The following is a 57,671-nucleotide window of genomic DNA, read 5'->3' as shown; positions in this document are numbered from 1 at the left end:
GATCGCGGAGGAAATGCCTACCAGATTGCATATCAAATCTCGTCTGGTTTTTATACTGACAGTAGTGATGACAATTATGTTGACCACAAGATATCGACCAATAATTCTATTATTCTAAATAGCCGAAATGCACTATCTTTGAATTATGCCTACCTATTTCTTCATGAAGAGCGTGGTACTGGAATTCTTGCGGGTGATTCACTATCTACAATCGCTTCAGGGCCGGTTGAATATGCTGTTAATGATGCAAGCATAGTCCATGCATTTGGAGCTGATGAAGCTAAAGGAAGAATCGAAACTACCGTACGCATGCAGGATAGGAAGTACCATAACTATCGAGATATCCAGGACACACGCTTTAGTCAAATTAGTACTCGTTTCAAGGACTACTTCGAGTATGGAGGTGGGGTGGCATTTTATTGGCGTGCTTTTCCCGCAACGAGTTTACTGTTTGAAATAGATGCGTCAAAACGCGCTTATGATCTAAATGATCCTGTGACCAATAATTCGCAGGATGGTGTTGATATATTTTACCTAACTGGCGCGACGTGGGATATCACTGGTAAAACAACAGGTAAGCTAAGGTTTGGTTTACAAGATAAGTCGTATGATGATGTGACTAGGAATGATTTTAGTGGCTTTAGTTGGGATCTAGAATTTGTTTGGGAGCCGATTAATTATTCAAAAGTCACTGTATCAGCTGCTCAGAGGGCAAGAGACCCTGATCAAGGTTCAAATTATGTCGATGAGACGAGCTTTAATGGTAGCTGGAAGCATTATTGGTTAACTCATTTGTTTACGGAAACGTCACTTAGCTTCATCTTGGATGATTATTCTGAGTCTTCAAGAACCGATGACCTATACAAATTAGACCTGTCCATAGGCTACGAACTTAGAGATCACGTAGAGATTAACGCTGGCTGGCGATTAGAAGATAACGGTTCTTCTGTTGTTGGTAATAGTTATGAACAAAATGTTATGTATTTTTCTGCCAACATGTTGTTTTAGTTGAGGTTTTTTGATGTCTAACTTTATTAAAGCTAGCTTATTGTTTTTTATTTCTTTATCAGTCGCCCAAGCTAAATCCTTTGAAGATACTTATGTTATCGGTGCGGGAGATAAAATTCAGATCTCAGTTTATGGTGAGTCAGATTTATCGATTGACGAGCTTTACATAAGCAACAGTGGGAAATTTGAATATCCCTACTTAGGTCAGTTAAGTGCGCTGAACAAAACGCCTGAAAGTCTTAAAAATGAAATTATTAACGGCTTAAAAGGCGATTACCTGATCTCGCCAAAAGTGAGGGTGAGCGTAGTAGGGTTTCGTAGCATTTACGTAAATGGTGAAGTAAAAAAACCCGGTGGATATGAGTATCAACCAGGACTAACAGTTGATAAAGCGATTGCGTTAGCAGGTGGTTTTACGGATCGCGCCGCTAGAGACAAAGTCTTTGTTACACAATCTGGCTCAGAAGACGCGAAAAGCAAAGTTAGGCTTTCTAAGAAAGTAATGCCTGGCGATATCATCGTTATCGAACAAAGTTTTTTTTAGCTAATTATGCTCTTAGATTATCATGGAAACTAGTATGCTAGACCATTCAAACCAAAATAATTATGGTGACGATAAATTGATCGATTTTGGTTATTATTTTCATCTAGTCAAAACCCGTCGTATATCTATTGTTGTGTTTTCTGTACTTGTTACAGCAATTTCAGCTTTGGTAACACTGTCTATAACACCAACTTATAAGGCCACCGCAGTATTATTAATTGAATCATCAGAAAAGAAAGCAATTTCTATAGAAGAAGTAGTTGGTTTTGATACCAGTGCGAAAGAATATTATCAGACTCAGTTTGAAATATTAAAATCAAATCGTGTTTCACAGCGAGTGATAGATAAACTACAGCTAAGTCATATCGCAGAGTTCAATCCATCACTAGATAGCTCAAAGGAAAGCAGCTCAATTATTAAGTCTTTAACGGATGAGATTCGCTTACACCCTCTAGTCGCTTCTTACTTTGCAAACCCTGCAACTGAGAACGCTGATGCTTTGGAAATCGAGGCTACAACTAACCGCAAGGTGCTAAATTCATTCAAGAAGAAACTGACTATTGCTCCCATTAGAAATACGCAATTGGTAAAAATATCTTTCGAGTCACAAAACCCTAAACTTGCCGCGAAAATTGCGAACGAAGTAGGTTTGGCTTTTATTGAAAATAATTTAGAAGCTAAACTCTTGGCCACTGAACAAGCTACAAGTTGGATAAACCAGCGTCTTGAAGAATTAAAAGAAAAATTGGATGATTCTGAACAAAATCTTTTGCGCTTTTTGGAGCAGCAAAAGTTGATTGATGATCAAGGGATTATCGCTTTAACAAGTTCTGAGCTTTCAAATCTAACCGGACGTATTGCCCAAGCAACTGACCTACGAATAAAAACGCAGGCACTATATAACGCACTTCAGGGTAATGAACATGCGGATGTGTCGACGCTTGCGTCAATATCCCAAATTTCAAACCACCCTCAAATAAGGGATATTCGTTTGGCGGAATCGAATGCCGAAAAGCAAGTTAGTGAGTTGTCTAAGCGTTATGGTCCTAAGCACGACAAGATGATACAAGCTAATGCACAGCTAGCCTCAATACAGAATAGAGCTCAGTCTATTGTTAAAAAGTTGATCAACGGTATTGAAAAAGAGCTTTCAACTGCTAGAAAACAAGAAGCACTTCTTAAACGTGAGTTACTTGAGAAAAAAGATGAGTTCCAATCCCTAAGTGTCGTAAAAAGAGAATACGATGCGTTAAAGCGTGAAGTTGACACGAATACTAAGCTTTACGATTTGTTTTTAACTCGTCAAAAAGAAACATCGGCAACAAGTGATTTTAGCTCTGCTAATGCGAGAATCAGTGACTATGCATTGATACCTGAAGTTCCAGATAAGCCAAACAGGAAACTATTGGTGGTATTAGCTATGGTCGTGAGTGCGGGAGCTGCTGCAGCTATAGTAATAGTCTTGGATGCGTTTAATAATAAGATTGAGTCAGCTCGAGATTTCGAGAATAAACTCGGCTTGTTGCCTACTGGTACGGTTCCTCTTTTAAAAGACAAAAGATACAAAACGAAATCACTCGACTCAGCAGTGTTTAGTGACTCTAAATATCGAGTTTTTCAGGAGTCTTTTGACTCGATTAGAACCTCGTTGCTACTTGGATTCCACAGTACAGACCGAAAAGTACTCGCTATTTCTTCATCGGTGCCGGGAGAGGGAAAAACAACGGCATCAATCAACCTTGCTTTGTCATTTTCTAAGTTGGAAAAAGTGTTATTGATTGACAGTGATTTGAGGAAACCCGCGATTTCTAAGCGCTTCAATATAGCCCAAAACCACTCTGGTCTTACTAATGTTTTGCTTATGAACACTTCTGTGGAAGAGAGTATTGTTTCGATTCAAGAATCTGGCCTCGACGTTCTTACGGCGGGGATGATAGCCCCAAACCCACAAGAAATTCTAAGCAGTGCATCATATAGTAAATTAATTGAACAACTGGCTGAACGATACGATAGGATAATAATTGATACACCTCCAATTTTACCTGTGAAAGACGCATTTATTACCGGGAGAATAACTAGGGGGGTCGTTTTAGTTGTGAAAGCAAATAGTACTAGTAAATCGGTGTTTAAACACACGATGAACTTGTTTGCAAAGCATGATATTAAACTGGATGGTGTCATTTTAAATCAAACTCAAACTCCTAAGAAAGGCAACCACTCATATTCCGAATACGCAAACTATGCTCACGAAAAAGGAACAATTTAATATGGAGCAATCTAAGAAATTTCTAGTTACCGGCGCCGCAGGATTTATCGGTAGTTTTGTCTCGATAGAACTCTGTAAGCTTGGTTACGACGTGATTGGGATAGATAACTTGAATGATTATTATGACCCAAACCTTAAGCTTTCACGATTGGAATTATTGAGTAAATTCAGCAATTTCAGGTTTATTAAAATGGACGTGGCTGATAGAGAGTCTATAAGCCATCTATTTAGAGAAGAGAAGTTCGATAGAGTGATTCACCTTGCAGCTCAAGCAGGTGTACGCTATTCCATTGAGAATCCAATGGCCTATTTGGATTCAAACCTGATTGGTATGGGTACTATTCTTGAGGGGTGTCGCCATAATAACGTCGAACATTTAGTATATGCGAGCTCAAGCTCTGTCTATGGTATGAACGAAAAAATGCCGTTTTCTACAAATGATGCTGTTGATCATCCAGTCTCTCTCTATGCCGCAACTAAAAAATCAAATGAGTTAATGGCACATAGCTATAGCCATCTATACGATCTCCCGACTACAGGCCTTCGTTTCTTTACAGTGTACGGACCTTGGGGCCGACCAGATATGGCACCGTTTCTGTTCACTGATGCGATTCTGAATGATCGAGAGATAAAAGTCTTCAACCATGGAAAGATGAAGCGTGACTTTACCTATATTGACGATATTGTTGAAGGAATTTTACGGATACAGGATGTCGTTCCTCTTAGGGATAACCAAAACAGCAACGATTCACCTTCGTCGAGCAAAGCTCCGTATGTTGTCTATAACATTGGTAATAACGAACCTATAGAACTGATGACATTTATAGAGTCTATCGAAAGTGCCTCGGGTAAAAAGGCGATTAAGAATTACATGCCTATGCAACCAGGCGACGTCCCTGCAACGTATGCTGATATAGACAGTTTGAGCACGACGGTGAACTTTAAGCCCGATACTCCGATAAATATTGGTATTGAAAGGTTTGTAAGTTGGTTTAAGGAATACTATAAGTGAGCGCGCAAAAGACGGTCTGTTTAGTAATAAATAGCTTAGGGGGGGGAGGTGCAGAGAGAGTATTTTCTCGTCTGTCGAACCTACTTAGTAAACAGAATGAGAAGTATAAAGTTGTCGTAGTCACTCTGGACAATGAGGAAATTAAAAATCCTATTGACCCGGAGATCAAGCATATAAACCTTAATTGCGGTGGTTCGCTACTGAAGAGTATTACCAACCTATGGAAAGAGCTAAATCGAATAAATGCTGATGTAGTTGTTTCATTCTTGACCAGAGCTAATGTTTCGGCTTCCCTTTATGGGATTTTCCACAAGTCGTCAGTCGTAATTAGCGAAAGAGTAAATACTTCATCTCACTTTGGTTCTGGTGTGAAAAGCCTATTAAAGAAAAAATTTGTACGCTTTTTTTACGCTAGATCAGACTCAATAGTGGCGGTCTCTGAAGGGGTGAAGAGTGACTTAATAAAGTTCTTCCAGCTCCCCGAGAAACGAGTCAGCGTTATAGGAAATTCGTACAGCTATGAGGAATTGTCAACAAAGGCAGAGCAATCAGATGTTGAGTTTGACAAGGGCTCCTACCTTGTTTGTGTGGGACGCTTTTATCCTAACAAAAATCACAGGTTACTACTCAAAGCACTGAGTGAGGCCAATGACGCCATGAAAGTCGTCTTGTTGGGAGATGGACCTGAGAAACAGAATCTCAAATCGTTAGCTAAAAGCTTAGGTATTGAGGATAAAGTTGTGTTCAAGGGGTTTATTAAAAATCCTTATCCATACATTAACAATTCAGCAGGGCTGATCTCGACATCTTTAGCTGAAGGATTTCCGAATGTAATCGCTGAGGCCTTAGTTTTGGGCAAATTTGTGGTTTCTAGTGATTGTCAATCAGGGCCATCGGAGCTTTTGGATGAACGCGTATATGCCAATACCTCTGAACTAACGTTAGCAAAATATGGAGCATTGTTACCGTTGAATCAATTAGAAGGGACTGTAGCTGGCATCGAGCTTTTCAATAATAGTGATGTAAAAAGATCATACGAAACCAAGGTTCTGGAATTAAGAGACAAGTTTTCCCATGAAGCTTTCATAGGTAAGTTCACGGATGTCATCGAGGGTGTTTGCCGTGCCAACTAAAATCGCAGTAATAGGTTTGAGAGGTATTCCCGGCGTCATGGGGGGAGTCGAAACACATTGTGAAGAGCTGTACAACAGGCTTTCTGATTCTTTTGACGTAATAGTTTACGGGCGCAAAGGCTATTGCGAATCTACAAGCGTTTCTAAGTCACTTAGAGTTAAGTCAATATATTCTCCAAAGAAACAGTCGTTAGAAACTCCGCTACATACTTTACTTTCATTGCTCCATTGCTTCTGTTTTAACCGAGTGGATATTGTTCATATACATGGAATAGGTGCATCGATATTTTTGCCCTTAGCCAAATTACTGTTCCCTAAAGTGGTAGTGACTCACCACAGTCAAAACTACGACCACCAAAAATGGGGCCGCTTTGCGAAAACGGTATTCAGGTTAGGAGAGTATTTTGCTCTTAAAGGTGCGGACTTAGTTCTGTTTGTATCGAAAACATTACTTGAACAGAGCATTGAGCGTATGCCTGGTCGTTCAGATAGATTTCAATTTATGGCCAACGGCTTCTCGCTACCAGAGATAGAGAAAACAGTCGATAGTGTTGAAGGACCGTTTTTTTTGGGTGTTGGTCGTTTGGTTCCAGAAAAGGGTTTCCACGATCTTGTAGAGGCGTTCAGTAGGTATAAAGGCTCAGAGAAACTGCTTATCGCTGGCGCATCCGATTTTAAAAATAGCTATACCGAGTCAATCAAAAGTAAAGCCAATGAAAAGGTTGTTTTTCTTGGGAAGAAGAGCAGGGCTGAGCTGAAGTGGCTATATAGCAACTGTGAAGCCTTTGTTATGCCCTCCTACTCTGAAGGGCTACCTATTTCGGCTCTGGAAGCTGTATATTGCGGAGCTCCGCTTATCCTCAGTGATATCGTTCAGAACAAAGATTTGGGCTTTCCGGAAAAATGTTACTTCCCACTAGGCGACGTTACCTCTCTGATCAATAAGCTATCAGACGGAGGAGAAATCGTTGAAAGGGACAAACTATCTGAGTTCGATTGGGAAAAAATCGCGGTTCAGTATGTCGATTTATTGAAGCGAAAAGAGAACTAGAATGTCTTACATATCGTCAGTTGTTCTGATTATCTGTTACATCTATGTGCTTAAAAAGTTTCCTTATGTAAGGTGTACTAAGCCTTTTCTGGTTCTTTTTTCTCTTTTTGTGTTTCGATTGATACTGTCTTTCAACCATCAGATCTCATTTAAACCTCTGGTTGTAGGGCAGTCATTGAACTCACTCTTCTCTATACTTAGTGTCGCAGTTCTGCTGCTTGTTGTTAGCCGAAGCTTTGCCAGGTTCAAAGGTGCAATTCCTTTATATTTGCTTATTTCTTCGGCACTTGCTTCTGGGTTTTATTCAGGCCTTATTGTAGGTGGAGCTATAGTCGCTATGAAGTGGCTACTCATGTTCCTGATCATTTCTTGTCTACTGGACTTGTTTCGTCAGTTTGGTCTTGAATCTGTAGTCAAACCGTTTAGTTACGTATTTCTGGGATTGCTGTTCTCTCAGTTTCTTTCACTGGTGCTTCGCCAGGGAAAGGACACCGAGAGTATTGTCTCTGAATCCAATGCGGTGAGCTATATTGCTGGATATGCTCACGAAGGTGCCTTTTCTGTGCTTCTCTTCATGGGCTTGCTTATTAGTTCAATATTGCTTCTGGTTAAGAAAGAAAAACCCTTATTACCATTTGTATTTTTTGTTGCTCTGATTTTTGCTAATTACCGAACAACAGTGTTATCAGCGGTCATTCCCGTATTATTTATTTACTTTGCTGCCTACTATGTTGGTGCGAAGCGTGATTTTAAGATTTTTGTCATGACAGGTATTGGTGGAGGAGCTGTATTACTGACGCTTGTTATGGGTGAAAGCATAGTTTCGAGGTTTGGAGAGATAGGTACGGCATTATCGGGTATTGGTGAATTGATGTCGATCGACTACTCAGTTTTTACCAGGGAGGAGAAACGCCTGCTATCTAGTAGACTATACCTATGGAATATGTATATAACTGAGTACAATCAGCTTGGCTTTCTTGGAAAAATATTTGGTGCTGGCCCAGAATCTTGGCCCAAATATTTCATTGTCTATGCACATAACAACTTTGTAGGCTCACTTTTCGATCTGGGACTATTTGGTTTGATATCACTTCTCCTTCTTTTCTGGAGTACCTTTGTATCCATGCTTAAAATTTGCGATTTTAGAGTGAAAGTAACTCTATTAGGGCTTCTTGCTGGTTTCTTTATTATGTCTAATTCAACCATGCCTTTCTGGGCTATAGAAGGAATTTATACATATTCATTTTTGTTCGCTATTGCGCTGTGGTACAGCCGAAAAAAAATTAATGTTTAACCTACTTATAAGTAACAGCTGAATTTTGATTATGCATGTGTTTCTGGGAGAGTTTTAAGTGAGAATGGAAAAAGAGCCAACTGTAAGTGTGGTTATCGCAGCGTACAACAGGCCAGATTACCTTCATGATGCGATCGAAAGTGTAGTGAAACAGACTTATCCTGTTGAACAAATCGTTGTCGTAGATGACTGTTCTCCGACAGATCTTAAGCCCACGATAGAGAAGTTTCCAGATGTGAACATTCTCTACCATAAGAAAGAAAAGAATCTTGGCGTCAGTAACTCAAGAAACATAGGCTTGAGTTTGGCAACCGCGGACTACGTTTCAATTTTAGATGATGATGATATTTACGACGAACGAAAGATTGAAGCGCAAATGCAGGCAATACTGTCAACCGAGAACTGTATTGCCTCATTAACTGCTTGCTCTATGATTGGCTCTGGAACTGAGTCAGGAATTAACTATATGTCTTCTGGCTTGATTCAGGAAGATGATTTGAGGAAAGGGAATCCGTATGTGGGGTTGTTGGCTGAACGTCGACACTTCATTGAGGAGCCTTATGATGAAGACTTAACTCTTGGAGAAGATTGGGATGTGTACATCAGACTCAAGAGACGAGGGGAGATCTATTTTTGCAGCAACCCTCTGTATTTTTACCGAAAAGGTAATCACGAGAGCCTTACAGGTAAAGCAAAGAACATGAAGCTCGAAGATGTAGAGCATAGGTTAGTCGTTTCGTATAAAAATCGTGATTGGCTTGGTGAACACTACTTCAATATTCGTATTGCTCGCGTCATGTTGTCTTACATATGGGTTAAAAGTAATAAGACGGGGTGGATTGCTGCGTCTGTTAAGAGAGCTGGATTGAGGGCGACGTTTAGTGTTCTTCTTTCAGGTGTTCGTTCTAAATTATTCAGAAAAAAAACGTTCTAAAGGTTTGATGATGTTTACAAATAAAAAGTTTTCTCAGTTGGTTAAGGAAACAGATTTTCTGTATTGGTGGAAGCCGGGAAGAAAGCTCAAGGTTTTCCCGCGTCCTTTAAATGTAGGCGATGCGCTATCAGTGTACATTGTATGGAACGTAATGAAGGAAAAGGGCGTTACCTTAAGCAAAAACAATAATAAACTGATGGGAATAGGCTCAATAATGAACCACGCCCGTACTGGTGATGTTATCTGGGGCACAGGCTATAACTCGGTTAAAGATGATAGCACCTATGTATTTTCAGATCTTGTTGTAACGGCTGTTCGTGGACCTGTCACAAAGAAGTTCCTCGAGAAGAAGGGGATCATGGTCCCCTCGGTTTTTGGCGATCCTGGCTTGCTCACCTCCCGCTATTTTCCAAAATCAGAGAAGCAAGATATTGAGTACCTGGTCATTCCCCACATTAGTGAGAGCAAAGACAAGTTTCAGGCTCCACATGTTCTGGAGACTAAAGGCTGCGTAGAAGAGTTTATGAAAGAGATTGTACGTGCTAAGAAGGTAATCTCTAGTTCATTGCACGGCATTATTATCGCAGAATCATTTGGTATTCCTGCTGTGTTACTCAAAGATAACAATGGTGAAGGTGATGAAAAGTACCATGATTACTATCAGGGTACTGGAAGGCCTGAGTTTCCAATGTGCCGTTCTCTGGAAGAGGCTCTCGCGACTACCCCTTGTCCACTGCCAGATGTAGCTAAGTTGCAGGAAGACCTTATTAATGCTTTCCCTTCAAAGCTCTAACTAATTGTAAGGCATTCTTTTGGTTGGTTTATTATGGGTCTTCTTTGAAAAAGTAGGCCTGACTTTACTTTCGATACTGGCGACCTTCTGGTATGCGGTAATACTTGGCCCGGATGGTTTTGGTTTTGCCGCAATCTTGCTGTCAGTATCTCTACTGGTTTCAGGTGTTCAGGATAGTATTCAACAGGCACCTCTGCTGTCTGCTGAGAAAGGCGACTATGATGTTTATGCCGTTAGTCTAAAAGGCTGGCTGTTTTTATCATTGCTCACCAGTACGGTGCTTTTCTTACTGCTGGTTTTGGTTTATGGTGTGGAATACTGTGACATTATTCTGTTCTCTGTGCTCCACATCCCCGTCTCCTCTGTTTCTAGAATTTTCGTCGCGGATTTGTTAAAACGGCAAGAGTTTAAGAAGCTGGCATTGAGGGCTTTTCTGGGTAAAATTTTGGGTGTGAGTATCGGTCTGGCACTGGCTTTCCTCGGCTATGTTAAGCTCGCTATCATTCTGCAAAGTTTCGTTGCTCTGGCTGTCGCCCTGGTTGTTATGATTAAGCAGAGTGAAATGCTTTCTGCTCTTCGTCCTCATATATTCAGTACGATGAACTATAAGATCTTTAAGAGTCTGTTTGTTGAAGGAATCCCGTCTGGTGTCAATGTACTAGAGCAGAGCGCAAAAAATCATGGACTGATCATTTTTCTGGGTATCTTTGTAGGAAATGCGGCATCGGGTTTGTATTCCCTCGCAATTAAATTTGTTGATATACCCCGTGTACTTATAGGTTTTGGATTTTCTTCATGGGCCGTGGGTAAATTTCATTCTGCAAAAGAAGACAGTATAAAGTTGCTGGGGCTATACACAATTTCTAGCTCATGGGCCGTTATGGTACTGGCGCCCTGTTACTTTGGGATTATGAGCGTCGCGGAGCCTTTGATTACTGAGGTTTTTGGCGATGAGTGGGCTTCGGCAGCCGACGTTCTTTGTTGGTTGGCGCTGTATCACTGTATTATGTCGATCTTCTTGCTTCTCCCCCCTTTACAGGTTTTGTTTAAACGAACCTATAACACACTTTTAATTAGCTCAATCTCGACCATTGTCATCTTGCTTTCAGTTGTGGTCTTTTCATCCAGTCTTGGTTTCTATTCTCCAATTGCAGGGATGTTTATATCGATACTCCTGGTGTTTCCTAAGTTTATGTCTGAATTGACTGATATATTGCAAGCGTCTAAGGGGTACATTGCCAGCTGCTTCATTGGGTTTTTCTCCTGTGCTGCATTGATGGCAGCGACGGTGAAATACGCTGAAGGCTTGTTTGACCTTGACAATTTGTACTTGCTAATTGCGATCGGAGCGCTCAGTTATGTGCTTTATCTTTCGATACTTTTTCTTATCTATAGAAAAAGCTTCAAAGACATAGTTGGGATTAGGAGATTATAAATGCGCCAGAGTGGTATTCAGGTATGAAACGACTAGAGCTTTTGGACTATGCTCGATTTTTTTGCGACAATTTCTGTTGTTTTATTTCATTATTCTTTTAATGGAATATCAAATGGAAAAATCTCATCCGTAACGGCAGATATAGATTTAATTCAATTCACTAAGTACGGCTACTTGGGAGTTGAGTTTTTCATCATGATTAGTGGTTTTGTGATACTTGCTTCAGTAGGAAACAGGTCTGCAGGAGCTTTTGCATTTTCAAGGTGTTTAAGGTTATTCCCTGCGTATTGGGTTGGTGTAACTATCACGGCAATATTTGCTCTCTACTTCGGCGGTGAGCTGATGAGTGTTTCTCTTGCGAAGGTGTTATTAAATTACACTATGCTGCAGAGTTTTATTGGGGCTAGTCATGTGGATGGAGTTTACTGGACCCTGGTTTATGAACTGAAATTTTTTGCACTTATCTTTGTTTTTATTCTGGTAGGCGTTCAAAGGCTTGTTGAAAGATTTTTTGTTGTGTGGCCCTTTCACTAGCCTTTGGTTTGGAAAACCTTCCATATTTGGGAGGTTACTTCAATTTCTTCTCTTGTGGTGGGCTCTTTTATTTACCTTATAAAGGTAAGAGTCCGCTTACAAAGTTGTCTCTATTCGTTTCTTGTTTGTTATGCCTGAAGTGTTTATATGAATACGCTATCATAAAGACTGTTAAGAGCGATGTGCTTTTCTCCAGTTTTATTGTTCTCTGTATTGTTGCGCTCTTTTTTGCTTTCTTTCTTTTTTATTTGCAGGAAAGGCGCTTCTCTTAAGCTCCCTTATGCTTTACCTTGTACACGCCCACATTGGTTACATGCTTATAGATAATTATGCAAGTGAAGATAATAAGTATCTGATGTGCTTCCTAGTTTTTTCGTTTGTTATGCTACTATCTTCAGTCATTCATATTGTAGTTGAACGCAAGATGTCAGGTTTATGGAAAGCATTCTTTAAATATCTAGTCCTAAAACCGGTAGAGTATTTTGAGTCTAGAGTGAAGAAAGGGGTAACCCCAATAAGTGCAGGAGCTTGAGCAAGCACAGAGTGTGCTTGCTCAGATTTTTATCAAGGTGTACAAGACATCAAATTATTTGGCGTTACATTGATATCGCCATTCAAAGAGAAGCTTGTGTTGTCAAAAGCAATTGCTTTGGCCGTTTCAGTATCATCTCTAACGTCACAAATATTACTGTCTTCTCGTATTCTGATTGTTGAATCTATAAATATAAAAGATGAGTTAATTGCTTGAGCCATGACAAGTTGAGAAGTATTAACATAGCAGTCGATACAGCTGAAATCGTTGTTCCATAACTTAAAGTTATATCGCCCCTGAGTCCCGGAGGATGAAGTGACTTTTGTTAGTGATATGTTACTGCCTTTTATGTCAAAATCAGCATCTTTACTATTAGATATAGTCGTGTCTGTAATTCTTATATCATCAACACCTGAGTTTATAAGAATACCATCTCCTTGTTGGTAAGAGCCACAACCTGCGATCCTGCCAATATTGTTTGATATGTTAACTCCTGAGATTGAGACATTATTTACACCTCTACTCATACTTATCCCAGTAATGTGGCAGTCTCTGTGTTCGTCCGGTGAAGACTCCATAGCATCAAAACTTGAGTCGTGCACCTGAATATTGGAAGTTGACTCGCCATTTAACCTCATTCCAGCTTTGTAATATCCGACTACATTTAACTCTGCTATTTTTATATTGCGGATCGTCTGCGATACGTTTGAATCTACCTCGATGCAACTCATTATGTTATGCGCATTAATGTTTCTAAGTTGTATGTTTTCAACAGGATTGTTTTTAAACCTGAAGCAATACCTGGTATTCAGAAAGTTAATATTTTCAAACTTTATATTGCTTCTCGCAAGCATGACCCCAGAGTTACCCCCTGTGATATAATCGTAGTCGCTACTTAGCACGACCCTTCCTTCCCCCACAATGGATACAGGAGTGGAGCCAGATAGAATGTAAATAGCGTCATGGTGTTCATATAATCCGGCTTTCAAGACAATTTTACTGATGCTTTCATCAGATAATAATTTGTTAACATTGGACAGGCTTGCCGGCATTTCCTCTGAGTAACCGTCACCTGTACCTGTATTTGATATATATGCGGTGTTAGCTATAGCGTTGTTAGTAATGAAAAGCGATGAAACAAGTAGAGAGTATTTGAATATTTTCATGGCGACCCCAATGTAAATAATACTATAAGAGCTACAGTCAAATCTGGTGTCAACGCCAGTTTAAAATTGACCCACTTGGCGACGTTATCGCCGAAGTAAAATTGATCCACCCATATAGTTTGTTTGTAAGCGCCCATAACTCCGTATTATTGAGCGTTTAATGGTCAATAGTTATGCTATTTCTGTAACCCTCCCTGTTTTAGTGGCACTCTAAATTAGAGTTTTTCCTACTTTCATTCCTTGCTAAATACTCCCAAGGAGTCAGGTCGTCGAGTGAGTCGTGAGGGCGCTCATCGTTGTATTCCGTCATCCATTTTTCTGTCAGTTCTCGGACTTCGTTCAGAGTTTTAAATACGTACATATTGAGTATTTCTGTCCGATAACGATACGGTGCTCGAGACTGAAGCCGGCAAACATTGTTTGGGCCTACTATTCTCATCCTCGAGTTCTTTTAACCGTTTAACATCTGAGGCTACCATAGCACCATACTTGGACTTCCAGTTGTAGTATGTCGCATCAGAGAAGCCATAGACACGACAGACTTTGTTGACCTTTCGGCCTGCTGCCACTTCCTTCAAGAGCTTGACTGTGTAGCGTGATTTCTTCATCATGCGTTCTCCCTTTGTTTCAGTGTAAACGGAAAAACTCTAAATGCTAATGACCAGTTTTTTTGGGGAGCGTTACATTTCGATGTTCCAAGGCAACAGAGTTTTGATTTGTTCTACCGTCTCGGCGTAAGGAAGTTTGTTAAGAAGAGTGCGCAGGTAACTAAATGGCTCCAAGGCATTTAATTTAGCCGTTTCAACCAAGCTGTAGCACGCAGAACCTGCCTGTGCACCTTGAGGCGTGTCAGAGAACAACCATGTCTTCCTGCCAATCACGAACGGACGGATGGCATTTTCAGCCATGATGTTACTGATCCGAAGTTCGTTATGGTTGCAGTAAACAATAAGCTAGGACCACTGGTTGAGCGTATAGTTAATCGCCGTATAGATTAAGCTGTATTTTGGTACTTTGTTCAGTCTCTTTTCAAGGAATGCTTTTAGTTCTTTAAAGAGAGGAGCACTGTGCTCCTGTCGATAAGCGATGACTTTTTCTGGGGTCATGTCTGGCTGTTTTTCCCGTAGGTCGGTCAGTTGACGCTCTACACGGTACAACTTATTGATGGTGTTCAACGCCATATCCGCCTTACTCTCCTTGGTTTTTTTTCCTTTTGGTTGAACTTGCTGAGCTTCAATGAATTTACGAGGGGCATGGTCCATACAGCCAACATGCGCCAGTCCATATTTCTTACACGCAGCGTTGTACCCCGGATAATCATCGGTTTGCAGGTAACCTTCAAAGCGATCAAGTAATTCTAGCGGCACACCAGCGCTACGGGATGGGTCATAGTGGAACAAGACACTGGGTTGTGTCGGTGGCCCTCCGAGTGATACCCACATGTATTTCTATGATGTCGCACTTTTCCCGAGCTCCTTCAGCGCTTGAACACGAGTCTCACCCATCGCAACGATATCACCACTGCTTTGGTGTTCACGAAGCAGGTTTATCAGAGGTCGGAACATTTTCGCAGACTTAATTACATAGTTCGCTAACGTTGTTCGTGATAACTCACCACCATAGCGCTGAAGCATCTTCTCAATACGATAGAGAGATAAACCATCGACGTATTTAGACGTGATCACATGAGCGATAAGACCGGTACTGCCTCATGAGCCCGGAAGTGGATGTTTTGGTAACTCAGCCGCCACCATTTTTTGTTGACCATCCGTTTTCTCGAACACGGCCTTTTCTTGCATGTATTCAAGAACGTGAACTTTCGCTGACACGATATCAAGCTCTTCCTTTACCTTTGCAAAGAAGGTGCTTTTAGCACCGTGTTTCTTTTCATCAGTCAGGTATAGGAAGACTTGTTCACGCGGCAGGTCTTTAGAGAAAGGCTTACGGCCGCGAGGCTTTGAGGAGGTGTTTTTGCTCTTCTCTTTGTTCTTTTTCTCATGCGATTAAAGGTCTGGGTCAGTACAGAGTTCAGATTGATCAAAGAGCAAGAATTGGTTTATGTTCGCCTTTTCACTGCTTGGCATGAAGCGTTTGATTTTAAGGTGGCGGACCACCTCTTCTATTACTTCAATGCGAACCGATTAAGTTCGCAATTGTGCTTCTTTCTCTGTTAATTGTGCGCTAAGACCCTCAATTTTAGCTATATGATGATTGGATGAAGTCACAGTAAAACAGTCCTTAAAGCCTTGTGGTAACAGGTTTTTTCTATCAAAAATAGACGATTAAGTCACTAAAAAAGTGACTCGTATTCTAACTTTTTATATGCATTTATCAATGAGATATCGTAACCATCCAGTAGACAATTTATCTGTTGCCCTGTCAGGCTCACGGCCTCATCAGTACGCTTTGGCCACTTTAATTTTTCTTCAGCAAGGGACTTGTAGTAAAGGACAAAACCGTTGTCTTCCCAAACAGGCACTTGATTTTATTGCGTAGTTTATTGGGGAAGACATACAACTCTCCGCTAAAGGGATTGTGGCCGAGCTCCAACTTATCCAGCGCACTTAATCCTTTATGTGATGTTCGAAAGTCGATAGGGTCCCGATAAAGATAAACGGTAGGCAAGTGTAGTCCGGGTCTTAGCGTTGATGTTTTCATGAGAGTAATACGGAAAGCAGTTGAGTGACGGATGTGATGTTGCTGTCATCAATACCAAGTATGGTGGTTCCATCAGATAGAGCAATATACAGCTCAGATGGATACTTATTGGTTACCGTTTCACTTGAGCAATGGCGAACTTGGAAGTCACTGATTGAGTGACTGTCGATGTGTTGTTTAGTTTGCGTTTCCATTAACTGAACTGTGCTAGACTGATATCGTAAGTTCGACAGTATTGTGCTTGAGAAAGTGAGATAGATAATCCTTTGTTGATTAATGACCAGTGTCATTATCAGCATGATGGATTATTTTGGACTGATGTCGAGAACTAGGCGCTTACCAGATATGTGACGGTCATTGCTGATGCTCAAACACACCAAGTGCTTTGGATTGGCATAGGCCGAAGCCGAAAGGACATTCGCCCATTTTTTGAAGAGCTCGGTGACAATGCCGCCAACATTGAAGTTGTGGCAATGGATATAAACACGGCTTTTGACATTGAAGTGCAAGCGCATTGCCCAAATGCCCGTATTGTCTATGACCTGTTTCATGTCGTGGTTAAGTTTGTTCGAGAGGTTATGGACAGGGTTCGTGTAGACCAGGCTAATCAATTAATAACTTACAAAAAGCACGTCGCTGGATAAAACGTTCCCGTTAGGTACTTCTGAAAAATTGAGAGAACTTGAGCGTAAACAACAAATTTATCTTGATGAAATACTCTCGATAAATCGAGATCTCATGATAACTCATCTGCTTGGAGCTCAACTCGAGGAGCTTTGGTATTGTTATTCAAAGGCGCAGCTAAGGGGCTATGGGAAGTATGGTGGCTGCAGGTGAATGGAAGTGGCCTCCCACCTCTCATCCACTTTGCTAGAAAGCTCAAACCTTAACTTCACGGAATGGTGGCATCACCATACCACCTGAATACTTGCACCTTGGAAGGTATCAGTAACAAGATAAAACTCATCAAGCGAATGGGTTATGGTTACCGAGACACGGACTACTTCTTTCTAAAGATTAAAGCGGCTTTCCCCTGAAAGCGCGATGAAACAAAAAAGAGCTTAGTATGAATTGTTTGTAACTTCTAATTATTTGTTCTATCTGGTTAAGTAGATTCTTATTTTTGCGAAATTTAATTATTGTTTTCTTTTTTGTTTTGTCAGTTAATCAATAGCTTGTATCGTAATATATCCTTCATGCGGTTATATGCAGGTAGAGTAACGCCAAACCTGTCGTGAGTCAGGGACGGAAAACCACGGGTCTCTTGCAATGAGAGACAGCCGGGTCGCCTTAAAAATAAATCTCAAGATTATATTGTAAGGGGCAAAAAAAATGTCTTCAGTGAAAGTAGGTACGACTAACTTAGATGGAACTGGTTCTTCTGCTAACTTAGTTTCAGAACACGATATTTTAGATGGCATAGGTCAAGCGCCTGACTATGACGCCAAAATCTCAAACCAATCGATTGATGTAGAAGCAACAGGTTGGAATGCGGTTGGTGAAAAAGAAGTGAAAATTAATGGTGAAAACGTTGATGTTTACGCTAAAAACTTCGTAGATGCTGACATCGATTTATCTGATAGTTCACTTGGTGTGTCCGTTTCGCTTCTTTACTCAAAGCGTGGTCAAATACAAACCGGTGATGGTGACGATACTGTTAATGTAGCTGTACAAACTAACGATGGCGGTTGGAGTAACCTTTTCACGGTTGATACTGGCGCTGGTAATGATACAGTCAAGTTTTTTAATGAGGCTAACTCACAATTCACTTCTGTTGAGGTAATGACAGGTGAAGGTAATGACATTATTAACCTATCTGGCTTAAATGAGAATGCTAATAGTAGTGTGACTCGTAAAGTAGATGCAGGTGAAGGAAACGATGTTGTGGCGGGCTCTGTTGGGGCCGATATCCTTGATGGCGGTGCTGGTGCAGATATTATTACTGGCTTAGGGGGCAACGACGTTATCTTCTACGACGAAAATGACATAGCTGTTTTCGGCGGTGATGGTCTTGACGCCCTGGTTGTAACTGGTAATGAAGACACGACTATTGGTAATAACTTTGCCGGCTTTGAAGCGATTGTTGGTGAGGAAGGAACGGCGCAAGACTTACGCGTTAATCTACAAGACGGTTTAGTGATTGCTCTGGGTAATGATGTTGGCGATGAAGTTTCTTTTAATCAAGACGTTAGCTTCACTGCTGTGGCACAAGACCTTACTGCTGAGCAAGCTTCACTCCTTGAAGCAAGTGGTGCGGCCGATGCTGCGCTTCAAGCATACGAAACTGTATATATGGGCGAAACAGTGACGGTTTGGTCGGATACTGAACTCGTATAATACTTTTCGCGTAAATCAAGAATGCGCCTTATGGCGCATTTTTTGAGTAACTATAAGTGTAGGTTGCTATGCCCGAATGGAGTCGATTTTTACAAGAGCGTAAAAAACATCTTGTATATATAGGTATTTTTTCAGTGTTCGTTAACCTGCTGATGCTGGTGTTGCCAATCTACAGTTTACAAATATTTGACCGTGTTCTCTCCTCAAGAAGTCCTGAAACACTTATCTTACTGGCTGTATTAGCTTTAGGCCTATTACTTATACAAGCCTTGCTTGATTTCATCCGAACACGCCTATTACATGTAGGTGCGTCACAGTTTGAACATTATTGTGTCCCACATCTAGTTAAACATGCTTTTTCGATAGCAGGAAGAACACCAGACCTTGCCCGTAGAACACTACAAGACTCACAAGAAGTGAAAGGCGGGTTGTCATCTCCTATGGTCGCTTTATTGTTTGATTTACCTTGGACGCCTATTTTCATCCTTGTCATTTTTTCTCTTCACCCTTATTTAGGTTGGTTCGCTTTCGCGGCAGCAACAGCCTTATCTCTATTAACTTGGTTAAACTTATATTTGACGCGTAGAAGCATTGATGAGCTTGCTCATCAAGCATTTGATAATGGAGCTTATTTACAAAGGCAAATTGCGCTGGGTAATACCATTTCATTATTTAACGTCGCCGATAAGCTCGCACAACGTTGGCAATCTAACAACGTGAACATTATTCATCTGCAAAATGAATACAACTTTAAATTACAGTTCCTTCAAGCCTCTATTAAATATGCTCGGATGATCCTGCAAGTCGGGGTACTCGGCCTTGGTGGTTGGTTAGTTATTACTGATCAGGCGGTAGCAGGAGTGTTGTTAGCAGCCTCTATTCTATTGGGCCGGGTGCTAGCTCCTTTAGATCAAAGTATCAATTTGTGGCGACCTTGGCGTCAAAGCAGGGCAGCTTGGTCGCGGGCAGAGGCTGTTTTATCTTTTCCAGATTCGGAACGGCGTATTGAAATGCCAATTGAAGATATCAGCGTTCAGGTTGAGGGTTTTAGCGTGAAAGATCAGTTTGAGCGTTTAATTCTTAAGAATGTTCAATTTGAACTAAAAGCTGGTCACGCGTTAGCGATTGTTGGAAGTAGTGGTTCCGGTAAATCAACTTTGCTGAATGCTATTGCAGGTGTTGAGTTTAATCACCAAGGTTATATTCGTCTAAACGGCATTGCTTTAACTGAAATTCTTCCCCGTCAAAGGCAACAGCTCATAGGTTACTTACCGCAGCAGGTTGAGCTATTTGAAGCTTCATTATTTGACAATATTTGTTGTTTTGACGAAGGTGAAGGCGTTGAAGAAAAGGTGTTTAATGCAGCTAAAATAGCGGGTATTCACGACATTATTGTTAAACATCCAAATGCGTATAAAACTAAATTTGGCCGTAGTCAAGGGGGTCAGTTGTCAGGCGGTGAGATGCAATTAGTTGGGCTTGCCAGAGCGCTATATCATCAACCTAAACTGTTATTGCTGGATGAGCCAGACTCAAATTTAGATATTTTATCCGAACAAAAACTTCTTAGAACATTAAATATTTTAAAGCAGCAAGGAGTTACTGTCATTCTCATTAGCCATCGAAATACCCTTGTTAAAATGGCTGATTGGGTCATTGTACTTGACTCAGGTGTGATAAAAGATGCAGGCAAAAAAGATGATGTACTTACACGCCTTCAAAAAGGAGCCGTAGCAAATATTAATAGGGACGGTAGTCATGGCTAATTCATATCCAAGTAAGCTGACCATAAACCCTTCGCGCTATATTTTTGCTGGACTAATGGTACTGTTACTTGGTGGCGGCTTCAGTATTTACTGGCTTTGGTTTACAAGTATCGATGCTGCAGCAATAGCTCCAGGAGTGATATCTGTAGAAAGTAAGCGTAAATCAATAGAACATTATGAGGGGGGGATCGTCGATACCGTTTTAGTTAGCGAGGGGGATGAAGTTGCCGAAGGTGACGCACTAATTGAGCTTTCTTCTATTGCGGCTGAGACTAGATTTACTCAATTGCAGCAAAAGTACTATAGTAACCTTGCCCAAAAACAACGTTTGGAAAGTGAGAGAAATGGGGAGCAAAAGTTGTTTTTTACAGAAGATTTGCTTGATGCTTCAGAGCAATACCCTTCACTGACTTCACTGATGAAAACTCAGCAGTTGCTTTTTAATGGTCGCCTTAAACTGAGAGAGAGTGAGCTTGCGGTGCTCGATGCGAGGCTAACTCGTCTTTCAAGTGATAAGCGAGCTCTGGCCAAGAAACTAGATAAAGAGCGTTTGGCGTATCGGTACTTACAGCAAGAAAGTAATATGCATGATGAGTTATTACCCGCCGGTTACACCTCTAAACTCAAGTCGCTAGAGCTCCTGCGTTCAAAAGCTAGATTGTCTGGCTATCTTATTGACTTAGAAGGGCAATTGCAGAATCGTGAAATCGCATTGCTTGAGATCCACCAACAACGTGTTGCAATGGAGCACCAATATATCAGTGAGATTGAGCAGGAGTTACAAGAGTTATCTAAAGTTATGGATGATACCGTCGAGCAACTTGCTCAGGCGAAAGATGTGTTATCTCGAGTTGTTCTGAAGAGCCCAAACTCAGGTAAGGTTGTAGGCTTGAGTGTGTTTAATAGAGGGGATGTTATTAGTCCAGGTGAAACTTTAATGCAGGTTGTTCCTGAAAACGATCGCTTAATCGTTGAAGCTAATCTGAAGCCGACGGATATTGCAGCTGTCTCAAAAGGACAGAAAGCTATGGTACGGCTTTCGGCTTATAACTTTAGAAACACCCCTCCTATAGAAGGGGAGGTTATTCATATTGCGGCAGATAGGATCACAGACGGTAACAAAGACCAGGAAGAGAGCTTTACCATTAAGGTAGCTTTGAACCCTGACGCCTTAGCAAATGTTGAAAATGTCCGATTACATCCTGGTATGCCAGCAGAGGTTTATGTCTTGCTCAAGCAGCGTAGTCCTATTGACTATTTGTTGGAGCCCCTCCAGCTTGACCTTTACAAAGCCTTCAGGGAAATCTAGCATTCTAGGGAAGTCTTTTTTAGCTAGTTTCGAATAACTAATTTAATGTTAGTTTTAGGCGTGATTTACGTTTTGTGAGGTAGCCTCGTTCATTCTAGGAGTAGCTAATCATATTTAGCTAAATATGACGTCAATATACTATCTGGTTGACTATTACAGAGCGAAGTATGAGAACTGACAGAAAAGTGTTTGAAGGAGTACAACGATGTACACCTTTATGACTCATTCGATGATCTGACTCTTTGGGTATATTTAGCAAGGCATGAGAGTAGGAAATATCTAAATTAGCATGTTACTAAAACACGGATGTTTACAAGTTCATAACGTTGTATACGGTAAATTTACTTCGTGGGGTACTTTTGAGTGCAAAAACAGCGGTATTTTTTGACACCTCAACATTCTTTTTCGTTGCTTGTGATCGCACGTTTCGGTTTATTCCGTTCAGTTTGAACCCTCGCTATATTTTAATGGTGCGCTACTTTGATATATCAGATGCCAGTGTTCTTTGCGTAAACCGATGTCAATAGCTCGTGCGTGATTAGTTACGAGGTTACAATGGACCGAGTAGAAACAACGTTTGATTGTTCTGTGGGCATAGGTAATATGAGTCAAACAGTAACTCGCTGAAGATAAATATTTCATGGTGAACTTTCGCAACACGTGGGCTGTTGATAGTGTTTCTAAGATTGCCAAAATACGAATATTGTCCACTGTCAATTTGGCCGACGAGTACTCCATATGTTCCAGAGCAAGATACCTTTAGAAATTATATTTATTTTGTCATGAAAAATTTAGCTTTGTTTACTTACGTTACAGTAACTTTATATGTTCTCATAGTTGGAATGGTCGCGCTTTATCAGAGCATGTACCGTAGTGCAGCAGAGTTACAATTGGAAAACCTGACTCACAATGTAGCTAATGCCGAAGGAATTAAATTAACGATATCACTTTCAGATGAATTGTCTCATTTCCCGCTCCCAACAGCTCACGATTTAGACTTGAGCGCAACCCTATATGAATGGGAAGATTACTTATCTCAAGAGAACAAATATATTAACTTGAGAACAAGCTTAAGAGAGAAAAGCGCGAAGCTTCGTCCAACCTGGGCACCAAATCACGTGGAGCGCTCTAAGTTATCTCGCGAGCTCGGTAATGGTATGGAGAAGGAGAAGTTGGATTTAGCTCTTTTGTTTGGTCCTTATACATCACAGGCACTAATACAACACATCGATTTTACGTTCTCACATTGGGAGGATGTAAGTCGCAAATTTCAAATCAAAGCTGCTACTCAATTAGTAGGTATGATCTATCGGAAAGAGTTTCGCGCCGATTTGAATAATATGATCTCTTTTTCACGTGGAAAGGAAAGAATGTGTAATTTGCTTAAGTTCAACAATCTGACGGTAGAGTCTTGTAAGTAATATTAGGTAGTTTAGATAAGTCGTTTTTTATTGGCGCTACTCACTAATAGCCGTTAATTCTAAAAAACGAGACAGAAAGTTAAATAAGAACCGTGTTAACGATGCATCAACCTTGCTAGAATTTGTAGCTACTGAGCTAAAAATTTAATTCAAGGAATTTAAATGAAATTGCGATTCTTAACGGCTGCGTTGGCAGTGTTCGCAGTATCTGCAAATGTCGTGGCAGATGAGGCAAGTCTAGATAGTACGCTTCTTGAATTGTTGGGAGATGTACCTGATGAACAAGCTGTTCAGTCTACATTTTTAGCATATCCAGAACAGGTTTTAGACGTACTGACTGCACTGCTATCGAACCAAGTCGTAGATCCTCAAACCGCTATTACCCAGGCATTGACTGTTTCACCAAAACTTGTGAATGAAATCGTGGAGATTGCACGTCAGGCTGGCGTGAGCAATGAAATTATTACAACGTCAGCATTGTTAGCAGGGCTCGACCCTACGGTAGTTGCTGAAGCAACTGCTGCGGGTATACAAACTGCTTCTTCTATTGCGCCTCCAGCAGCACCTGCGGTTGGGTCTGACGGCGGTGGTGGTAATGCAGTAGTATCTCCTAACTAAACACGTTTGAATATTCTAGAGGGCCCGGCTTGTCCGGGCTTTTATTTACCTCATGAAAAACTTAGAGCAACTTGTCTTCTATTCCTTTCTAATTCTAATAGTTTGGCTACCTATTCCTTTAGGTAGCAATCGAGATTGGGCATGGGCTATTGCAGAACTTTGGGTCGCAGCGCAGAGCCTAATACTGGTTATCGCATACCGAGGAGTGCTTCCCTTTGGAGCACTACGTTCATACAAAGTGTTGTTGTTAGGATTGTTAGGCTTTCAAATATGGGTATTGTTACAGACAATTCCTTGGCCCCTTGATTGGCTGGCATTATTTTCCGAAAAAACAGCGTATATCTACAGTTTGGTGGGTGCAGAAATTGGTTTTCTCTCTTTAGACTCTAGAATAAGCCAAGTGTCTTTGGTTAAAGGAGTTACTTATCTTTTGTTTGCAGTAAATGCGGCGTTTTTAGTCAACTCTAGCCAGCGCTTAAAGCTTGTCGCTTTATCATTAGTCGTCAGCGGAACATTTCAGGCATTTTATGGAGCTACAGCAGTTTTATTAAATGTACAGGAGAGTCTTGTCTTTGGCTTGCCTGAAAAAGACATCGCAACTGGCTCCTTTGTATATAAAAACCATTTAGCAAACTACCTAATGATCGCGCTTTGTGTTGGTGTAGGGCTGATTGTGACACAACTTCACATTAGTAAATCAGGCTCTTGGCATATTCGAACAAAACGAATTCTTGAGGGAGTGATGAGCCCCAAAATGTTCGTTCGACTGTGTTTGATTATTATGGTTATCGCATTGGTCATGACTCGCTCAAGGATGGGTAATACTGCGTTTTTTGTAGCTACCACGCTGGGTGGAGTAATCGCATTGCTTATCTATAAACAGAAACCCAGGGCATTAACGGCTTTGGTTGGGAGTGTTATTGCCATCGACACAATTGTTATTGGCGCTTTATTTGGCTTAGATAAAGTCAAACAACGTATTGTGGAAACATCATTGGGAGCTGAGTCTCGAGATCAGGTAATCATTTGGTCGATGGACATTATTCGTGACTTCCCGGTTTTCGGTACGGGCATGGGCAGTTTTTACGCAGTTTTTCCAATGTACTCAAAATCTGACATTGGATTTTATGACCATGCACACAATGACTATATACAGTTCATAGTAGAAGCTGGACTGCCTGCCACACTTTTACTCGGTTGCATTGTACTCTATTCATTTTTGCGCTGTATTAATACCATTCGAACTCGAAATAGCAGAACGATGAAAGGTCTTGCCTTAGGTTCAATGATGGCTATTATCGGTATGTTGATCCATATTAGCGTTGATTTTAACTTACAGCCAATGGCTAATGCGCTGACGTTTATTTTGGTCTTGTTTATAGCTAATGCTACAGCGACACTACCTGCGATAGGGACTTCAACCGCTCAAATTAAGTCTGCAGAAAGACCACAGAGAAAGGGAAAGGTTGTTAATGATTAGCCGAGTTCTTATTGTATGTTCCGGTAACATATGTCGCTCTCCACTTGCTGAAGTAATTTTTAAGCGCGAGTTACCTCAAATTGAGTTTGATTCGGCTGGTTTATTAGTAGAACAAAGTGGTTTGCATGACTACTCTGCGGCTCGCTATTCTCAAAAAGTAGCTGACCTGCATAATTTAGATCTATCTTGTCATCGGGCTAAGCAATTGAATAGAGAACTGGCTGAGTGGAGTGACCTGATTTTAGTGATGGAGCATGATCATATCAATCGGCTTTCGGATGTTGTACCGGGAGCTCGCGCAAAAACACTTCTAATTGGTCAATGGATTGGTGTCGGTGAAGTAGCAGATCCTATCAATAAGGGCTATGCAGAATTTGTCGATTGCTACGCCACCTTAGAAAGGGCCGTAGATTCGTGGAGAACTCGATTAGCTAGATAACTACCTATACCTTGAAACGATCATTCCGAATAAACCAATCAATCTGCTTAGGTACTAACGATGAGTAGATCAAACTCGTATGGCTGCTTTTAATCTCGATATGGTCAGTCATTCCTTCAATCTTCGTCTCATCGACTGTGACGGTCCCGTCTGACATCATTTTGTTGTCCATTAAAAGCAACGAGCGAGCGCCAAGTGGAAGAGTACCAGCAATACAACCAAGCTTTTGCGGAAGAGTCCAACTTCCTTCATGTTGAGCAAGACCAAAGTCAGGGGAATTACCTAAAATAACATTCATGCCGAGCTCTCGGATACGAGTAACAATGGATGCGCCTTTCATTGGAGAACCTATGGTCACAACGTGTGAAACAACACCTTGATTTGGCTGGCGAGATTGCAGGTAATGCTTAATGATTAGCCCACCTAAACTGTGCCCAACGAGAACGTTAGGCATAGTATCGGATAAAGTGTTATCGATAGAGGTAAATACTTGTTGTTCATCGATCGCAACGCTGTTGTAAGAGAGTATCTTAGTTCGGTAACCAAGCTCCCTGAGTTTGTGGCTTAGTGGTTGCATCACCATTCCATGCATGTAAAGCCCATGTAAGATAATGATTTTCATATAATTCCCCACAACCGCTAATACAGAGAATCTAACGATATTTTCTGACAAAATCACCTACTTTCTGGCAAGTTTGTGCAGCCAACCAAGATGATCAAATAAATCATTTAACCAGTTATTCAAGTGGCTAATGTGGGCTTAGGTCTATGGCAGCATGGTGAATTTCAAACGTATATTTTTCCATGAGAGTAGGGCACTACATCGCCGGCAACAACGACATTTTGTTGTGAAACATGGCAATAGACAATGCCGCCGCGCTTGGATGCTTGGTATGCTTTGAAATTGTTCTTGTTGAGTCTATCAGACCAAAATGGAGCCAATCCAGCATGAATGGAACCTGTCACAGGATCTTCATCCCCACCATTGGCAGGCCAAAAATAACGGGAAATAAAGTCATACTCTTTACTTTTTGCTGTTACAACCACGTCATATGGGGCTAGACGTTTAAGGAAATCACTTTTGGTTTTTAAATCATAAACATCTTGTTCATTGTCATAGATAGCAAAATAAGCTTGCGGGCTTTTTAGCACCTCGACTGGAGGGATAGACAAGCCTTCTAGCAGATCTGAAGGGGGATTAATGGCTTGCGGCTTTCTAAGTGGAAACGTCATCAAAATACGACCACTAAGGTCTTTATCGACAACTAACGGACCAACAAAGCGAGTTTCAAATGTAATGCTGTCTCCCGCATCAAAGTGGGAAAATAGGACATAGGCGGAGACTAAAGTGGCATGGCCGCAAAAATCAACTTCACAAAGAGGAGAAAACCAGCGAATTTCATAGTGATCGACATCTATAGGCTTAATAAAAGCCGTTTCCGATAAGTTGTTTTCGGCGGCAATATCAAGCATTAAATCATCGCTAAGCCAATCATTGACCGGAATAACTGCAGCGGAGTTTCCTTTAAACCTTTGAGTCGTAAAGGCATCGCAAACGAACATCTCGAATTCCATCATCTTTCCCTTGGTTGTGGAGATTTTATAAATGATATGAATTATTGCGCTTAGTTACCATTGTTGGTTGGGATTGGAGGAGAGTTGCGACTCGCTTCAACTGAAAGCATGCTGAGTCTACACACTCTCCGATAATCAAAAGTGAGTACTGCAATGGTTACAGAATCACAAATATATTGAAAAAGAGGTGTTAATTAAAGTTAACTAGAGAGTCTCTATTAAGATCGTGGATATTTTTAGCACCTGTTAACGTCATAGCTACACGCATTTCTTTCTCATAAAGGTCGAGAAGATTTTCAACGCCAGCTTGACCTTGCGCTGCCAAAGCATAAATAAATGAGCGACCTAGAAGGGTACAATCAGCGCCGAGTGCAAGCATTCGGACTACATCAAGGCCGGTTCTAATACCTGAGTCGACAAAGATTTTAAGGTCACCTTTCACTGCGTCTGCGATAGTAGGCAGAGCTTTTGCGGTTGAAAGCACACCATCTAATTGTCGACCACCGTGATTCGATACCACAATGCCATCCGCGCCAAAACTTACCGCATCTTTCGCATCTTGCTCATCAAGAATTCCTTTGATAACCATTGGGCCATCCCAAAATTCGCGAATCCATTCAAGGTCTTTCCACGAAATAGAAGGGTCAAAATTGTCGCCAAGCCAGCCAATGTAGTCCTCAAGCTTGGTTGGCTCTCCACGATAAGTCGAAATGTTACCTAGGTCGTGTGGCTTGCCAAATAAGCCGACATCGAAAGCCCAGCTTGGGTGACGCATTGCTTGGAACACACGGCGCGCGGCAGCGTTAGGACCACTCATACCAGAGTGCATGTCTCGGTAGCGAGCTCCAGGTACTGGCATATCAACGGTAAAAACAAGCGTTGTCACGCCGGCAGCTTTAGCACGCTCAAGCACATTCTTCATAAAGCCACGATCTTTGAGTACATATAGTTGAAACCACATTGGGCGCTCAATCGCAGGAACGACTTCTTCAATCGGGCAGACTGACACTGTAGACATAGTGAATGGAATGCCTTTGTTTTCCGCTGCTTTGGCTGCCTGAACTTCACCTCTACGTGCATACATACCGGTGAGTCCGACGGGAGCAAGCGCAATTGGCATCGCAAACTTTTCGCCAAAGATCTCTGTCTCTAGACTCAGATCTTCCATATTCTTAAGCACACGTTGTTTAAGCGCGATGTCTGCGAGATCTTCGGTGTTCTTTCTCAGGGTATGTTCACCGTAAGAACCGCCATCAATGTAGTGAAAGAGGAACGGAGGAAGCTTCGCTTTTGCAGCGGCACGATAGTCAGTAGAAGCAGAGATAATCATAAAGTCATTCCTAATATGTATTTAGTGCCTTTCTATGAAGGTTTAGTATGGTCGATATCTTAAAAGGGAGGCGTCAATACTCACGGTTTTGCTATCGTTTTCACGTTAGCAGGGGTCTTGTCAGGGGGAGAGTATTAACGCCTCAAGGGAAATTCTTTTAGTTCATTAACGCGTCAGTAATCTGCAAGCCATAGATAGCGACTAGGCCAATGATACCCGTTACAACTAAGTAGTAGATGGTAGGGATAATGGTCTTACGCAGCGTTGCCCCTTCGCGTCCAAGCAGTCCAACGGTGGCAGATGCAGCAACCACATTGTGGATAGCGATCATGTTACCAGCAGCAGCACCGACAGCTTGTAGCGCGACAACCACGGTGCTCGATATGGTCAGTGTTTGAGCCACTTCGAACTGAAACTGGCTAAACATCATGTTTGACACTGTGTTAGAGCCCGCAATGAAGGCGCCAAGCGCACCTACCGTCGCACTAAGTGCTGGGAATGCCTCACCCACTAAGCCAGCAGCAAAGTTAGCTGTCGTGACTGGCATACTTGCTAGATCAGCTCCGTTGATGCCTGAGTTGATGAAGATACGAACCATAGGGATAGTAAACACCAAGACAAATCCTGCGCCAATCAGTGTTTTACTTGATTCACCAAATGCTTTCGCAAGTGGTGTAATGCTGCGCGATTGAAGTAATACCGCTACTAAAGCAACAAACACTAGAATACCGCCTGGTAGGTACAATGGTTGGATTGCAGTACTGATACCGGCTTCACCAAGGATATTGCTAAATGAAAGGCTAACGCTACGTAGCATCGCTTTGAATTCTGAACTTACACGGCTAGCGACAAGTACAACAGCAAGTAGTACATATGGAAGCCAAGCCAAAGCCATGTTCATTGGTTTAGTTTTAGAGTCGTCTAAATCAATCTTTAGCGAGCCCAACCATTCTGCCGGCCATTTGTTTTCTTCTTCAAAGTCCCACGTTGATTTAGGGACTAAGAAGCCACGTTTAGCCGCTGAAACAACAATGGACAGACCAACTAAACCTCCGATGAGTGAAGGGAACTCTGCACCAAGGAAGACGCCTGTTAACGCATATGGGATAGTGAAAGAGAGGCCAGCGAATATCGCGAATGGTAGGATATCTAGCCCTTCAGTCCAGCTTCTGTTCTTGCCGAAGAATCGAGTCAACATCATCGCCATTAGTACAGGGATTAACGTACCTACACAGGCGTGAATTAAAGCAACGCTCGATGTGATTTGCTGTAGGTAAGCATCCCACGTTGAACCATTAGCGCTAAGCGCTTCGCCAATGTTGTGAGTGTCTAACCCTTTGTTAACGCCAACGATAATTGGTGTACCCACCGCGCCGAAAGAGACAGGTGTTGACTGAATCATCATTCCCATCAATACAGCCGCAAGTGCTGGGAAACCGATGGCGACAAGTAGCGGCGCGGCAATGGCTGCTGGCGTACCAAAACCGGAAGCGCCTTCAATGAATGAACCAAAACACCAAGCGATAATAATCGCCTGAACACGTCTATCTGGAGAGATGTTGGTAAATCCGTTTCTAATCGTAGAGATTGCGCCAGTGTGTTTTAAAGTGTTAAGTAAGAAGATGGCACCAAACACAATCCATAGTACGGAGACGGTGATCCCGAGTCCCTGAAATACAGAAGCAAGCACTCGTGTCGTTGACATATCCCATGCGAATAGAGCGATGACAACAGTTAAACCAAATGCGACGGGCATCGCGCGTTTTGCAGGCCAGTTTAGGCCGACGAGGAGTATGGCAGCCACCACTATTGGTGAGAAAGCCACGAGGGCAAGTAATGTTTCACTCATTGGTACGTCCTTTACATTCTTCAATCAGGGCTCTTGAGAGTCTCTTAGATTTTATAATTGTGATGTTATTGTTAATTTGGGGTGAATTTACCCCTTTATTTTTTATTGATACAGGGAAATAATGAAAATAATTAATTCCAAAAATGACATAATCTATGCGTGCAGATGACTTAATCCTGTTTTCTCAAGTCGTGGAAATGGGCAGTTTTAGCAAAGTGGCTGAGGCAAATAACCTTACAAACTCGGTAGTTAGCAAGAGAATTGCCCGATTAGAGGAAGAGATCGGTGTTCAGCTATTATATCGTACAACGCGCAAATTAACGTTAACAGAAGCGGGGAAAGCGTTAACGCATGGTGCCAAAAATGTGAAGCAAGCCGCTCAAGAGGCTATGGACGCTGTTTCAGGGTTTGGTGAGAATGTGAGCGGCCATATCAAGATGTCTGTCCCTACCATTTCAGGTGATCTCATATTGGCCGATGCTGTCGCTGAATTTTGCAACTCTCATCCAGGGTTAACGGTCGATATGTCTTTAGACAATCGATTTGTCGACCTCGTGGAAGGGGGGTACGATTTGGTTATTAGAACAGGCTATCTAGAAGATTCGAGCTTGATCGCAAGGCACATTTTGGATTCCCAATGGGTAGTGTGCGCGTCGCCTTCTTATATCGCAAGAAATGGCAAACCGATAGAGCCACAAGACTTAGCAAAGCATAACTGTCTTCAGTATGCCTACCAAACTACGGGTGCGAGCGAATGGGAGTTTAAAGCAGAGCAGGGGAACTATATCGTCAAAGTGACGGGATCCTTTTCGACCGATAACGCAACCGCGTTGAGAAAAGCCGCCTTGGGTGGTCATGGAATCGCGTATGTTCCGAGATGTTTGGTCTATCACGACATACGAAATGCTCAGCTGGTGGATTTGTTTCCCGAGCAGGTTGGCAAACGGCTTGGGATCTATGCTGTGTACCCATTTACCAGGCAACCACCGAACAAAGTAAAACTATTGATAGAACACATTCGAGCGCGGTATTTGGCAATTTCTCATTACTTCTAGCCAGTTCAACATCAGCTCAGCAAAAGAGAAACAAAAAAGCCGACGCTTCCATGCGTCGGCTTTAGGGTCGGCGGCCAAACCGAACTTACGTAAGTTTAGGCAGCTTCTGTAGATTCTTCCAAATCAAATGAGGCAGCGATAAGTTTCTTGGTGTAATCGCTCTGTGGGTTATGGAATATTTCATCCGCCGTACCTTGCTCCATCACTTCGCCTTTTTGCATCACAAGCACGCGGTCTGATAGGGCTTTTACAACACTTAAATCATGGCTAATGAATAAGAAGCCGATGTTGTGCCTCTTCTGAAGATCTTTAAGCAGATCAATAACCGTTAACTGGACAGATCGATCAAGTGCTGATGTAGGCTCGTCTAGCAAGATGAACGATGGCTCAAGAATCAAGGCTCGCGCGATGGCGATACGCTGACGCTGACCTCCAGAGAATTCGTGCGGGTAGCGGTTGATAGAGTGCGGATCTAGACGCACCTCTTCAAGCGCTTTTCGAGCTCTTGCCATACGTTCAGAGCGTGTCAGTTGAGGCTGATGCACGGTTAGCGCTTCTGTGATGATATCGCCCACTGTCATACGCGGAGATAGCGAGCCATAAGGGTCTTGGAACACCATCTGAATATCTTTTTTCAGTTCAAAGCGTTGCTTGTCAGACAGTTGGCTGATGTCTTGGCCTTTGAACTCAATGTGGCCAGTCGAAGGAAGTAACCCAATCAGTGCTCGGCCTAGGGTTGATTTACCGGAGCCAGATTCGCCTACGATACCTAATGTTTCACCTTGTTTTAGCTCCAATGAGATCCCTTTGACCGCTTCAAAATATTGGTTACGGTTAGGTAAGAAGTGAGATTTAATTAAGAACTTTACGCGAATATCATCAGCTTTGAGCAGAGCAGGGGCATCTTCTTCTATAGGGTCTTTGCTGCCACTAGGTATGGAGTTGATCAGCATTTGCGTATATTCATGCTTTGGCTGGGCAAACAACTCGTCACATTGACCTTTTTCCACCACGTCACCTTTACACATTACGATGACTCGATCAGCGAGATGTTTTACAACACCTAGGTCATGAGTGATGAACAGAATAGACATACCCATCTTTGCTTGAATCTCTTTAATAAGGTTCAGCACCTCAGCTTGAACTGTCACGTCTAGAGCTGTCGTTGGTTCATCGGCGATGAGAATATCGGGTTCATTAATCAGTGCCATCGCGATCATGATGCGTTGTAATTGACCACCAGAAAACTCGTGAGGGTACTTGGTGTAAGCTTGCTGAGGGTTTGGTAAGTGGACCAAATCGAATAGGTCGAGCACTTTTTGTTTCGCCTGAGAGCGAGTCACACTTCGGTGACACATGATGGCCTCAGCGACTTGAATTCCAACGCGCATAAATGGATTGAGAGAGGTCATTGGCTCTTGGAATATCATCCCGATGCGATCACCACGAATGCCTTGCATGGTTTTCTCGGATTTATCCAATAGCTCTTCATTTTCAAACTCAATGCTTGATTGAGAATGAACAATCGCATTATTTGGTAGGAGCTGCATCAAGGCGTTGGTTGATACTGATTTTCCACTACCAGATTCACCAACGATAGCAAGCGTTTCACCTTTTAGCAGATCGAAACTGACATCTTTTACCGCGTCAACAATTCCATCGTTGGTGGTAAAACTTACGGAAAGGTTTCGAACCTTAAGAATAGGCGTCTGTGACATTGTACATCCTTATTTAATTTATAGTGTGTGAGCTTTCCATAGCAGAGTTGTATTGCTTGAGCGTCGAAAAGTAGTGGTGAGCTTTTTGTACATGTTCAAATTCGAGCATCCACTGTGCACTACGTTGAGCACTACAAAAAGCGCCCATATGACGCAATAAATCCTCACACTGATTTTGTATGACATGTTGAGTCGCTTGAACCAGATCGAAAGATTCAATCGAGACAAACTGGAGTTGTGCATAGGTTTGGTTTAGCAGGTCGAATGCCCGTTGGTGCTGGCCCATCTTGTTCAGAATCTCTGATTGAGAAACGGCAGCATCGCGTAACCCTGTGACTAAGCAGCTAAATTGGCAGGGCTTTGTCTCATTATCCATCAGTGCATCTTGCAGATGAGAAGGCAAGTGGCTTAGCACAAGTTCATATAGGTAATGTGCTTCAGGCCAGTGTCCTTGTTCTAGCAATTGCTCTGCTTTTAGATAATGTGTCCAGCATTGCTGCAAATCCATGTCCAAATACTCCGCTCTCAAAATGTTATGCCTATTTAAATGCAATTCATTATCCAATGCAAATAATTATCATTTAATTGGCATTTAATTTGATACGAATGATTAAAAAGTGAGCGGTTAAACGTGATTTGGCTGTAAGTCACTAAAACTTAAACAAATCTAGCCTAAACTAGCTTTATGAGAACAATAACTACAAGGATAGAGTGATGACCATTCAAAGACTTGAAGCGAATCAGCTATACCTATCAGCTGAGCTAGAAAAACTACAAAGCAAGTCGACAAAAGAGTTGGCGCCTATCGATGAGATTGTCGGACAGGAGCGTGCTCAGAAAGCCGTCGAGTTTGCTATGTCGATTAAAGAGAAGGGATACAACATCTACGCAATTGGCCAAAATGGGTTGGGCAAACGTACGATGATTTTGCGTTATTTGAATCGTCATCAACATGACGAAGCGGCATTGTTTGATTGGTGCTATGTCGCGAATTTTGAAGATATTCGAACACCAAAGGTCCTAAAGCTCCCTTGCGGCGTGGGCAGCAAGTTCAAACAAGATATTGAAAAACTTATGTCTAAGCTCGTCAATGCGATGCCATTGGCTTTTGATAACGAACTGTATTATAGCCGCGCAGATAAGCTGAAAAACCAGTTGGCCACCAAGCAAGAAGCCGAACTCGCGGTCATCACCAAAGAAGCCAAGTCTAAGGGCATTAGCCTGACGATTACGACTCAAGGTGACTACCAGTTTGTTGCGATGAATGGCGAAGAGCTACACACAGAAGAGTCGTTTGAAGAGCTGAGCAATAAAGAGCAAGAATACTTTGGTGACACCATTGACGAACTTGAAGTCCAACTGAGAAATATGGTCCGTCAACTTACAGAATGGGAAGAAGCCTACACAGAGAAGATTAAAAAGCTCAATGACGAAGTGACGCTAGATGTGATTACCCACTTCATTAAGCAGCTCAAGAAAGACTATTCTGGTTACTCTGTGATTAAGAGTTATCTTACAGAGCTACAGCAGGACATCGTTGACAATGCAGATATCTTCCTAGAGCAAAGTGCTGAGCAAGGCGAGGTAGCGACAGCCTCGCTAGACAAGAAGTTGCCGCGTCGTTACAAGGTTAACGTTCTAGTAAGCCGTAAAAACGAAGAGTTTCCAATTGTTGTTGAAGAGAACCCAAACTATCACACCTTATTTGGTTATATTGAAACAGCGACCTTTAAGGGAACGGTCTTTACCGATTTCTCTTTGATTCGCCCAGGTAGTCTGCACAAGGCGAATGGTGGTGTTCTCTTGATGGATGCGCAAAAGGTGCTTGAGCAGCCTTATGTATGGGATGGGCTAAAACGTGCTTTGCGTGCACGACAGTTGAGTTTTACTTCACTGGAGAAAGAAGTCACGCTAACAGGCACGGTATCACTTGACCCTGAAGCGATTCCTTTGGATGTCAAAATTATCCTATTCGGTGATTACCGTACCTACCAGTTGCTTCAACATTACGACCCTGAGTTTAGCGAGCTATTCCGTGTGACCGCTGATTTTGAAGATGAGATGACGCGTAATGCCGACTCGGAGCTTCAGTACGCGAAATTCATTTCCAGTGTGGTGAACGATAACGGCATGCTGCATTGCGACCGCAAGGCGATCGCAAGGATCATTGAGCATAGTTCGCGCTTAGCGGGCGATCAGAACAAAATCTCTCTTCATTCCGCTAACATTGCGAATCTACTCCGTGAGTCGAACTATGTGGCAAGACAAGCGAACTCTAACATGATTCGTTCTAGCCATGTCGAAGAGGCGCTGTCGAATCAAGAATTGCGTGTAAGCCGATTAAAAGACAGCGTGATGGAGAGCTTTATTAATGGAACAACCCTTATTCACACTCATGGTGAAGCGGTTGGTCAGGTTAATGCGTTGTCGGTTCTTAGTACCAGTGAGTATATGTTTGGCGCGCCAAACCGGATTACTGCGACAACCTGTTACGGTGAAGGTGAAGTAATCGATATTGAACGTAGTGTTGACCTTGGCGGTAGTATCCACTCAAAAGGTGTGATGATCCTAACAGCGTACTTGTCCTCAGTATTTGGCAAAACGGCGAAAGTCCCATTAAGCACCACCATTACTTTTGAGCAATCATACGGTGGCGTTGATGGTGATAGCGCAAGTATGGCTGAGTTCTGTGCCGTGGTTTCGGCCTTTTCTAAACAGCCAAACCGTCAGGATATAGCTATTACAGGTTCGATGAACCAGTTTGGTGAATCACAACCAATTGGCGGTGTTAATGAGAAAATCGAAGGTTTCTTCGATGTATGTGAAATCAAAGGGCGTACGAACGAGCAAGGTGTGATTATCCCGCGTTCGAATATGCATAATTTGATGTTACGACCAGACATCGTCAAAGCGGTAGAAAAAGGTGAGTTCCATATCTGGGCAATCGACCATGTAACTGAGGCGATCGAACTTTTCACCGGAAAAGCCGCCGGTACGCCAAGTGATGAGGGGAGTTACCCGATTGATACCGTGTTCGGTATCGCGCAAGCTAAGCTTAACGCGTTAAGGAAATAAAACGACAAGAGCCCCTAACAAAGGGGCTCTTTCTTAGTGGTTGGTTAATTGAAAACTAAAGCTCTAGCACTTCGTTTCCTGATCGAACACCTTTTGCAAATGCGTCCACATTACCGAGCGTTGTTTCTGCAATATTGCCCAACGCTTCATTGGTTAAGAAAGCTTGGTGGCCTGTGAATAAGACATTGTGGCAAGCCGACAATCGACGAAATACATCATCAACAATCACATCGTTAGATTTGTCTTGGAAAAACAGCTCTTTTTCATGCTCATAAACATCAAGGCCAAGCGCGCCGATTCGCCCGCGTTTCAGCGCTTCAACCGCTGCAGCAGAATCGAGTAAGCCACCACGACTCGTATTAACGATCATAACGCCATCTTTCATTTGCTCGAAAGCCGCTTCATCGAGCAGATGATAGTTCTCTTCCGACATAGGGCAGTGCAGAGTAATGATGTCGCTCTTCTCAAATAGTTCTTGCTTAGAAACATATTTGGCTCCGAGTTCGAGAGCAACCGGATTCTCATATGGATCGTGGCATAAAAGCTCCATCCCTAAGCCTTTCAAAATTCGCATTGTTGCAATGCCAATTTTACCTGTACCGATCACGCCTGCAGTTTTACCAAAGAAGTTAAACCCTACTAGGCCTTCTAGGTTAAAGTTCGCATCTCGGGTTCTTTGGTAGGCTTTGTGAAAACGACGGTTTAGGCTCATCATTAAGCCGACTGTGTGCTCTGCGACAGATTCTGGCGAGTAAGCAGGAACGCGTACTACCTGAATACCAAGTCGTTTCGCGGCTTCTAAGTCGACGCGATCAAACCCAGCGCAGCGCATTGCGACCATCTTTACGCCTTGTTGTGATAACGCTTCAAGGACTGGTGCCGAAAGATCATCATTAACGAACGCGCAAACAACTTGACAGTCATGAGCCATCTTTGCGGTTTTTCGAGTTAACGGGAAATCGTGGAAGTGAAGGTTAAAACCATAAGCTTGGTTAACTTTCGAGAAAGATACTTCGTCGTAAGACTTAGAGCTAAACACAGCGACATCTATCATAAAAACCTCTCTAAGGTATTGAAGGAGAGTAACGACGCCTATTGAATACTGAATTAGAAAGAAAATAAACCATGAATTTACTGAGGCTATATCCAAGTTGCACCTCTAGTTAAATTATTGATATATATTAGATTCGACAAGGATTGGAGAAAAATATGATTAAACTGACGCCAATGACCCCCACTCATCTTGAACAGGTGATTACGCTCAGTGTGGCGGATGAACAACTCCCTTATGTAGGGACGGTGGAGCAAGTTCTCCTCAATGCTGACGATAAAGTGCACCCTCATCTTGTTCTGGATAGTGACAAAGTGGTTGGAATTTTTCTTATCGATACCACTTATAGCCGTGTTTATGAATTTGCTCCCGCGGGTTCACTAGGCTTTAGAGCATTTTTGATCGATATAAACTGCCAAGGTCGAGGATATGGAAGCGCCGCAATGTCTGTTTTAGGTAGTTACCTAGAGCAACAATATCCACAATATGATGCTGTTTACTTGACCGTTAACTGCAAGAATCCAGCGGCTTATCGTTGCTATTTAAATAATGGCTTTGTCGATAATGGTGATCTATATTTGGGAGGAGCAGCAGGGCCCCAGCATATTATGTCGTTGCAACTTAGTGAAGGATGAAACTTTCAAAGAGTTAAGTTGACCTTTATATCACTACCTCTTAAGTATTACTAAATTCATATAATAGTTACACAAACCATTCATTTTACTGCTACCGTTATATTTATAAAATAAATCCGACCAGTCGGTAACCGTCTAATTACTATGGTTTTTGCGGTCGGGTTGATAATAAACTTGATTGGTTAGGGTATATGGATATGTTGGTAACGAAACTTAAAAACGTCTCAATTGCCGCAAGGGCATGGTCAATACTTGGATTATTCGCAATTGGCTTGTTTGCCAATACTTTTTTAAATATCGATAAATCTCGTCAACATATGCGTGAAAATTACGAGCGCGGAGTTGAAACACTAGTGGAAAGTGCCGTTAGTGTTATCGATTATTATCATCAGCAGAGTGAAAGCGGGGCGTTAACCAAAGAGGTAGCACAAGCGCGCGCTTTGGAAACGATTTCTGCAATGCGCTTTGATGGTGATAACTATATTTTTGTTGGTGATAATGAAGGAATCCAAATTGCTTCTGGCGTCCTTTCTTTGCTCGGCAAAAACATTATGAACCTCCAAGATAGTAACGGTGCCTATTTTGTCAAAGAACTCTATCAAACAGCTAGAAATGGTGGCGGTTTTGTTGATTATCATTGGAAAAATCCAGATAAAGACTCCCTAGATCCTAAAACGAGTTACGCAGTCATGTTTGAACCGTGGGGTTGGATGGTTGGCTCTGGAATGAATATGGTTGCTTTAAAAGCGGTAACTTACCGTTCGGAAGTGACGTCGCTAAGCTATGCCGTCGGCATTTTAGTCGTGTTATCGCTGGTGGTTGGATATTTCATTAAAACGATAACGTCACCGTTAAAACGCACGTTACGCGCGATGAAAACATTGTCTCAAGGTGAAGGTGATTTAACTCAGCGTTTACCAGAAGAGGGCAGTAAAGAACTGATTCACTTAGCTCGTTACTTCAACCAGTTTGTCGCCTCTATTCAATCGATTATGCTTAATATCAGCGATGCGGGGACACAAGTTTCGGCATCGGCGACTCAATTATCTAATTCCGTTCACCATATTGATGACAGTCTGAATCAGCAGCAAAACGATGTGGACATGTTAGCGACAGCGATGACAGAAATGCTCGCTACCGTTGAAGAAGTTGCAGGTAGAACGGTAGAAGCTAATGACGCTAGTCGCCTTGCGGCAAAAGAGACGCAAAATAGCCACTCAATCATTCAAAAGAATGTTACTGAAGCGAATGAATTGGCGGAGCAAATCGGTTCTGCAGGGCAAGTAGTACAGAAGCTCGCGACGGATGCGAGAAATGTGGATACAGTCCTTGAAGTGATTCGTGGCGTTGCCGAACAAACTAATCTGTTGGCACTAAATGCCGCTATTGAAGCGGCGAGGGCCGGAGAGCAAGGTCGCGGTTTTGCCGTGGTGGCTGATGAAGTAAGAACACTATCGCAGCGGACTCAAGAGTCAACGCTTGAGATTCAAAACATCGTCGAGAAGCTTCAAACAGGCGCTGAAAATGTAGTAGTCGTGATGAACCAAGGTGCAGACAAAGCAAACCAAGCGTCTGAGCTCTCCACTCAAGCTGGTCAAACTCTTGATAAAATTAATCAAGAGGTTCATACCATAGAGGAGATGGCGCAGCATATTGCTACTGCCGCGGAACAGCAAACGGTCACAGTGAATGATATCAACCGTAATGTGGTTAGCTTGAGTGACATGGCGAGCTCTGTATCGAGTGAATCGGCTCAAATGGCGAGTTCAGGTAAAGAGTTAAGACACGTCTCTGAAAACCTTATGAGCATGATTAACCGCTTTAAGCTTGCATAACGGTTTAAGCAAACAGAGTTATCGTCATTCTTATTGGAATCAAAGACAGTGCTAGTGATAGAATCGCAACAAATTTTCTATCACTAGCTTATCTATGAGACATCTAAAGACCACAGTCCATCCTGATCTGGAACACTTGGACGACAAAATTATATTCAAGCGCAATGCAGCACGCGCCATCGTGGTTGATGGAGAAGATATTTTACTCTTGTACACCGAGCGCTACCATGACTATACCATTCCTGGCGGTGGCCTTGACGAAGGTGAAGATATTATAGCTGGCATGGTTCGCGAGTTGGAAGAAGAGACGGGTGCTAACAATATTCATGGCATTAAGCCTTTTGGTATCTATGAAGAGTTTCGACCTTGGTACAAAGAGGATGCTGATGTTGTTCATATGATTTCGTACTGCTATACGTGCAAAGTTAACCGGGAGCTCGGTGACACTAACTACGAAGATTACGAGATTAAAAATGGCATGAAAGCTGTCTGGATGAACATTCACGAAGCCATCGCCCACAATGAAAAAACCATTGCTGAAAGCCCGAAGAAAGGCATGAGTATTGAACGTGAGACCTTTCTACTTCACCTAATCGCCAAAGAAATGCTTTAAGTTATTAAGGTTAAAAGATAAACGCTTACCAAATTGCTTTGGTAGGCATTTGTTTTGTTAGAGTCTAACGTCCGCAATTAAGACTCGACTCTTCGATAAAAGTACTTTTCGCAAGTCGCATCACTTAAATATTTGAGCGTGTGAGAGAGTATCGCGACGGTAACTAGGCCAAACAGTAACCTTCCCCAAAAGATAGAAATGAAATCAGCCCCTATTAGAAGTACAAGGATGGTGTCTTCAATCATACTGTGAACAAGATTAAGTAACATAATCGCGATAAACACATCTCGCGCGGGGATGTGTCCACGTTTCGCTTCGTTAATCAAAAGGCCGCCACCAAAAGACAAGCCTAACGTAATGCCTACAATGGTCATGTTTGTCGCTTCACGACTGATTCCAAGTAACCTTAAGACTGGTCGCAACATTATCGCCATCACTCGTTCTACACCAATAAGTTTCATTAGCTTGAGGGCAAAAAGCAGAGCAGAAATGACAAGGAAAATTGCAAATAGGTTTTCGACTTGAACCCATGCCCATTCAAAATAGGTTTGCTGTACCACTTGCTCTGGTGACCAGACAACATTTGCGGTATGACCCAACAAGTTCCAATATTGGTAGGTATGATGTAATAGCCACGCTAAGAGTATACCTCCTCCTAAGCGAAGCAATAGCGTCATTGTTAGGCTTACCCCCGCTTTTTTGGCAATGGCAGCTTCAATGGGCAATGAGTGAGCAAGTAACATCAATATGCCAAGCACTGACACTTGGGCGACGGTAAGCTGCACATCTGTATTCATAAATACCAATAAACCCGCATAGATGTTCGTCAGCAGTGTAGTTGCCCAAACAAGTCCCATCTCATCCGGAAGGCCAACCAAGCTCATCAAAGGGCTAAGCCAGTTACTCAAGATTGCGATGCCACCTATCTCCTCGATGACTTTGATGACGATAATGATCGGCACCATGATCTTATAGAGCGTCCAAGTGACATCGAGGATTTCTTTAACGAGATCTCGAAAGAAATTTTGTAGCTTGTTCATTGTCAATTCCTTTAAAAACAACAGATGGCAAAATGTTATTCAAATGTAGAGAAATATGACGATGCTTATATAATGACTTTAACTAATTTTATTTCTTTGTTTTCTCTATAGGGAGGCAAAAGTTCCTAGAATTTGGGTTTGGAGAAATATATGGAAATTGACAGAATTGATCGAAAGATCCTTTCAGTGCTGCAAAAGAATAACCGCATAGCGAACGTTGAGCTTGCAGAGGAAGTTGGTTTGTCTCCACCCGCTTGTTTAAAGCGCGTTAAACGTTTAAGGGCGGGAAAAGTGATTGTTGGAGATGTCTCGATCATCAACCCATCGTTAGCGGGCAACAAAATGACCTTGATTGTATCAGTGGAAATGGAGCGTGATAGAGGGGATATCTATAGCGTGTTTAGACGCTCTATTGAGCAGGCTCCTGAAGTCACACAATGTTATCAGATCACCGGAAGCTATGATTTTCTGATCATTGTTTCGGTGCCCGACATTCAAGCCTATGAGCGCTTTATTGAAAGGGTGCTTCATCAGGATAAGAACATTAGAAAGTTTCACACTTCAGTGTCGACTAAGACCGTTAAGTTCAGCACCCAAGTTAATGTAGAAGAGATCCAATAAAAATGCCCCGCTAAGATAGCGGGGCATTCTATTATCGAGATGCAGAGATTAAGCTAGGAGCTCTTTCGCTGTGTTTACTACGTTTTCAGTAGTAAAACCGAACATCTTGAATAGCTCACCTGCTGGTGCAGATTCACCGAATGTCGTCATACCGATGATCTTGCCGCCGAAGCCAACGTACTTGTACCAGAAGTCAGCGATGCCAGCTTCAACAGCGATACGAGCCGTTACGTCAGATGGAAGTACAGCTTCACGGTACTCAGCGTCTTGCTTGTCGAATGCGTCAGTTGCAGGCATAGATACTACACGTACCTTCTTACCTTCAGCGGTAAGTTCAGCAGCCGCGTTAACCGCTAGCTCAACTTCAGAACCTGTAGCGATAAGGATCAGCTCTGGCTTGCCTTCACAATCTTTCAGGATGTAGCCACCGCGAGCGATGTTTGCAACTTGCTCTTCGTTACGTTCTTGCTGTGCAAGGTTTTGACGAGAGAAGATTAGCGATGTTGGGCCATCTTTACGCTCGATTGCCAGTTTCCAAGCGACTGCTGATTCCACTTGGTCACATGGACGCCATGTGCTCATGTTTGGTGTCAGACGTAGAGAAGCCATTTGCTCAACCGGTTGGTGAGTTGGGCCATCTTCGCCAAGACCGATAGAGTCGTGCGTGTAAACTTGGATGTTCTGAACTTTCATCAGAGCAGCCATGCGCATCGCGTTACGCGCGTATTCCATAAACATTAGGAACGTTGCGCCGTATGGTACGAAACCACCGTGCAGAGCGATACCGTTCATGATCGCTGTCATACCAAATTCACGTACACCGTAGTGGATGTAGTTACCGGCTGGATCTTCAGCAGAAACAGACTTAGAGCCAGACCACATGGTTAGGTTAGAAGGCGCAAGGTCAGCTGAGCCACCTAGGAATTCTGGTAGCATAGCACCGAACGCTTCTAGAGCATTTTGCGATGCTTTACGTGATGCGATGTTTGCAGGATTCGCTTGAAGGTCAGCAATGATTGCGTTTGCTTTCTCTTCCCACTGTGCTGGTAGTTCACCGTTTACGCGGCGTTTGAATTCTGCTGCAAGCTCTGGATATGCTGCTTCATAAGCTGCAAGTTTCTCGTTCCACGCTGCTTCCTTAGCTGCGCCTGCTTCTTTCGCGTCCCACTGCGCGTAGACATCTTGCGGAATTTCAAAAGGACCGTGCTCCCAACCTAGTTCTTTACGTGTAGCTGCAATTTCTTCAGCGCCTAGCGGAGCACCGTGACAGTCGTGTGAACCAGACTTGTTAGGTGAACCAAAACCGATGATAGTTTTAGTACAGATTAGAGTAGGGCGAGGGTCAGCTTTAGCTGCGATGATAGCTGCGTTGATTGCTTCTGGATCGTGACCGTCTACTGCTGGGATTACGTGCCAACCGTAAGCTTCAAAACGCTTAGGTGTATCGTCAGAGAACCAACCTTCAACGTGACCATCGATTGAGATACCGTTGTCATCCCAGAACGCGATTAGCTTACCAAGACCTAGCGTACCGGCTAGAGAACATGCTTCGTGAGAGATACCTTCCATCAGACAGCCGTCACCCATGAATGCATAAGTGAAGTGGTCAACGATGTCGTGGCCTTCTTTGTTGAACTGTGCTGCTAGAGTCTTCTCAGCTAGCGCCATACCTACAGCGTTAGTGATACCTTGACCTAGAGGACCTGTTGTTGTCTCGATACCTGGTGCGTAACCGTACTCTGGGTGACCTGGAGTCTTAGAGTGTAGTTGACGGAAGTTTTTCAGATCGTCGATTGAAAGATCGTAGCCTGCTAGGTGAAGCAGAGAGTAAATTAGCATTGAGCCGTGGCCGTTTGAAAGTACGAAACGGTCGCGGTCAGCCCACTCAGGGTTTGAAGGGTTGTGGTTTAGGTGAGAGCGCCAAAGAACTTCAGCGATGTCAGCCATACCCATAGGTGCGCCTGGGTGGCCAGAGTTTGCTTGTTGTACACCATCCATGCTTAGAGCGCGGATAGCATTGGCTAAATTTTTACGATCCATAATAAATACCGATAAATAGATTGTTTCTTAGAAAGGATGTTAAGAGGGGAACGCAAACGTTCCCCTCTAGAAATTCTGTTGATTAAAGCTTAGCTTCAATCATTGCTTCAAGTTTGCCTTGGTCAACTGCGAAGTTGCGGATACCTTCAGCAAGCTTCTCAACTGCCATAGGGTCTTGGTTGTGATCCCATAGGAACTCAGCGTGAGTCATTGCTGCAGGACGCTCTTTAGTGCCTTTAGAGTCAACTAGCTTCTCTACAACTTCACCTTCAGCCGCTTCTAGTTCAGCAAGAAGTGCAGGAGCAATAGTTAGACGGTCACAACCCGCTAGCTCTAGGATCTCACCGATGTTACGGAAGCTTGCGCCCATTACTACAGTGTTGTAGCCGTACTCTTTGTAGTAGTTGTAGATGCTAGTTACAGATAGAACACCTGGATCTTCTTGAGCTTCGAAGTCACGACCTTCTTTCGCTTTGTACCAGTCCATGATACGACCAACGAATGGAGAAATTAGGAATACGCCAGCTTCAGCACATGCACGAGCTTGAGCAAAAGAGAATAGTAGAGTCAGGTTACAGTTGATGCCTTGTTTCTCTAGGATTTCAGCTGCGCGGATACCTTCCCAAGTTGAAGCCAGTTTGATAAGGATGCGATCGTTAGTGATGCCCGCATCGTTGTACATTTTTACTAGTTGGCGAGCTTTAGCAACGCTGCCTTCCATGTCGTAAGAAAGACGAGCGTCAACCTCAGTAGAGATACGGCCTGGAATAGTCTTAAGGATTTCTTTACCGATGTTTACCGCTAGCATGTCACAAGTGTCTTGTACTTGTTGTGCTTTATCAGAGCTTTGCGCTTTAGCGTATTCGATAGAAGCGTCGATTAGAGGAGCATACTCAGCGATTTGAGCTGCTTTAAGAATCAGAGAAGGGTTAGTTGTAGCGTCTTCTGGCTGGTATTTTTTGATTGCATCAATTTCACCAGTGTCAGCGACTACAGTCGTTAGTTTACGAAGTTGCTCTAATTTGTTGCTCATTTCGATCATCCTATTTCATTGGGCTTCCACATCACTAAAGGATATGGGTGTGCAATTGCAAGCGAGTTAAGTAATAGTCGAATTTCCCACAGGGGACAACTTAGCTTACTCAACTTAAATAATTTTCAACGTATGAACAATTGTTGTGAACATTTGCTCGAACGCTGAGTAAATGATGGGTTCATAATTATCTCATACAGCTAGAAAGTCAATTGTTGAATGAGCTTTTAAGTGATGTTCATCAAGTATTTTTTGTGTTACCTACGCTTAGCAAGGAAACTAAACGTTTGCCAAGGCGGCGTAAGGGCTACGGATAAACTTATCAGGTGAAAATATAGGCTGAGAAAATGTAATTCTCATGAGCAAATGTTGCCATAAAAGGGTGTTGTGACATATGCTACGGCTGTGAGCACATGTTAGGTGCAATTGGTTAGCTGTGGAAGATACCCTAATGAGCAAATCGCAAAGCGACATTTCAGATGATAACGCAGATCTATTGACGGAAATCTCGGTCGCCTACTATCAGGATGGTGCGACTCAGGAAGAAATATCGAAAAAGTTTTCTGTCTCGCGTGCCAAGGTAGGCCGCATGTTAAAGCAGGCCCGGGATGAGGGCATTGTTGAAATTACGGTTAAATACCACCCAGTGTTTAGTGCCAAAATAGAGCAGCGCCTGATTGAGCGCTTTGGTGTTAAGCGTGCGCTTATCGCGCTAGATCAGCCAGTAGAAGAGCAGCAACGCCAGCAGGTGGCAGGACTGGTTTCAAAATATATGGCTAGTTCCATTCAAAATGGATCAGTAGTCACCGTCGGGCAAGGTCGTAATGTCTCCGCAGTAGCTCATCACGTTGGTGTCATTCCACAGCGTGATGTTAAGTTTGTCTGTGGTATCGGTGGTATCCACCCTCGTGGAGGGATGTTCAATGCTGATCATATTTGCCGTCAGTTTGCGAAGAGTTACGGTGGAACCTCAGAGACATTATACGCACCAGCCTATGCAGAAAACAGAGAGCAAAAGCTGGCCTTTATGCAAAATGCAACCGTTAAGCAAACCTTGGATCTTGCGCGTAAAGCTGATGTTGCTTTAGTTGGTATCGGTGATATGAGCGAGAACAGTTATATGGTTGACCTTGGCTGGTTTACGGCAGATGAAGTGGTTCAGTCGCGAATGCAGCAAGGGGTAGTGGGTGACTTTGCTGGTTACGATTTCTTCGATATCCATGGCGACTCAGCGACGACCGTAATGAGTGACCGTGTTATCGGCTTAAGTATCGACGAGTTTCGTCCGATTTCAGAGGTTATAGCCATCGCCGCGGAAAACAGTAAGCCGCTGGCATTGTTAGGCGCACTCAGAACAGGTGTGATTGATGTTATCGCGACAAGCGTAAGCAATGCACTGACAGTACTCAACTTAGATGAGCAGATTAAGTAATCCTTAGGATAACCAAATTCATATTGTTCGGCATCGGTTCGTATACGAATCATAGCTTGTCTTTTGAAAATAACTTTAAGAAGTCAATAAAAGTACGAATTCTTGATGGCACCTGAAGTCCGTAGTTATGAACAACCCAAACAGGTGCCATCAACTTAACCTGTTTGTCAGTGATCTGAACCAATTTCTCTTGTCGTAGTTCTGCGCTAATGGCTAACTTTGGCAGGCAAGCAATCCCAAGCCCTGATAACGCCATAAGTTTGATCGTAGGAACACTGTCTCCGATACGATTGGCTTGAAATCGATAAGTTATTGAATTCGAGTTGTTTGCGTCAAACTTTCTCTCGACATTTGTACCTTCCCACTGATTCGCAATGTAGTCACAGTTAGTCAAAGCTGACTTAGTGATAGGGAGAGATAGCCCCTTTTGCACGATGTAATCTGGGGAGCAGCACAACACTTGCTCAAGTTCTCCAAGCTTTAATGCTCTAGCACTTGAATCGGGCAACTCTCCAACAGTAACAGATAAATCTATATACTTTTCAATGAGGTTTAAGCGCATGTCATTAGCTATCAACTGCGGCTCGATTTGGGGGTTAAGCCTGACAAAATCGCACATAGCAGGGCCAATCAACTGATTCATTAAAGTATGTGGTGAGGTTATCGTTATCGTGCCCGCAAGATCGGTATTGGAATTACGAGCTTCTTCTTCTGCCAGTGACATCAGTTTGTTTAACTCTAAACACCTTTGGTAGAAACGTTTTCCGGCTTCGGTAAGGGATTGGCGGCGTGTTGTGCGTGTAATTAGCTTAACATTTAGGTGCTGTTCAAGAGCTTGAAGGTGATGACTCACGACAGATTTCGATACGTCGAGTTGATCTGAGGCTTTTGTTATCGATCCTGACTCAACGATTTGAACGAAAACTTGCATACGGTGAAGGTCTGATTTCATTTTTATTGTTCGAATTAATAAGACTATTAGTTAAATTATAAGTTATTTATCAATTCACCAAAACAATTTAGATTGCTTTTGAGCTCAAACAATAGAACTAAAGGAGATAACCATGAGTATCTTAGTGCAATTTCAATTTAACCATCCGCGCGAAAACAGCCAGTTAATTAAAGATTTCTTTACTGAGATCTTACCTGACACTCGATCTTTTGACGGGAATATATCGGCACACTTGTTTCAAAATAGCCAGGTTGATAAAGCTTTAGTCTTGTACGAAGAATGGCAAAGTGAAGCGCATTTTAAAAACTACATTGGTTGGAGAAAAGAGATAGGCGATTTTGATCGACTTGGCGCTTTGTTGGTACAAGAACCAAATATCTCTATCTTATCTAAGGAAGTGTGATGAACAAGATATGGAGTCCGTCAAATGTTCCTCCACCTGCTGCGAACTACCATCAATGTGCGCTAGTACCATCTGCTTCGACAAGACTTCACGTAGCGGGGCAGTTAGGCATCAACAAGGATGGTGATATTCCCGAAAGTGTAGAAGAGCAAATTGAGCTGGCTTGGCAAAATGTGCGAGGTGTTTTGCATGCCAATCAAATGGACATAGATGACTTAGTTAGTGTGCGGATTTACTTAACTGATCGAAATGACTTGCCATTCTATCAACTTGCAAAGGAACAAATACCTTTTGACGTTAGTGCGTTACCTACTACATTGCTATTTGTTGCTAGCTTGTTTGACTTACGCTGGAAAGTAGAAATAGAAGCTGAAGCAGCAAAATGTTTTGATACATAGATAAACGATTAGAGGCGGCAGTGCCGCCTTTTTTTCTGCATTACCCTGTCACAAACTCTGGAGGTGTTTCCTATACAATCTAATCCACAAATCTCATGTCAGTGTCGTTACTGATGCCAAAATAATTCGTAGTGTTGCATAGATCACATTAATTGTTTTTTATATAAGTGATTTTACTTCACAAATTTCGGTTGATTTTTTAACACCCTCACTTTCTACCCCCCAAACTTTTAGTCTCAACGACGTTTATCTATCACAGGAAAATTATCTGTATTTACGACTAATTGCAGTGTAAAACCTAAGCGAAACCTACTCTAGAGCCAATATTCTAACATTCAGTCCAACAATTTTTATGTTTCAACATTAATACCTGTTGCTTTGAAGTGGCGTGGTGAGCTTTGTGATTAAGTGTTTTGTTGTATAAGACTTGCTTATGACTCCATAAATATTGCTGTTTGTATCTATATGACACAATTGTTATTTTGCAGCTAAATTATTTAGCTCATTAAAAAAATTATAAAATCGCAACATCGAGGTAGTTTCGACCATGAAAACCGTCAATAGAAGTATCGACGTCAAATACCTAAGAACTTTTTCGCAGGTTGCCAAGCAAAAAAGCTTTACCGCAGCGGCTGAATCGTTGTTTATGACACAACCTGCAGTTTCACAACATATTAAGAAGATTGAAAGTACGATAGGGGCAAGTATTTTTGATAGAAAAGAGGGCTTTGTGCTCACAAAACATGGCCAAGTGTTACTTGAATATGCTGATCAAACAATGTCTATGTATGAGAAGTTGTTCAACGATTTGGAAAGCGTAGAACTGCGAGATCAATTCAACATTGCCATTGCAGAGTTATTCTGTCCCGACATGGTTGATAAAATCATCAATGAATTTAGAGCGCTAAACAATATCGACCTTTCAATCACCAGTTTTGCGAGTTGTGGGCATCTAGATATAGACAATTATGACCTAATTTTTTCGGTTAGTAGGCTTCCGTGTACAGATGGGCGTTCGTATCAACTCAATACGGTTAACTATGCTATTGCCCATTCACATGTTATGGATCCGCTCGAGTGCTATCCACAACGAATTGTATATTGTCACACGTTAAATCGCTCGGATGTTCAAGATATTCTTAAACAGCACAGCATTGATGCTTCTTTTGTAAGTAGTTGGGTTTCAACTAACTCATTAAGATTGATAAAGAACGAGCTTGAAACAAATGGCACGGTGTTGATCTTTCCAGAATGGTCAGTTCGAAATTTAGACTGTCGTAAAGTAATCATTAACCAGAAGGCTAATATGTATGTATGGTGCAGCGATGATGTCACTCACGAACTTGAAGAACTTGGATTAAAGCACAAAATGCAAGAGTTGTTTGAACTCAAGGAAGAGGAGCAACTACGACAAAATACCACTAGTTTCAAACCTTGCCGAATATCAGCGTTTAGAAACTAAGAAAAGAGAGTAATGAAAAAGCTAGACCGCTAATAGATATAGGTATTCCATAGGGAATACCTGTTTCGAAAGCTTTTTTACTAGAAGCGATTCCTGCGAAATACATGAGAGCCACTTGAACACCCCCAAGTAATCCCACCATAACCAAACAAGCAATAGTGAGTTCGGGTTTTATTCCTATTGTAAACGCACACAGTAGCTTGATGTCTCCAGCACCTAAACAGCCAACTAACCACATCAAAATGACAATTGAAAAAATAACAAAGGTTGTGGTTGCTGATTGAAGAATATACCCATGGTAACAAGCTGCGACCGCATTTATAGCGAATAGTGTTTTACATAGACTATTTGATATTGCCCTGCTTTTATGATCACTGATGCATGCTTTAACAGCACAGTAAAAGTTTAAGATAATAAATGATGTTGAAAGGATACTGTCTATAATCATCTTGAAATAATATCTATTCGAATAAACAGTATCAACCATTGTCATTATAAAATTATTTTATACATCTATAAAATAGTATGTTTATTGGGATAATAAAAAATTATAACTCTATAAAAACTAATAATTTGTTGTGATTAGTGTTGAATGATTTAATTCCATCTGAAATATACACAGGCTAAGGCCAACATTTTAGAGGAACATTATGTACTACAAAACTTTAGCTAAGCTTGCAGAGCTTAAAATGAAATTCGAAGATGACATCCGTGGTGTAACCGCAGTTGAGTACGCAATTATCGCCGTTGTTATGTCAGCACTTGTATTAGCAGCATTCCAAACTGATGCACTTAAAAATGCAATTACAGGGGCCTTAACCGCAGTAACAAAAAATCTAACTGATGCTACAGGTACTACTAAATAAATTTAATGCACTGCGTTAATTCTAGGGGCGATAGCCCCTGTCTTATTACTACATAGACTCAATATGAATAGAACAATTATTCTTGTGCTTGTTGCTCTCGCCATTTTCTCAAGCTTTGTTTTTATTAACAATACTTATTTTTCTTCCACTGAGGAACAGCAAGAACAAACTGAAAAACCAGAACCCCAAGTGACTGTTTTGGTCATCAATGATGACGTAAACAAAGGTCAGATAATAAACGCATATTCTTATAAAACAGAGTCAATCGACTTATCGCAAGTCGAGGGCTTGGACTATACAGCGCAAGAAAATATTAACATTCAACCAGGGGCTTTATTTAGAAGAGAGTTGAACCCAGGAGAACTCATTTCTCAAAAAGATATATCAAATCCAGGTGACCGAGATTATATGTTTTTGTCTGTCAATGATGGGGAACTGCCTTATTACTACCATGTATCGGGCCTTGGAATTGTTCAAACTCTAACTCTTTATCCGGGAGACAAAGTCAGTTTTGTCTCTACCACTTCTTCAGAAAATAACTTGCTCGAAGATGGCTATGGTGATGTTGGTGGTTTAGTGAGCCGCGTCATAATCAGCGGCGCAAGGGTTTTGCAGGTAATAAAGGGGGATGAGGATGAAGATGCCGAGGACGCGGAAGATAAGCAGTATAGCGTCGTAATAGCACTCAAAATGCGTGATGTACTCAAACTTGAAATGGCGCAAAAAGTGGGCGATGTAAACATTGTTCCGGCGGAGATTGAAAACCGCTATTTATCTATTCGCAGCAGTGACTTACTGGAAACACAGTTTGGTGTAAGAGAGTTAAGGGGTAAAGACTAAATGGTGAGAAATAAAACTAAGTCGGCAGCACTATTGTATCTCATTCTCTGTTTACCGTCATACGCTTCTCAGTTGATGAGTTTAGATCAAGGCGCGGCTAAAACGATTAACCTAAAACGTCAGGTTGCAACCGTATTTGTCGCAAACCAAGAAATCGCCGATTACAAGATTATTGATGAGAATAAAGTTGTGGTTTATGGCGTTGGTCAGGGTAGCACCTCAGTGATTGTGTACGACCGAGGTGGAAACGAAATATACAACGCAGAATTGGTTGTAAACCAAAGCTTGAGATTACTAAAGCAAACGATAATTGCTCGCTTCCCTGATGAAAGTGTTGTGGTTTCGAACGTCGGTGATCAGGTGGTACTAGATGGTATTGTCAGTAGTGAAGAGGTTAAACAGAAAGTGTATCGCCTTGTGGGCGAAATGCTAAATAAAGAGCGACGTCGGAAAGTCTACGAACTGCGAGATGCTGATGGTGAAGAGTTCGATGAGTTAGATTACACAGCTAGGTTTACTTACGATCAAGTCATTAATAACCTCAAAGTCTTAACAACAGAGCAAATCAACGTAAAGCTTACTGTCGCGGAGGTGTCCAGCTCATTTTTAACTGAGTTAGGTGTTACTTATAGCGATAGTGGTGAGCCAGGAAAGTTTGTCAATAAACTGCTTGATTTCACCGCCCAAGACATTGTTTCGGTAATTTCAGCCAGTGGAGATGACAAGATTGGACAAGTTCTAGCCGAGCCTAATCTGTCGGTAATCTCAGGTGAACAGGCTAGCTTTCTTGCTGGCGGTGAAATCCCCATCGCTGTACGTGATGAAGACGGCATCACCATTAGTTACAAAGAATATGGCGTTAAGCTAGCTATGGTCGCGAAAGTGACTGATACAGAAAATATTCGCCTCACTCTGATGCCTGAAGTCAGTTCGATTGATGAGTCAAACAAAACTTCAACAGGTTTGATTTCTGTCCCAACTTTAAGGACTCGTCGCGCGCAAACTACCGTTCATCTTAAAGACGGCCAAAGTTTTGTACTTGCAGGTTTGCTAACTTCAGAAGAGCGTGAGGCGCTAACCAAAATTCCATTCCTTGGTGATATCCCAATTTTGGGAGCTCTATTTAGCCATACGACCACAAATCGTTCGAAAACAGAACTGATAATCGTAGCTACAGTTAATCTCGTCGACCCAGTTGATTCAGAAGAAGTCAAGTTACCGAGTTTTAGGCGTACTAGCGAATTAGAGCGGTTACTGCGAATTGATTTGTCATCGTTAAATGAACCAGAACTAGAAGGAACAATTGAACAGGGGGGCTTCAACTAATGCGTTGGATAGTTATTTCAATGTTGGCACTTTTAAGCGCGGCATGCAGTCAAGTTGATACAACGAACTCGAGTGTCATTGAACAATTGGAAGAACGACTGGAGTTCAATTCCACTCAAGGAGGTGACTCAATGGCACGAGCAGTCGCTTTTATACAAGACGTAAAAAGACGTGAGCCTAAAGCGAGATTCCTCGTTGAGTACAAAACGGGTTCTAGTGATTTTGTCGCAACACTGCATGACCAGTTCAAAACACAAGGTGTGGCAAAGGACAGATATAAGGTCGCGCTCGCCACTCCAGGCCAAGAAAAAAACATATTGATTACCGCACGGTATGTGAGGATCAAAAGTAGTGATTGTGGAGCGATGACCTTTAGCAAGAGAGAAGCATACCGATTTGGGTGTAGTGTCGAACACAATAGAAACATTAGCCTAGTTAATCCGATCACACGAGTTCAATAAGCATGGATTTAGATATCTTATTCAAAAACTCGTCTTCAAAAATGAAGGAGAGTATATCCGCAAGGGATCTTGTCGTTTCAGATGATGCTGCGTTTATAGAGTCCGTTAACGACCTATATGCGATTGAAGGTTATGCAAAACCAATAGAAGTGCCAGATATTGATAACGACAGTACGTGGAACAACTCGGACGTAAAACTGAATCACGTTATCTTGGATCTAAGAGGCGCAGGCAACGTGGTTGACCAAACTTCGGAGATAGCAACACGCCTTGATGTCAGCATTTCATTGTTAGTGTTGTGCGATGTCGATTCGATTAAGTTACGAAACCAGGTTCATTCTCTAGGTGCCAATTATGTGTTGTGGGATGCAGATCTTGACGCATTACTCGCGGCAATTAAGTCGAATGAAGAGCAAGAGTCCAGTGTCAAGCGTACCCGTGTCGCTAAGCGAATTCTGATCCTTGGTACAAAAGGTGGGGTAGGTGTTTCTAGTGTTAGTTCGCTCTTATGCCATTCCTTAGCAGGACAAGCTAATCTAAAAACCTTACTTGTTGACCACGATTCTGGAGCTATGAACAGTGATATCTATCTTGGGGTTAAAGGTCTAAAGGCTAAGCAAAATAGTATAGATTTGAATCAAATTGATATCGATGATGCGATCGCTAAGACGTATGTCCACCCTGTAGTAGATAAACTGGACTATCTTGTTTTGGAAAAGAACATAGCATGTTTGTCAGATCACGCGACAACGCTATTTAATTTGTCCAATCAGCTTATTGATCAATATAACTTTATAATCGATTCAGCTCCGCTCTCGTGCTACGAAGAAATCCATGACCAAGAGCTAAGTGACAAATATCATCGAATTTTTGTGGTGTGTGACCCTTCAGTATCCTCTTTACGTTCTTACAACTTGCTAAAGAAAAAACTCGGTAAAGTGGAACATGAATTGGTGTTTAACCTCAATCGCCCAGCTAAGGATTTTATGGTTACGCTCGCCAGTGCTAAAGAGCGAATTCGTGTTAAGACAAGTATTGATTTCGCGTACGAACCTGCGTTGGAAAAGCTGCTTATTCAGCAAGGTATCGGGCACTTCATGAAATCTAAGTCATCAGCACCGATCGCTCATATGGTTTCCACCTTAACGGGTAAGAAAATCAAAACCAAATCACGTTTTTCACTGTTTAGAAAATGAATCAAATAAAAGAAATTTACATCCAACTTAGAGATGAAATCTTTGATGCATTGGATGCTGCGACATTAGTTGAAATCACGACACAAGAGCTTGAAGAGCAGTTAAAAGATTCGGTTAACATTCTTATCGACAAAAACAAGCTACAAGTGAGCTCGCTAAAGCGTGTCGAACTGGTAAAAGCACTTCTTGATGAACTTAAGGGGTTAGGGCCACTGCAAAAGCTGGTTGATAATGATGATATATCAGACATCATGATCAATGGCCCGTCGGATATCTTTATTGAGATTGGTGGTAAGGTTGAAAAGTCTCCAATTCAGTTTGTTAACGAGAAGCAACTTAATACGATAGCAAAGCGTATCGCTTCCAACGTTGGGCGTCGTATTGATGAATCGAAGCCCTTGTGTGATGCGCGCTTAATGGACGGAAGTCGTGTCAATATTGTAATCCCTCCTTTGGCCATAGACGGTACATCTATTTCAATTCGTAAGTTTAAAGAGCAAAAGATAAAGCTTGAGAACTTAGTTGAATTCGGTGCCATGTCAGTTGAAATGGCTAAGTTGCTGTCGATTGCAAGCCATTGCAAATGCAATATTTTGATTTCGGGTGGTACAGGTTCAGGGAAAACCACGCTTCTCAATGCATTGTCAGGTTTTATCGGAGAAACCGAACGTATCGTTACGATTGAAGATGCGGCGGAGCTACAATTACAAAAGCCTCATATAGTTCGACTAGAAACACGTCAAGCGAGTGTAGAAGGGACGGGTGAAGTATCGGCTAGAGAGCTAGTGATTAACGCGTTACGTATGCGTCCAGACCGAATAATTGTTGGTGAGTGTCGTGGCGGAGAGGCATTCGAGATGCTTCAGGCGATGAACACCGGACACGATGGCTCAATGTCTACCTTACACGCCAATACGCCAAGAGATGCCATTGCGCGTACCGAGAGCATGGTAATGATGGCGACCGCGAGTCTTCCAATTGCAGCTATTCGACGAACCATTGTTAGTGCTGTTGACTTGATTGTGCAGGTTAAGCGTCTCCACGATGGTAGCCGTAAAGTGATGTACATATCCGAGATAATCGGGATGGAAGGTGACAGTGTGGTTATGGAAGACATTTTCCGTTATGAAGCGAGCTCAGAATATAAAGAGGGTAAGATTAACGGCGAGTTTCGAACACCAGGTTTATCTACACGTTCGGTTATTTATGAGCGTGCCAAGTTCTTTGGCCTCGAAGAGACGGTTAGGGAGATTTTTGCATGACCCTATTACTGATACTTGCTTGGGGAGGTCTCTTTGTTTATTGGATGATAGTACGCACACGTCAAAACAAGGAACTAAATAAGCTCATCCAAATGGAAGCAGAATTTGAGGGGGTGAAAGGCGCAAGAGCAGTTATTGATGCTCAGCAATTCGAAAAAGATTTCAAAGCGCGTCTACGTCAACAATACAAAGCTGCAGTGAAAGTGTTTCAACCAAACATGCCACTCAAGCTGTTGCTGTTCTTTTCAATCTCTTCGGGAGCAGTGTACGCGATCAACGAGTTCTTTTTTCGACAGGATTTCATGACATGCTTGGTCATCATCGAACCGATATTGTTTGTGATGTTTTTTACCAAGCTCAAGCAAAGACAGTCGGAAAAATTCAAAAATAACTTTCCAGATGCACTGAATATTCTTAGTGGTGCGATCTCTTCTGGTCAAAGTATCGTGCATGCATTTGAGTATGTAGGGAAACAACTAGACAACGAAGTTGGCAATGAATTTAAGTTCATGGCCGAACGACTGCTTATTGGCGAAGACCCTGACGACGTGCTTGAAAGAAGTGCCGCGACTTTCCCTTACTTGGAGTACTTTTTCTTTGCGTCAACAATTCGAATCAACTTGAGCCGAGGCGGGCAGCTAAAGGACGTAATCAATCGCATTAACCGACTTATGTTTGATTCAAGAGCCGTAGAAAAAAAGAAAAATGCGTTGACGTCAGAGGCACGCGCTTCCGCGAAAATCATCGCCTGTTTACCCGTCATTTTTCTAGTTATTTTGAAATTCACCAGCCCAGAGAATTACAACTTCGTCATGTTTGAACCGGGCGGACAACCGATCTTCTATTACGTGTTGATCAGTGAATTCATTGGTTTTGTGTGCATCTGGTTTATCTTGCGAGGGGTCGAATAATGGATTTTCAAACCCTAATGCTATGGGCTTTCGCATTCTTGCTTTCAATGTTAATCGCAGGTGGTGTACTGAAAGCATGGGACAATACACGAGCCAATATTGCAACGAGAAAAATCATTGGTTCTACACGCGAGGAACGTAAGCGCATCGACTTAATTAAAGTAGCGCTGTCTCAAGTGAGTTTTAACAAAGAAGAAACGCGGAAAAAACTCGTAGCAGCCGGATTCTATAGTGATTATTTGGCTGATGTTTACTACCTAATCAAAATTATCCCGTTTACAGTTTGCCTCGCTCTAATTGGTTTTGATTACTTTCAAGGTCAAACAGAGGTTGCCTTTTCGCTACTCTACTTATTAGGCGCCTTAGGTCTATTTATAATCGGCCCCGATGCGTTTGTGACTAGTAGAGGCAAAGCCAATATAAAACACATCAGCTCAAGACTTCCATTTCTTCTCGATCTTATGAATGTTTGTGTTCATACCGGGATGACAATCGAATCAAGTTTAGATTACTTGTCCAAAGAATTAGCGACTGTCGACCGTAATTTAGCCTATGTGGTGCGAGTCACTGTGGAACGTTCGCGATTGGTCGGTTTAGAAAAGGCGTTAGAAGAATTTTATGATCTAGTGCCTACCAGTGAATCTCATAGCTTTGTTATGACACTCGTGCAGAGTCTTCAATTTGGTTCGTCTATTGGGCCGGTATTGGCGACATTGGCTACTGATATTCGTGAACTCAATATGATGGATCTTGAAGAAAGGATAGGAAAAATGGGCGCAAAAATGTCTATACCGCTAATCGCTTTTATCATGATACCTATCGTCGTACTGATTGCCGCTCCGGGCATTCTAAGGATGTTGACGTGAAAAAACTTACCCTTTGCGCGCTGTTAATTACCTGTGCTCTTTCAGGATGCTCAGCCGTAAACACTGAACTGGAAACCAAAGAAAAACTGCTTGTTG

General features: G+C 42.3%; 52 protein-coding genes, 5 pseudogenes and 1 riboswitch (2 of these 58 only partly in view). Of the genes and pseudogenes, 38 read left to right on the top strand and 19 right to left on the bottom strand.

Going from position 1 to position 57,671, the window contains the following annotated elements; all coding sequences use genetic code 11:
• The 11 genes from AC6R00_RS16480 to AC6R00_RS16430 form a co-directional block, all read left to right on the top strand.
• A protein-coding gene (locus AC6R00_RS16480; RefSeq protein ID WP_500641193.1) for an outer membrane beta-barrel protein crosses the window boundary here: on the top strand, positions 1-1,008 show its 3' portion. It extends 231 nt beyond the left edge of the window; only the last 1,008 of its 1,239 coding nucleotides appear in the window; the start codon falls outside the window, past its left edge; its stop codon occupies positions 1,006-1,008.
• Positions 1,009-1,021: 13 nt separating this feature from the next.
• On the top strand, positions 1,022-1,552 hold the full coding sequence (locus AC6R00_RS16475) for a polysaccharide biosynthesis/export family protein (RefSeq protein WP_500641192.1): 531 nt from the start codon (positions 1,022-1,024) through the stop codon (positions 1,550-1,552).
• Positions 1,553-1,586: 34 nt separating this feature from the next.
• Complete coding sequence (locus AC6R00_RS16470; protein WP_500641191.1) at positions 1,587-3,818, top strand: GumC family protein; 2,232 nt, start codon at positions 1,587-1,589, stop codon at positions 3,816-3,818.
• Entirely contained in the window at positions 3,793-4,830 is a 1,038-nt protein-coding gene (locus tag AC6R00_RS16465; RefSeq protein ID WP_500641190.1) for an NAD-dependent epimerase, read from the top strand. Before AC6R00_RS16470 ends, AC6R00_RS16465 begins: the two co-directional genes overlap by 26 nt.
• Positions 4,827-5,963: a glycosyltransferase gene (locus AC6R00_RS16460; protein ID WP_500641189.1), complete on the top strand. Its 1,137-nt coding sequence runs from the start codon at positions 4,827-4,829 to the stop codon at positions 5,961-5,963. Before AC6R00_RS16465 ends, AC6R00_RS16460 begins: the two co-directional genes overlap by 4 nt.
• The gene (locus AC6R00_RS16455; protein WP_500641188.1) at positions 5,953-7,014 is read left to right on the top strand and encodes a glycosyltransferase family 4 protein; all 1,062 of its coding nucleotides are present in this window, start codon (positions 5,953-5,955) and stop codon (positions 7,012-7,014) included. Before AC6R00_RS16460 ends, AC6R00_RS16455 begins: the two co-directional genes overlap by 11 nt.
• 175 nt (positions 7,015-7,189) lie before the next feature.
• Entirely contained in the window at positions 7,190-8,308 is a 1,119-nt protein-coding gene (locus AC6R00_RS16450) for a hypothetical protein (RefSeq protein ID WP_500641187.1), read from the top strand.
• 64 nt (positions 8,309-8,372) lie between these two features.
• On the top strand, positions 8,373-9,242 hold the full coding sequence (locus tag AC6R00_RS16445) for a glycosyltransferase family 2 protein (protein WP_500641442.1): 870 nt from the start codon (positions 8,373-8,375) through the stop codon (positions 9,240-9,242).
• Positions 9,243-9,252: 10 nt separating this feature from the next.
• Positions 9,253-10,035 carry a polysaccharide pyruvyl transferase family protein gene (locus tag AC6R00_RS16440; RefSeq protein ID WP_500641186.1) on the top strand — a complete coding sequence of 261 codons (783 nt, stop codon included), beginning with the start codon at positions 9,253-9,255 and terminating at the stop codon, positions 10,033-10,035.
• Between the two features lie 19 nt (positions 10,036-10,054).
• On the top strand, positions 10,055-11,470 hold the full coding sequence (locus tag AC6R00_RS16435; protein ID WP_500641185.1) for an oligosaccharide flippase family protein: 1,416 nt from the start codon (positions 10,055-10,057) through the stop codon (positions 11,468-11,470).
• A gap of 48 nt (positions 11,471-11,518) precedes the next feature.
• Complete coding sequence (locus AC6R00_RS16430; protein WP_500641184.1) at positions 11,519-12,004, top strand: acyltransferase family protein; 486 nt, start codon at positions 11,519-11,521, stop codon at positions 12,002-12,004.
• Positions 12,005-12,568: 564 nt separating this feature from the next.
• Here AC6R00_RS16430 and AC6R00_RS16425 read toward each other — a convergent pair.
• The 7 genes and pseudogenes from AC6R00_RS16425 to AC6R00_RS16395 all read right to left on the bottom strand — a co-directional run bounded on the left by AC6R00_RS16425 (position 12,569) and on the right by AC6R00_RS16395 (position 16,554).
• Positions 12,569-13,702, bottom strand: a complete 1,134-nt coding sequence (locus tag AC6R00_RS16425) for a hypothetical protein (protein WP_500641183.1) — start codon at positions 13,700-13,702, stop codon at positions 12,569-12,571.
• A 199-nt stretch (positions 13,703-13,901) separates the two neighbouring features.
• Positions 13,902-14,084 (bottom strand): annotated as a pseudogene (locus tag AC6R00_RS16420) (integrase core domain-containing protein); the annotation flags it as partial.
• Positions 14,084-14,310, bottom strand: a pseudogene (locus tag AC6R00_RS16415) (transposase); the annotation flags it as partial. The pseudogenes AC6R00_RS16420 and AC6R00_RS16415, both read right to left, overlap by 1 nt.
• A gap of 72 nt (positions 14,311-14,382) precedes the next feature.
• Complete coding sequence (locus AC6R00_RS16410; protein WP_500641441.1) at positions 14,383-14,511, bottom strand: transposase domain-containing protein; 129 nt, start codon at positions 14,509-14,511, stop codon at positions 14,383-14,385.
• A gap of 30 nt (positions 14,512-14,541) precedes the next feature.
• Positions 14,542-15,396, bottom strand: a pseudogene (gene tnpC, locus AC6R00_RS16405) (IS66 family transposase); the annotation flags it as partial.
• Between the two features lie 596 nt (positions 15,397-15,992).
• Positions 15,993-16,360, bottom strand: a pseudogene (tnpB, locus tag AC6R00_RS16400) (IS66 family insertion sequence element accessory protein TnpB).
• Positions 16,357-16,554 (bottom strand): hypothetical protein, encoded by a 198-nt coding sequence (locus AC6R00_RS16395; RefSeq protein WP_500641182.1) that lies wholly within the window; start codon positions 16,552-16,554, stop codon positions 16,357-16,359. The pseudogene tnpB and the gene AC6R00_RS16395 overlap by 4 nt, the downstream one beginning before the upstream one ends.
• Before the next feature lie 147 nt (positions 16,555-16,701).
• On the opposite strand from AC6R00_RS16395, the pseudogene AC6R00_RS16390 reads away from it, so the two are divergent.
• From AC6R00_RS16390 to AC6R00_RS16355, 8 genes and pseudogenes are all read left to right on the top strand, one after another.
• Positions 16,702-17,397: pseudogene (locus AC6R00_RS16390) on the top strand (ISL3 family transposase); the annotation flags it as partial.
• A gap of 175 nt (positions 17,398-17,572) precedes the next feature.
• A riboswitch (cyclic di-GMP riboswitch) is annotated at positions 17,573-17,653 on the top strand.
• 39 nt (positions 17,654-17,692) lie between these two features.
• The gene (locus tag AC6R00_RS16385) at positions 17,693-18,697 is read left to right on the top strand and encodes a calcium-binding protein (RefSeq protein ID WP_500641181.1); all 1,005 of its coding nucleotides are present in this window, start codon (positions 17,693-17,695) and stop codon (positions 18,695-18,697) included.
• Between the two features lie 68 nt (positions 18,698-18,765).
• The gene (locus AC6R00_RS16380; RefSeq protein ID WP_500641180.1) at positions 18,766-20,463 is read left to right on the top strand and encodes a type I secretion system permease/ATPase; all 1,698 of its coding nucleotides are present in this window, start codon (positions 18,766-18,768) and stop codon (positions 20,461-20,463) included.
• A complete protein-coding gene (locus AC6R00_RS16375) occupies positions 20,456-21,772 on the top strand; it encodes an HlyD family type I secretion periplasmic adaptor subunit (protein ID WP_500641179.1) in 1,317 nt (438 codons plus the stop codon). The genes AC6R00_RS16380 and AC6R00_RS16375 overlap by 8 nt, the downstream gene beginning before the upstream one ends.
• 782 nt (positions 21,773-22,554) lie before the next feature.
• Positions 22,555-23,193 (top strand): hypothetical protein, encoded by a 639-nt coding sequence (locus AC6R00_RS16370; RefSeq protein ID WP_500641178.1) that lies wholly within the window; start codon positions 22,555-22,557, stop codon positions 23,191-23,193.
• A gap of 162 nt (positions 23,194-23,355) precedes the next feature.
• A complete protein-coding gene (locus AC6R00_RS16365) occupies positions 23,356-23,811 on the top strand; it encodes a hypothetical protein (protein WP_500641177.1) in 456 nt (151 codons plus the stop codon).
• 52 nt (positions 23,812-23,863) lie between these two features.
• Positions 23,864-25,291, top strand: a complete 1,428-nt coding sequence (locus AC6R00_RS16360; RefSeq protein WP_500641176.1) for an O-antigen ligase family protein — start codon at positions 23,864-23,866, stop codon at positions 25,289-25,291.
• Positions 25,284-25,730, top strand: a complete 447-nt coding sequence (locus AC6R00_RS16355) for a low molecular weight protein-tyrosine-phosphatase (RefSeq protein WP_500641175.1) — start codon at positions 25,284-25,286, stop codon at positions 25,728-25,730. The genes AC6R00_RS16360 and AC6R00_RS16355 overlap by 8 nt, the downstream gene beginning before the upstream one ends.
• Positions 25,731-25,734: 4 nt before the next feature.
• Here AC6R00_RS16355 and AC6R00_RS16350 read toward each other — a convergent pair whose 3' ends face one another.
• From AC6R00_RS16350 to AC6R00_RS16335, 4 genes are all read right to left on the bottom strand, one after another.
• The gene (locus AC6R00_RS16350; protein WP_500641174.1) at positions 25,735-26,352 is read right to left on the bottom strand and encodes an esterase/lipase family protein; all 618 of its coding nucleotides are present in this window, start codon (positions 26,350-26,352) and stop codon (positions 25,735-25,737) included.
• A 164-nt stretch (positions 26,353-26,516) separates the two neighbouring features.
• Positions 26,517-27,305, bottom strand: a complete 789-nt coding sequence (locus AC6R00_RS16345) for a PhzF family phenazine biosynthesis protein (protein ID WP_500641173.1) — start codon at positions 27,303-27,305, stop codon at positions 26,517-26,519.
• Positions 27,306-27,495: 190 nt separating this feature from the next.
• Positions 27,496-28,635 (bottom strand): FMN-dependent L-lactate dehydrogenase LldD, encoded by a 1,140-nt coding sequence (gene lldD, locus AC6R00_RS16340; RefSeq protein WP_500641172.1) that lies wholly within the window; start codon positions 28,633-28,635, stop codon positions 27,496-27,498.
• Positions 28,636-28,792: 157 nt separating this feature from the next.
• Positions 28,793-30,484 carry an L-lactate permease gene (locus tag AC6R00_RS16335; RefSeq protein ID WP_500641171.1) on the bottom strand — a complete coding sequence of 564 codons (1,692 nt, stop codon included), beginning with the start codon at positions 30,482-30,484 and terminating at the stop codon, positions 28,793-28,795.
• 155 nt (positions 30,485-30,639) lie between these two features.
• Here AC6R00_RS16335 and AC6R00_RS16330 point away from each other — a divergent pair, with 155 nt between their 5' ends.
• Positions 30,640-31,539: a LysR family transcriptional regulator gene (locus AC6R00_RS16330; protein ID WP_500641170.1), complete on the top strand. Its 900-nt coding sequence runs from the start codon at positions 30,640-30,642 to the stop codon at positions 31,537-31,539.
• 95 nt (positions 31,540-31,634) lie between these two features.
• On the opposite strand, the gene AC6R00_RS16325 is transcribed toward AC6R00_RS16330, so the two are convergent.
• Positions 31,635-33,257 carry an ABC transporter ATP-binding protein gene (locus AC6R00_RS16325; protein WP_500641169.1) on the bottom strand — a complete coding sequence of 541 codons (1,623 nt, stop codon included), beginning with the start codon at positions 33,255-33,257 and terminating at the stop codon, positions 31,635-31,637.
• A 13-nt stretch (positions 33,258-33,270) separates the two neighbouring features.
• Positions 33,271-33,765 carry a hypothetical protein gene (locus AC6R00_RS16320; protein ID WP_004747760.1) on the bottom strand — a complete coding sequence of 165 codons (495 nt, stop codon included), beginning with the start codon at positions 33,763-33,765 and terminating at the stop codon, positions 33,271-33,273.
• Positions 33,766-33,971: 206 nt separating this feature from the next.
• On the opposite strand from AC6R00_RS16320, the gene AC6R00_RS16315 reads away from it, so the two are divergent.
• Entirely contained in the window at positions 33,972-36,332 is a 2,361-nt protein-coding gene (locus tag AC6R00_RS16315; RefSeq protein ID WP_500641168.1) for a Lon protease family protein, read from the top strand.
• A 55-nt stretch (positions 36,333-36,387) separates the two neighbouring features.
• Here the strand turns inward: AC6R00_RS16315 and AC6R00_RS16310 are convergent, their stop codons facing one another.
• The gene (locus tag AC6R00_RS16310; RefSeq protein ID WP_500641167.1) at positions 36,388-37,386 is read right to left on the bottom strand and encodes a 2-hydroxyacid dehydrogenase; all 999 of its coding nucleotides are present in this window, start codon (positions 37,384-37,386) and stop codon (positions 36,388-36,390) included.
• Between the two features lie 155 nt (positions 37,387-37,541).
• Between AC6R00_RS16310 and AC6R00_RS16305 the strand changes: the two genes are divergently transcribed.
• The 3 genes from AC6R00_RS16305 to AC6R00_RS16295 all read left to right on the top strand — a co-directional run bounded on the left by AC6R00_RS16305 (position 37,542) and on the right by AC6R00_RS16295 (position 40,466).
• Positions 37,542-38,018, top strand: a complete 477-nt coding sequence (locus AC6R00_RS16305) for a GNAT family N-acetyltransferase (RefSeq protein ID WP_500641166.1) — start codon at positions 37,542-37,544, stop codon at positions 38,016-38,018.
• A 197-nt stretch (positions 38,019-38,215) separates the two neighbouring features.
• Positions 38,216-39,853, top strand: a complete 1,638-nt coding sequence (locus tag AC6R00_RS16300; protein WP_500641165.1) for a methyl-accepting chemotaxis protein — start codon at positions 38,216-38,218, stop codon at positions 39,851-39,853.
• A gap of 94 nt (positions 39,854-39,947) precedes the next feature.
• The gene (locus AC6R00_RS16295; RefSeq protein WP_500641164.1) at positions 39,948-40,466 is read left to right on the top strand and encodes an NUDIX hydrolase; all 519 of its coding nucleotides are present in this window, start codon (positions 39,948-39,950) and stop codon (positions 40,464-40,466) included.
• A gap of 77 nt (positions 40,467-40,543) precedes the next feature.
• Here AC6R00_RS16295 and AC6R00_RS16290 read toward each other — a convergent pair whose 3' ends face one another.
• The gene (locus AC6R00_RS16290) at positions 40,544-41,506 is read right to left on the bottom strand and encodes a hypothetical protein (RefSeq protein WP_500641163.1); all 963 of its coding nucleotides are present in this window, start codon (positions 41,504-41,506) and stop codon (positions 40,544-40,546) included.
• A 150-nt stretch (positions 41,507-41,656) separates the two neighbouring features.
• Between AC6R00_RS16290 and AC6R00_RS16285 the strand changes: the two genes are divergently transcribed.
• A complete protein-coding gene (locus AC6R00_RS16285) occupies positions 41,657-42,127 on the top strand; it encodes an Lrp/AsnC family transcriptional regulator (protein WP_500641162.1) in 471 nt (156 codons plus the stop codon).
• Between the two features lie 48 nt (positions 42,128-42,175).
• On the opposite strand, the gene tkt is transcribed toward AC6R00_RS16285, so the two are convergent.
• The gene (gene tkt / locus AC6R00_RS16280) at positions 42,176-44,167 is read right to left on the bottom strand and encodes a transketolase (protein ID WP_500641161.1); all 1,992 of its coding nucleotides are present in this window, start codon (positions 44,165-44,167) and stop codon (positions 42,176-42,178) included.
• A gap of 82 nt (positions 44,168-44,249) precedes the next feature.
• Positions 44,250-45,200 (bottom strand): transaldolase, encoded by a 951-nt coding sequence (tal, locus tag AC6R00_RS16275; protein ID WP_500641160.1) that lies wholly within the window; start codon positions 45,198-45,200, stop codon positions 44,250-44,252.
• Between the two features lie 451 nt (positions 45,201-45,651).
• Here tal and AC6R00_RS16270 point away from each other — a divergent pair, with 451 nt between their 5' ends.
• Positions 45,652-46,632 carry a sugar-binding transcriptional regulator gene (locus AC6R00_RS16270; protein ID WP_500641159.1) on the top strand — a complete coding sequence of 327 codons (981 nt, stop codon included), beginning with the start codon at positions 45,652-45,654 and terminating at the stop codon, positions 46,630-46,632.
• Between the two features lie 49 nt (positions 46,633-46,681).
• Here AC6R00_RS16270 and AC6R00_RS16265 read toward each other — a convergent pair whose 3' ends face one another.
• Positions 46,682-47,584: a LysR family transcriptional regulator gene (locus AC6R00_RS16265; RefSeq protein WP_500641158.1), complete on the bottom strand. Its 903-nt coding sequence runs from the start codon at positions 47,582-47,584 to the stop codon at positions 46,682-46,684.
• 112 nt (positions 47,585-47,696) lie between these two features.
• On the opposite strand from AC6R00_RS16265, the gene AC6R00_RS16260 reads away from it, so the two are divergent.
• The 3 genes from AC6R00_RS16260 to AC6R00_RS16250 all read left to right on the top strand — a co-directional run bounded on the left by AC6R00_RS16260 (position 47,697) and on the right by AC6R00_RS16250 (position 49,847).
• Positions 47,697-47,987 carry a putative quinol monooxygenase gene (locus AC6R00_RS16260; RefSeq protein WP_500641157.1) on the top strand — a complete coding sequence of 97 codons (291 nt, stop codon included), beginning with the start codon at positions 47,697-47,699 and terminating at the stop codon, positions 47,985-47,987.
• Entirely contained in the window at positions 47,984-48,385 is a 402-nt protein-coding gene (locus AC6R00_RS16255) for a RidA family protein (RefSeq protein WP_500641156.1), read from the top strand. Before AC6R00_RS16260 ends, AC6R00_RS16255 begins: the two co-directional genes overlap by 4 nt.
• A gap of 547 nt (positions 48,386-48,932) precedes the next feature.
• On the top strand, positions 48,933-49,847 hold the full coding sequence (locus AC6R00_RS16250) for a LysR family transcriptional regulator (RefSeq protein ID WP_500641155.1): 915 nt from the start codon (positions 48,933-48,935) through the stop codon (positions 49,845-49,847).
• On the opposite strand, the gene AC6R00_RS16245 is transcribed toward AC6R00_RS16250, so the two are convergent.
• The gene (locus AC6R00_RS16245) at positions 49,837-50,340 is read right to left on the bottom strand and encodes an A24 family peptidase (protein ID WP_500641154.1); all 504 of its coding nucleotides are present in this window, start codon (positions 50,338-50,340) and stop codon (positions 49,837-49,839) included. The genes AC6R00_RS16250 and AC6R00_RS16245 overlap by 11 nt on opposite strands.
• A gap of 157 nt (positions 50,341-50,497) precedes the next feature.
• On the opposite strand from AC6R00_RS16245, the gene AC6R00_RS16240 reads away from it, so the two are divergent.
• The 9 genes from AC6R00_RS16240 to AC6R00_RS16200 all read left to right on the top strand — a co-directional run.
• A complete protein-coding gene (locus AC6R00_RS16240; protein WP_239855107.1) occupies positions 50,498-50,713 on the top strand; it encodes a Flp family type IVb pilin in 216 nt (71 codons plus the stop codon).
• Positions 50,714-50,776: 63 nt separating this feature from the next.
• Positions 50,777-51,553 (top strand): pilus assembly protein CpaB, encoded by a 777-nt coding sequence (locus AC6R00_RS16235; RefSeq protein ID WP_500641153.1) that lies wholly within the window; start codon positions 50,777-50,779, stop codon positions 51,551-51,553.
• Entirely contained in the window at positions 51,554-52,879 is a 1,326-nt protein-coding gene (locus AC6R00_RS16230) for a type II and III secretion system protein family protein (protein WP_500641152.1), read from the top strand.
• Between the two features lie 131 nt (positions 52,880-53,010).
• The gene (locus AC6R00_RS16225; protein WP_500641151.1) at positions 53,011-53,340 is read left to right on the top strand and encodes an ATPase; all 330 of its coding nucleotides are present in this window, start codon (positions 53,011-53,013) and stop codon (positions 53,338-53,340) included.
• Between the two features lie 2 nt (positions 53,341-53,342).
• Positions 53,343-54,536: an AAA family ATPase gene (locus AC6R00_RS16220; RefSeq protein WP_500641150.1), complete on the top strand. Its 1,194-nt coding sequence runs from the start codon at positions 53,343-53,345 to the stop codon at positions 54,534-54,536.
• Complete coding sequence (locus AC6R00_RS16215; protein ID WP_004746859.1) at positions 54,533-55,798, top strand: TadA family conjugal transfer-associated ATPase; 1,266 nt, start codon at positions 54,533-54,535, stop codon at positions 55,796-55,798. Before AC6R00_RS16220 ends, AC6R00_RS16215 begins: the two co-directional genes overlap by 4 nt.
• Positions 55,795-56,709 (top strand): type II secretion system F family protein, encoded by a 915-nt coding sequence (locus tag AC6R00_RS16210; RefSeq protein ID WP_500641149.1) that lies wholly within the window; start codon positions 55,795-55,797, stop codon positions 56,707-56,709. Before AC6R00_RS16215 ends, AC6R00_RS16210 begins: the two co-directional genes overlap by 4 nt.
• The gene (locus tag AC6R00_RS16205) at positions 56,709-57,575 is read left to right on the top strand and encodes a type II secretion system F family protein (RefSeq protein WP_500641148.1); all 867 of its coding nucleotides are present in this window, start codon (positions 56,709-56,711) and stop codon (positions 57,573-57,575) included. The genes AC6R00_RS16210 and AC6R00_RS16205 overlap by 1 nt, the downstream gene beginning before the upstream one ends.
• On the top strand, positions 57,572-57,671 hold the beginning of the coding sequence (locus AC6R00_RS16200; protein WP_500641147.1) for a tetratricopeptide repeat protein. The gene runs 1,025 nt beyond the window's last position; 100 of the gene's 1,125 nt are visible here — the first part of the coding sequence; it begins with the start codon at positions 57,572-57,574; its stop codon lies beyond the right edge, outside the window. The genes AC6R00_RS16205 and AC6R00_RS16200 overlap by 4 nt, the downstream gene beginning before the upstream one ends.

The organism is Vibrio sp. R10-SF1-ISO8, assembly GCF_059833805.1.
This window is presented reverse-complemented; position numbering and strand designations above follow the sequence as displayed.

What these genes read in the sequence shown, in the direction of transcription:
- AC6R00_RS16475 (WP_500641192.1), top strand. Translation starts at nt 1,022, where the DNA reads ATGTCTAACTTTATTAAAGCTAGCTTATTGTTTTTTATTTCTTTATCA.
- AC6R00_RS16470 (WP_500641191.1), top strand. Translation starts at nt 1,587, where the DNA reads ATGCTAGACCATTCAAACCAAAATAATTATGGTGACGATAAATTGATC.
- AC6R00_RS16465 (WP_500641190.1), top strand. Translation starts at nt 3,793, where the DNA reads ATGCTCACGAAAAAGGAACAATTTAATATGGAGCAATCTAAGAAATTT.
- AC6R00_RS16445 (WP_500641442.1), top strand. Translation starts at nt 8,373, where the DNA reads ATGGAAAAAGAGCCAACTGTAAGTGTGGTTATCGCAGCGTACAACAGG.
- AC6R00_RS16440 (WP_500641186.1), top strand. Translation starts at nt 9,253, where the DNA reads ATGTTTACAAATAAAAAGTTTTCTCAGTTGGTTAAGGAAACAGATTTT.
- AC6R00_RS16430 (WP_500641184.1), top strand. Translation starts at nt 11,519, where the DNA reads ATGCTCGATTTTTTTGCGACAATTTCTGTTGTTTTATTTCATTATTCT.
- AC6R00_RS16425 (WP_500641183.1), bottom strand. Translation starts at nt 13,702, where the DNA reads ATGAAAATATTCAAATACTCTCTACTTGTTTCATCGCTTTTCATTACT.
- AC6R00_RS16395 (WP_500641182.1), bottom strand. Translation starts at nt 16,554, where the DNA reads ATGGAAACGCAAACTAAACAACACATCGACAGTCACTCAATCAGTGAC.
- AC6R00_RS16385 (WP_500641181.1), top strand. Translation starts at nt 17,693, where the DNA reads ATGTCTTCAGTGAAAGTAGGTACGACTAACTTAGATGGAACTGGTTCT.
- AC6R00_RS16380 (WP_500641180.1), top strand. Translation starts at nt 18,766, where the DNA reads ATGCCCGAATGGAGTCGATTTTTACAAGAGCGTAAAAAACATCTTGTA.
- AC6R00_RS16375 (WP_500641179.1), top strand. Translation starts at nt 20,456, where the DNA reads ATGGCTAATTCATATCCAAGTAAGCTGACCATAAACCCTTCGCGCTAT.
- AC6R00_RS16370 (WP_500641178.1), top strand. Translation starts at nt 22,555, where the DNA reads ATGAAAAATTTAGCTTTGTTTACTTACGTTACAGTAACTTTATATGTT.
- AC6R00_RS16365 (WP_500641177.1), top strand. Translation starts at nt 23,356, where the DNA reads ATGAAATTGCGATTCTTAACGGCTGCGTTGGCAGTGTTCGCAGTATCT.
- AC6R00_RS16360 (WP_500641176.1), top strand. Translation starts at nt 23,864, where the DNA reads ATGAAAAACTTAGAGCAACTTGTCTTCTATTCCTTTCTAATTCTAATA.
- AC6R00_RS16355 (WP_500641175.1), top strand. Translation starts at nt 25,284, where the DNA reads ATGATTAGCCGAGTTCTTATTGTATGTTCCGGTAACATATGTCGCTCT.
- AC6R00_RS16350 (WP_500641174.1), bottom strand. Translation starts at nt 26,352, where the DNA reads ATGAAAATCATTATCTTACATGGGCTTTACATGCATGGAATGGTGATG.
- AC6R00_RS16345 (WP_500641173.1), bottom strand. Translation starts at nt 27,305, where the DNA reads ATGGAATTCGAGATGTTCGTTTGCGATGCCTTTACGACTCAAAGGTTT.
- lldD (WP_500641172.1), bottom strand. Translation starts at nt 28,635, where the DNA reads ATGATTATCTCTGCTTCTACTGACTATCGTGCCGCTGCAAAAGCGAAG.
- AC6R00_RS16335 (WP_500641171.1), bottom strand. Translation starts at nt 30,484, where the DNA reads ATGAGTGAAACATTACTTGCCCTCGTGGCTTTCTCACCAATAGTGGTG.
- AC6R00_RS16330 (WP_500641170.1), top strand. Translation starts at nt 30,640, where the DNA reads ATGCGTGCAGATGACTTAATCCTGTTTTCTCAAGTCGTGGAAATGGGC.
- AC6R00_RS16325 (WP_500641169.1), bottom strand. Translation starts at nt 33,257, where the DNA reads ATGTCACAGACGCCTATTCTTAAGGTTCGAAACCTTTCCGTAAGTTTT.
- AC6R00_RS16320 (WP_004747760.1), bottom strand. Translation starts at nt 33,765, where the DNA reads ATGGATTTGCAGCAATGCTGGACACATTATCTAAAAGCAGAGCAATTG.
- AC6R00_RS16315 (WP_500641168.1), top strand. Translation starts at nt 33,972, where the DNA reads ATGACCATTCAAAGACTTGAAGCGAATCAGCTATACCTATCAGCTGAG.
- AC6R00_RS16310 (WP_500641167.1), bottom strand. Translation starts at nt 37,386, where the DNA reads ATGATAGATGTCGCTGTGTTTAGCTCTAAGTCTTACGACGAAGTATCT.
- AC6R00_RS16305 (WP_500641166.1), top strand. Translation starts at nt 37,542, where the DNA reads ATGATTAAACTGACGCCAATGACCCCCACTCATCTTGAACAGGTGATT.
- AC6R00_RS16300 (WP_500641165.1), top strand. Translation starts at nt 38,216, where the DNA reads ATGTTGGTAACGAAACTTAAAAACGTCTCAATTGCCGCAAGGGCATGG.
- AC6R00_RS16295 (WP_500641164.1), top strand. Translation starts at nt 39,948, where the DNA reads ATGAGACATCTAAAGACCACAGTCCATCCTGATCTGGAACACTTGGAC.
- AC6R00_RS16290 (WP_500641163.1), bottom strand. Translation starts at nt 41,506, where the DNA reads ATGAACAAGCTACAAAATTTCTTTCGAGATCTCGTTAAAGAAATCCTC.
- AC6R00_RS16285 (WP_500641162.1), top strand. Translation starts at nt 41,657, where the DNA reads ATGGAAATTGACAGAATTGATCGAAAGATCCTTTCAGTGCTGCAAAAG.
- tkt (WP_500641161.1), bottom strand. Translation starts at nt 44,167, where the DNA reads ATGGATCGTAAAAATTTAGCCAATGCTATCCGCGCTCTAAGCATGGAT.
- tal (WP_500641160.1), bottom strand. Translation starts at nt 45,200, where the DNA reads ATGAGCAACAAATTAGAGCAACTTCGTAAACTAACGACTGTAGTCGCT.
- AC6R00_RS16270 (WP_500641159.1), top strand. Translation starts at nt 45,652, where the DNA reads ATGAGCAAATCGCAAAGCGACATTTCAGATGATAACGCAGATCTATTG.
- AC6R00_RS16265 (WP_500641158.1), bottom strand. Translation starts at nt 47,584, where the DNA reads ATGAAATCAGACCTTCACCGTATGCAAGTTTTCGTTCAAATCGTTGAG.
- AC6R00_RS16260 (WP_500641157.1), top strand. Translation starts at nt 47,697, where the DNA reads ATGAGTATCTTAGTGCAATTTCAATTTAACCATCCGCGCGAAAACAGC.
- AC6R00_RS16250 (WP_500641155.1), top strand. Translation starts at nt 48,933, where the DNA reads ATGAAAACCGTCAATAGAAGTATCGACGTCAAATACCTAAGAACTTTT.
- AC6R00_RS16245 (WP_500641154.1), bottom strand. Translation starts at nt 50,340, where the DNA reads ATGACAATGGTTGATACTGTTTATTCGAATAGATATTATTTCAAGATG.
- AC6R00_RS16240 (WP_239855107.1), top strand. Translation starts at nt 50,498, where the DNA reads ATGTACTACAAAACTTTAGCTAAGCTTGCAGAGCTTAAAATGAAATTC.
- AC6R00_RS16235 (WP_500641153.1), top strand. Translation starts at nt 50,777, where the DNA reads ATGAATAGAACAATTATTCTTGTGCTTGTTGCTCTCGCCATTTTCTCA.
- AC6R00_RS16230 (WP_500641152.1), top strand. Translation starts at nt 51,554, where the DNA reads ATGGTGAGAAATAAAACTAAGTCGGCAGCACTATTGTATCTCATTCTC.
- AC6R00_RS16225 (WP_500641151.1), top strand. Translation starts at nt 53,011, where the DNA reads ATGGCACGAGCAGTCGCTTTTATACAAGACGTAAAAAGACGTGAGCCT.
- AC6R00_RS16220 (WP_500641150.1), top strand. Translation starts at nt 53,343, where the DNA reads ATGGATTTAGATATCTTATTCAAAAACTCGTCTTCAAAAATGAAGGAG.
- AC6R00_RS16215 (WP_004746859.1), top strand. Translation starts at nt 54,533, where the DNA reads ATGAATCAAATAAAAGAAATTTACATCCAACTTAGAGATGAAATCTTT.
- AC6R00_RS16210 (WP_500641149.1), top strand. Translation starts at nt 55,795, where the DNA reads ATGACCCTATTACTGATACTTGCTTGGGGAGGTCTCTTTGTTTATTGG.
- AC6R00_RS16205 (WP_500641148.1), top strand. Translation starts at nt 56,709, where the DNA reads ATGGATTTTCAAACCCTAATGCTATGGGCTTTCGCATTCTTGCTTTCA.